The sequence below is a fragment of the Pseudomonas brassicacearum subsp. neoaurantiaca genome, assembly GCF_013608025.1.
Classification (GTDB): Bacteria; Pseudomonadota; Gammaproteobacteria; order Pseudomonadales; family Pseudomonadaceae; genus Aquipseudomonas.
The window spans coordinates 114,398-168,632 of record NZ_VDLV01000033.1; the positions used below are offsets into that span (position 1 = coordinate 114,398).

The 54,235-nt window shown below is 59.3% G+C and carries 66 protein-coding genes and 1 pseudogene (1 of these 67 only partly in view); 50 read left to right on the plus strand and 17 right to left on the minus strand.

Annotated features, from left to right (window positions below):
* Positions 1–100, plus strand: partial view of a cell division protein FtsB gene (ftsB, locus tag FHK92_RS17705; RefSeq protein WP_030139474.1) — the end only. 179 nt of this gene lie to the left of the window's left edge; the window shows 100 of its 279 coding nt (coding positions 180–279); its start codon lies beyond the left edge, outside the window; the stop codon is at positions 98–100.
* Positions 97–804 (plus strand): 2-C-methyl-D-erythritol 4-phosphate cytidylyltransferase, encoded by a 708-nt coding sequence (gene ispD / locus FHK92_RS17710; RefSeq protein WP_181289187.1) that lies wholly within the window; start codon positions 97–99, stop codon positions 802–804. The genes ftsB and ispD overlap by 4 nt, the downstream gene beginning before the upstream one ends.
* A gap of 167 nt (positions 805–971) precedes the next feature.
* Here the strand turns inward: ispD and FHK92_RS17715 are convergent, their stop codons facing one another.
* Positions 972–1,868: a LysR substrate-binding domain-containing protein gene (locus FHK92_RS17715; protein WP_181289188.1), complete on the minus strand. Its 897-nt coding sequence runs from the start codon at positions 1,866–1,868 to the stop codon at positions 972–974.
* Between the two features lie 108 nt (positions 1,869–1,976).
* On the opposite strand from FHK92_RS17715, the gene FHK92_RS17720 reads away from it, so the two are divergent.
* The 8 genes from FHK92_RS17720 to rpoS all read left to right on the plus strand — a co-directional run bounded on the left by FHK92_RS17720 (position 1,977) and on the right by rpoS (position 9,115).
* The gene (locus tag FHK92_RS17720; RefSeq protein WP_060738985.1) at positions 1,977–3,089 is read left to right on the plus strand and encodes an S-(hydroxymethyl)glutathione dehydrogenase/class III alcohol dehydrogenase; all 1,113 of its coding nucleotides are present in this window, start codon (positions 1,977–1,979) and stop codon (positions 3,087–3,089) included.
* An 8-nt stretch (positions 3,090–3,097) separates the two neighbouring features.
* Positions 3,098–3,943 (plus strand): S-formylglutathione hydrolase, encoded by an 846-nt coding sequence (gene fghA / locus FHK92_RS17725; protein WP_181289189.1) that lies wholly within the window; start codon positions 3,098–3,100, stop codon positions 3,941–3,943.
* Positions 3,944–3,986: 43 nt separating this feature from the next.
* Positions 3,987–4,460, plus strand: coding sequence for a 2-C-methyl-D-erythritol 2,4-cyclodiphosphate synthase (gene ispF / locus FHK92_RS17730; protein WP_003184863.1), 474 nt, complete (start codon positions 3,987–3,989; stop codon positions 4,458–4,460).
* Positions 4,457–5,515 carry a tRNA pseudouridine(13) synthase TruD gene (gene truD, locus FHK92_RS17735; RefSeq protein WP_181289190.1) on the plus strand — a complete coding sequence of 353 codons (1,059 nt, stop codon included), beginning with the start codon at positions 4,457–4,459 and terminating at the stop codon, positions 5,513–5,515. Before ispF ends, truD begins: the two co-directional genes overlap by 4 nt.
* Positions 5,503–6,252, plus strand: a complete 750-nt coding sequence (gene surE, locus FHK92_RS17740) for a 5'/3'-nucleotidase SurE (protein WP_181289191.1) — start codon at positions 5,503–5,505, stop codon at positions 6,250–6,252. Before truD ends, surE begins: the two co-directional genes overlap by 13 nt.
* A 41-nt stretch (positions 6,253–6,293) precedes the next feature.
* Entirely contained in the window at positions 6,294–6,929 is a 636-nt protein-coding gene (locus FHK92_RS17745; RefSeq protein WP_161796107.1) for a protein-L-isoaspartate(D-aspartate) O-methyltransferase, read from the plus strand.
* Between the two features lie 226 nt (positions 6,930–7,155).
* Positions 7,156–8,001: a peptidoglycan DD-metalloendopeptidase family protein gene (locus FHK92_RS17750; protein ID WP_181289192.1), complete on the plus strand. Its 846-nt coding sequence runs from the start codon at positions 7,156–7,158 to the stop codon at positions 7,999–8,001.
* A gap of 106 nt (positions 8,002–8,107) precedes the next feature.
* Complete coding sequence (rpoS, locus tag FHK92_RS17755; RefSeq protein WP_003198289.1) at positions 8,108–9,115, plus strand: RNA polymerase sigma factor RpoS; 1,008 nt, start codon at positions 8,108–8,110, stop codon at positions 9,113–9,115.
* Positions 9,116–9,604: 489 nt separating this feature from the next.
* On the opposite strand, the gene fdxA is transcribed toward rpoS, so the two are convergent.
* Both fdxA and mutS read right to left on the minus strand, forming a co-directional pair.
* Positions 9,605–9,928, minus strand: a complete 324-nt coding sequence (fdxA, locus tag FHK92_RS17760) for a ferredoxin FdxA (protein ID WP_181289193.1) — start codon at positions 9,926–9,928, stop codon at positions 9,605–9,607.
* A gap of 144 nt (positions 9,929–10,072) precedes the next feature.
* Entirely contained in the window at positions 10,073–12,640 is a 2,568-nt protein-coding gene (gene mutS / locus FHK92_RS17765) for a DNA mismatch repair protein MutS (protein ID WP_181289367.1), read from the minus strand.
* Positions 12,641–12,842: 202 nt separating this feature from the next.
* On the opposite strand from mutS, the gene FHK92_RS17770 reads away from it, so the two are divergent.
* Positions 12,843–14,123 (plus strand): PIN-like domain-containing protein, encoded by a 1,281-nt coding sequence (locus FHK92_RS17770; RefSeq protein WP_181289194.1) that lies wholly within the window; start codon positions 12,843–12,845, stop codon positions 14,121–14,123.
* Between the two features lie 27 nt (positions 14,124–14,150).
* Here FHK92_RS17770 and FHK92_RS17775 read toward each other — a convergent pair whose 3' ends face one another.
* From FHK92_RS17775 to FHK92_RS17830, 12 genes are all read right to left on the minus strand, one after another.
* The gene (locus FHK92_RS17775) at positions 14,151–15,395 is read right to left on the minus strand and encodes a site-specific integrase (RefSeq protein ID WP_181289195.1); all 1,245 of its coding nucleotides are present in this window, start codon (positions 15,393–15,395) and stop codon (positions 14,151–14,153) included.
* Entirely contained in the window at positions 15,362–15,559 is a 198-nt protein-coding gene (locus FHK92_RS17780; RefSeq protein ID WP_159245118.1) for an excisionase, read from the minus strand. The genes FHK92_RS17775 and FHK92_RS17780 overlap by 34 nt, the downstream gene beginning before the upstream one ends.
* The gene (locus FHK92_RS17785) at positions 15,556–17,298 is read right to left on the minus strand and encodes a DNA cytosine methyltransferase (RefSeq protein ID WP_181289196.1); all 1,743 of its coding nucleotides are present in this window, start codon (positions 17,296–17,298) and stop codon (positions 15,556–15,558) included. The genes FHK92_RS17780 and FHK92_RS17785 overlap by 4 nt, the downstream gene beginning before the upstream one ends.
* A gap of 244 nt (positions 17,299–17,542) precedes the next feature.
* A complete protein-coding gene (locus FHK92_RS17790; protein ID WP_181289197.1) occupies positions 17,543–18,085 on the minus strand; it encodes a phosphohydrolase in 543 nt (180 codons plus the stop codon).
* The gene (locus tag FHK92_RS17795) at positions 18,082–18,303 is read right to left on the minus strand and encodes a hypothetical protein (protein WP_181289198.1); all 222 of its coding nucleotides are present in this window, start codon (positions 18,301–18,303) and stop codon (positions 18,082–18,084) included. The genes FHK92_RS17790 and FHK92_RS17795 overlap by 4 nt, the downstream gene beginning before the upstream one ends.
* The gene (locus FHK92_RS17800; protein WP_181289199.1) at positions 18,300–18,716 is read right to left on the minus strand and encodes a hypothetical protein; all 417 of its coding nucleotides are present in this window, start codon (positions 18,714–18,716) and stop codon (positions 18,300–18,302) included. Before FHK92_RS17800 ends, FHK92_RS17795 begins: the two co-directional genes overlap by 4 nt.
* Before the next feature lie 43 nt (positions 18,717–18,759).
* Positions 18,760–19,092: a pyocin activator PrtN family protein gene (locus FHK92_RS17805; protein WP_181289200.1), complete on the minus strand. Its 333-nt coding sequence runs from the start codon at positions 19,090–19,092 to the stop codon at positions 18,760–18,762.
* On the minus strand, positions 19,089–19,493 hold the full coding sequence (locus tag FHK92_RS17810; RefSeq protein ID WP_181289201.1) for a hypothetical protein: 405 nt from the start codon (positions 19,491–19,493) through the stop codon (positions 19,089–19,091). The genes FHK92_RS17805 and FHK92_RS17810 overlap by 4 nt, the downstream gene beginning before the upstream one ends.
* Positions 19,494–19,633: 140 nt before the next feature.
* Positions 19,634–19,918, minus strand: a complete 285-nt coding sequence (locus tag FHK92_RS17815; protein WP_181289202.1) for a phage antirepressor KilAC domain-containing protein — start codon at positions 19,916–19,918, stop codon at positions 19,634–19,636.
* A gap of 8 nt (positions 19,919–19,926) precedes the next feature.
* The gene (locus FHK92_RS17820; protein WP_181289203.1) at positions 19,927–20,511 is read right to left on the minus strand and encodes a hypothetical protein; all 585 of its coding nucleotides are present in this window, start codon (positions 20,509–20,511) and stop codon (positions 19,927–19,929) included.
* Complete coding sequence (locus FHK92_RS17825) at positions 20,508–21,335, minus strand: BRO-N domain-containing protein (protein ID WP_181289204.1); 828 nt, start codon at positions 21,333–21,335, stop codon at positions 20,508–20,510. The genes FHK92_RS17820 and FHK92_RS17825 overlap by 4 nt, the downstream gene beginning before the upstream one ends.
* Before the next feature lie 246 nt (positions 21,336–21,581).
* Positions 21,582–22,331: an XRE family transcriptional regulator gene (locus FHK92_RS17830; RefSeq protein ID WP_181289205.1), complete on the minus strand. Its 750-nt coding sequence runs from the start codon at positions 22,329–22,331 to the stop codon at positions 21,582–21,584.
* A 102-nt stretch (positions 22,332–22,433) separates the two neighbouring features.
* Between FHK92_RS17830 and FHK92_RS17835 the strand changes: the two genes are divergently transcribed.
* The 34 genes from FHK92_RS17835 to FHK92_RS18000 all read left to right on the plus strand — a co-directional run bounded on the left by FHK92_RS17835 (position 22,434) and on the right by FHK92_RS18000 (position 49,461).
* The gene (locus FHK92_RS17835) at positions 22,434–22,658 is read left to right on the plus strand and encodes a helix-turn-helix transcriptional regulator (RefSeq protein WP_181289206.1); all 225 of its coding nucleotides are present in this window, start codon (positions 22,434–22,436) and stop codon (positions 22,656–22,658) included.
* Between the two features lie 328 nt (positions 22,659–22,986).
* Complete coding sequence (locus FHK92_RS17840) at positions 22,987–23,505, plus strand: phage regulatory CII family protein (protein WP_181289207.1); 519 nt, start codon at positions 22,987–22,989, stop codon at positions 23,503–23,505.
* Positions 23,498–24,016, plus strand: a complete 519-nt coding sequence (locus FHK92_RS17845) for an HNH endonuclease (protein WP_181289208.1) — start codon at positions 23,498–23,500, stop codon at positions 24,014–24,016. Before FHK92_RS17840 ends, FHK92_RS17845 begins: the two co-directional genes overlap by 8 nt.
* Positions 24,013–24,240, plus strand: a complete 228-nt coding sequence (locus FHK92_RS17850; protein ID WP_181289368.1) for a TraR/DksA family transcriptional regulator — start codon at positions 24,013–24,015, stop codon at positions 24,238–24,240. Before FHK92_RS17845 ends, FHK92_RS17850 begins: the two co-directional genes overlap by 4 nt.
* On the plus strand, positions 24,230–26,449 hold the full coding sequence (locus FHK92_RS17855) for a VapE domain-containing protein (RefSeq protein WP_181289209.1): 2,220 nt from the start codon (positions 24,230–24,232) through the stop codon (positions 26,447–26,449). Before FHK92_RS17850 ends, FHK92_RS17855 begins: the two co-directional genes overlap by 11 nt.
* On the plus strand, positions 26,442–26,801 hold the full coding sequence (locus FHK92_RS17860) for a PA0613 family protein (protein ID WP_181289210.1): 360 nt from the start codon (positions 26,442–26,444) through the stop codon (positions 26,799–26,801). The genes FHK92_RS17855 and FHK92_RS17860 overlap by 8 nt, the downstream gene beginning before the upstream one ends.
* Before the next feature lie 511 nt (positions 26,802–27,312).
* On the plus strand, positions 27,313–27,657 hold the full coding sequence (locus FHK92_RS17865; protein ID WP_181289211.1) for a phage holin family protein: 345 nt from the start codon (positions 27,313–27,315) through the stop codon (positions 27,655–27,657).
* Between the two features lie 147 nt (positions 27,658–27,804).
* Entirely contained in the window at positions 27,805–28,407 is a 603-nt protein-coding gene (locus FHK92_RS17870) for a hypothetical protein (RefSeq protein ID WP_014339653.1), read from the plus strand.
* Positions 28,408–28,411: 4 nt separating this feature from the next.
* On the plus strand, positions 28,412–30,424 hold the full coding sequence (locus FHK92_RS17875; RefSeq protein WP_181289212.1) for a phage terminase large subunit family protein: 2,013 nt from the start codon (positions 28,412–28,414) through the stop codon (positions 30,422–30,424).
* Position 30,425: 1 nt separating this feature from the next.
* Entirely contained in the window at positions 30,426–30,632 is a 207-nt protein-coding gene (locus FHK92_RS17880) for a phage head-tail joining protein (RefSeq protein ID WP_014339651.1), read from the plus strand.
* Positions 30,632–32,113, plus strand: coding sequence for a phage portal protein (locus FHK92_RS17885; RefSeq protein ID WP_181289213.1), 1,482 nt, complete (start codon positions 30,632–30,634; stop codon positions 32,111–32,113). The genes FHK92_RS17880 and FHK92_RS17885 overlap by 1 nt, the downstream gene beginning before the upstream one ends.
* Positions 32,110–33,270 carry a head maturation protease, ClpP-related gene (locus FHK92_RS17890; protein WP_181289214.1) on the plus strand — a complete coding sequence of 387 codons (1,161 nt, stop codon included), beginning with the start codon at positions 32,110–32,112 and terminating at the stop codon, positions 33,268–33,270. The genes FHK92_RS17885 and FHK92_RS17890 overlap by 4 nt, the downstream gene beginning before the upstream one ends.
* Complete coding sequence (locus tag FHK92_RS17895) at positions 33,267–33,611, plus strand: head decoration protein (protein ID WP_181289215.1); 345 nt, start codon at positions 33,267–33,269, stop codon at positions 33,609–33,611. The genes FHK92_RS17890 and FHK92_RS17895 overlap by 4 nt, the downstream gene beginning before the upstream one ends.
* A gap of 46 nt (positions 33,612–33,657) precedes the next feature.
* Complete coding sequence (locus FHK92_RS17900; protein ID WP_181289216.1) at positions 33,658–33,867, plus strand: hypothetical protein; 210 nt, start codon at positions 33,658–33,660, stop codon at positions 33,865–33,867.
* A gap of 58 nt (positions 33,868–33,925) precedes the next feature.
* Positions 33,926–34,921 carry a major capsid protein gene (locus FHK92_RS17905; RefSeq protein WP_181289217.1) on the plus strand — a complete coding sequence of 332 codons (996 nt, stop codon included), beginning with the start codon at positions 33,926–33,928 and terminating at the stop codon, positions 34,919–34,921.
* A 2-nt stretch (positions 34,922–34,923) separates the two neighbouring features.
* A complete protein-coding gene (locus tag FHK92_RS17910) occupies positions 34,924–35,238 on the plus strand; it encodes a head-tail joining protein (protein WP_181289218.1) in 315 nt (104 codons plus the stop codon).
* Positions 35,235–35,897: a hypothetical protein gene (locus tag FHK92_RS17915; protein ID WP_181289219.1), complete on the plus strand. Its 663-nt coding sequence runs from the start codon at positions 35,235–35,237 to the stop codon at positions 35,895–35,897. Before FHK92_RS17910 ends, FHK92_RS17915 begins: the two co-directional genes overlap by 4 nt.
* Entirely contained in the window at positions 35,884–36,414 is a 531-nt protein-coding gene (locus FHK92_RS17920) for a hypothetical protein (protein WP_181289369.1), read from the plus strand. Before FHK92_RS17915 ends, FHK92_RS17920 begins: the two co-directional genes overlap by 14 nt.
* Positions 36,411–36,971 (plus strand): phage baseplate assembly protein V, encoded by a 561-nt coding sequence (locus FHK92_RS17925; protein ID WP_181289220.1) that lies wholly within the window; start codon positions 36,411–36,413, stop codon positions 36,969–36,971. Before FHK92_RS17920 ends, FHK92_RS17925 begins: the two co-directional genes overlap by 4 nt.
* Positions 36,972–37,029: 58 nt before the next feature.
* Entirely contained in the window at positions 37,030–37,278 is a 249-nt protein-coding gene (locus FHK92_RS17930; protein WP_181289375.1) for a hypothetical protein, read from the plus strand.
* Between the two features lie 5 nt (positions 37,279–37,283).
* Positions 37,284–37,610, plus strand: a complete 327-nt coding sequence (locus FHK92_RS17935) for a GPW/gp25 family protein (RefSeq protein WP_181289221.1) — start codon at positions 37,284–37,286, stop codon at positions 37,608–37,610.
* Complete coding sequence (locus tag FHK92_RS17940; protein ID WP_181289222.1) at positions 37,607–38,488, plus strand: baseplate assembly protein; 882 nt, start codon at positions 37,607–37,609, stop codon at positions 38,486–38,488. Before FHK92_RS17935 ends, FHK92_RS17940 begins: the two co-directional genes overlap by 4 nt.
* Positions 38,488–39,093, plus strand: coding sequence for a phage tail protein I (locus FHK92_RS17945; protein WP_181289223.1), 606 nt, complete (start codon positions 38,488–38,490; stop codon positions 39,091–39,093). Before FHK92_RS17940 ends, FHK92_RS17945 begins: the two co-directional genes overlap by 1 nt.
* Entirely contained in the window at positions 39,090–40,910 is a 1,821-nt protein-coding gene (locus tag FHK92_RS17950) for a phage tail protein (RefSeq protein ID WP_181289224.1), read from the plus strand. The genes FHK92_RS17945 and FHK92_RS17950 overlap by 4 nt, the downstream gene beginning before the upstream one ends.
* A 27-nt stretch (positions 40,911–40,937) precedes the next feature.
* Complete coding sequence (locus tag FHK92_RS17955) at positions 40,938–41,351, plus strand: phage tail assembly chaperone (RefSeq protein ID WP_258232680.1); 414 nt, start codon at positions 40,938–40,940, stop codon at positions 41,349–41,351.
* Between the two features lie 84 nt (positions 41,352–41,435).
* Positions 41,436–42,599, plus strand: a complete 1,164-nt coding sequence (locus FHK92_RS17960) for a phage tail sheath subtilisin-like domain-containing protein (RefSeq protein WP_181289226.1) — start codon at positions 41,436–41,438, stop codon at positions 42,597–42,599.
* Between the two features lie 12 nt (positions 42,600–42,611).
* A complete protein-coding gene (locus FHK92_RS17965) occupies positions 42,612–43,121 on the plus strand; it encodes a phage major tail tube protein (RefSeq protein WP_072393735.1) in 510 nt (169 codons plus the stop codon).
* A gap of 31 nt (positions 43,122–43,152) precedes the next feature.
* On the plus strand, positions 43,153–43,479 hold the full coding sequence (locus FHK92_RS17970; RefSeq protein ID WP_181289227.1) for a phage tail assembly protein: 327 nt from the start codon (positions 43,153–43,155) through the stop codon (positions 43,477–43,479).
* Positions 43,480–43,579: 100 nt separating this feature from the next.
* On the plus strand, positions 43,580–46,159 hold the full coding sequence (locus FHK92_RS17975; RefSeq protein ID WP_181289228.1) for a phage tail tape measure protein: 2,580 nt from the start codon (positions 43,580–43,582) through the stop codon (positions 46,157–46,159).
* A 9-nt stretch (positions 46,160–46,168) separates the two neighbouring features.
* The gene (locus FHK92_RS17980; protein WP_181289229.1) at positions 46,169–47,014 is read left to right on the plus strand and encodes a phage tail protein; all 846 of its coding nucleotides are present in this window, start codon (positions 46,169–46,171) and stop codon (positions 47,012–47,014) included.
* Positions 46,989–47,195: a tail protein X gene (locus FHK92_RS17985; RefSeq protein WP_181289230.1), complete on the plus strand. Its 207-nt coding sequence runs from the start codon at positions 46,989–46,991 to the stop codon at positions 47,193–47,195. The genes FHK92_RS17980 and FHK92_RS17985 overlap by 26 nt, the downstream gene beginning before the upstream one ends.
* A 64-nt stretch (positions 47,196–47,259) precedes the next feature.
* Entirely contained in the window at positions 47,260–48,306 is a 1,047-nt protein-coding gene (locus FHK92_RS17990) for a phage late control D family protein (RefSeq protein WP_181289231.1), read from the plus strand.
* Positions 48,307–48,373: 67 nt separating this feature from the next.
* Positions 48,374–48,937: a glycoside hydrolase family 19 protein gene (locus FHK92_RS17995; RefSeq protein WP_181289232.1), complete on the plus strand. Its 564-nt coding sequence runs from the start codon at positions 48,374–48,376 to the stop codon at positions 48,935–48,937.
* Entirely contained in the window at positions 48,919–49,461 is a 543-nt protein-coding gene (locus tag FHK92_RS18000) for a lysis system i-spanin subunit Rz (protein WP_181289233.1), read from the plus strand. Before FHK92_RS17995 ends, FHK92_RS18000 begins: the two co-directional genes overlap by 19 nt.
* Here the strand turns inward: FHK92_RS18000 and FHK92_RS18005 are convergent.
* Complete coding sequence (locus tag FHK92_RS18005; protein WP_181289234.1) at positions 49,458–49,673, minus strand: hypothetical protein; 216 nt, start codon at positions 49,671–49,673, stop codon at positions 49,458–49,460. The genes FHK92_RS18000 and FHK92_RS18005 overlap by 4 nt on opposite strands.
* 520 nt (positions 49,674–50,193) lie before the next feature.
* Here FHK92_RS18005 and FHK92_RS27820 point away from each other — a divergent pair.
* The 3 genes and pseudogenes from FHK92_RS27820 to FHK92_RS18015 all read left to right on the plus strand — a co-directional run.
* Positions 50,194–50,341, plus strand: a pseudogene (locus FHK92_RS27820) (lysis protein); the annotation flags it as partial.
* Between the two features lie 148 nt (positions 50,342–50,489).
* Complete coding sequence (locus tag FHK92_RS18010; RefSeq protein ID WP_014339627.1) at positions 50,490–51,284, plus strand: DNA adenine methylase; 795 nt, start codon at positions 50,490–50,492, stop codon at positions 51,282–51,284.
* A gap of 83 nt (positions 51,285–51,367) precedes the next feature.
* Entirely contained in the window at positions 51,368–51,559 is a 192-nt protein-coding gene (locus FHK92_RS18015; RefSeq protein WP_153388738.1) for a hypothetical protein, read from the plus strand.
* Here the strand turns inward: FHK92_RS18015 and FHK92_RS18020 are convergent.
* Entirely contained in the window at positions 51,556–52,257 is a 702-nt protein-coding gene (locus FHK92_RS18020) for an SOS response-associated peptidase family protein (protein WP_181289235.1), read from the minus strand. The two genes, FHK92_RS18015 and FHK92_RS18020, sit on opposite strands and share 4 nt — an antisense overlap.
* Positions 52,258–52,356: 99 nt before the next feature.
* Between FHK92_RS18020 and FHK92_RS18025 the strand changes: the two genes are divergently transcribed.
* On the plus strand, positions 52,357–52,782 hold the full coding sequence (locus FHK92_RS18025; protein WP_043041970.1) for a LexA family protein: 426 nt from the start codon (positions 52,357–52,359) through the stop codon (positions 52,780–52,782).
* Complete coding sequence (umuC, locus tag FHK92_RS18030; RefSeq protein ID WP_181289236.1) at positions 52,775–54,052, plus strand: translesion error-prone DNA polymerase V subunit UmuC; 1,278 nt, start codon at positions 52,775–52,777, stop codon at positions 54,050–54,052. Before FHK92_RS18025 ends, umuC begins: the two co-directional genes overlap by 8 nt.
* The last annotated feature ends 183 nt before the right edge of the window (positions 54,053–54,235 follow it).

Genomic DNA, 54,235 nt, shown 5'->3' on the forward strand with positions numbered 1-54,235 from the left:
GATGGAATTGAAGAAAGGCATGGAGACCGTCGAAGAGCGGGCTCGCCATGAATTGGGCATGGTGAAAGAGGGCGAAACCCTCTATCAACTGGCCCAATGAGCATCCGTCTACCGGCCTTCTGGGCCGTGATTCCTGCCGCGGGCGTGGGTGCCCGTATGGCCGCGGACCGTCCCAAGCAGTATCTGCAACTGGGCGGACGCACAATTCTCGAACACAGCCTTGGCTGTTTCCTCGATCACCCGACCGTCAAGGGCGTGGTGGTCAGTGTTGCACCTGACGATCCCTACTGGCCGACATTGGCCTGTGCCAGCGACCCGCGTATCCAGCGTGTGGATGGCGGTGAGCAGCGTTCGGGTTCGGTGCTCAATGCTTTGCTGCACCTTCACGAGCAGGGCGCCGATGATTTCGATTGGGTGCTGGTACACGACGCCGCGCGGCCGAACCTGGCGCGGGACGATCTCGATAATTTGCTCCATGAGCTGGTGAATGATCCGGTCGGCGGCCTGCTGGCCGTCCCGGCGCGTGACACGCTCAAGCGCGCGGACAAGCATGGCCGTGTGTTGGAAACCATTGATCGCAGCGTGATCTGGCAAGCCTATACGCCGCAGATGTTCCGCCTCGGCGCCTTGCATCGAGCCCTGGCCGACAGCCTGGTGGCGGACGCGGTGATTACCGATGAAGCATCCGCCATGGAGTGGGCGGGGCAGGCGCCTCGGTTGATCGAAGGGCGAGCGGATAACATCAAGGTCACCCGGCCGGAAGATCTGGAGTGGTTGCGCCAGCGTTGGGCGAATCGGCATTGAGCCGGATCTGTTTCCTCGTTTGATCGCCATTGTCTGGGCCGGAGCCATCGCGAGCAAGCTCGCTCCCACAGTGGACCGGTGTGAACACATGTCCATCATTCGACGATAAACCCTGTGGGAGCGAGCTTGCTCGCGATGGCGTCTCCCGAGGCAACGAGTAACCCCGATTACCCCCGATACTCCGGCCGCTCAGCCAACCCTTCTTTCAAATAATCCACCAACTTGCGCACCTTCGGCGACAGATGCCGTTGCTGCGGGTACAGCGCCCAGACAGCCGTATTCGGCGGCTGATGAGCCTCCAGCAGCGAAATCAACGCACCGCTGTTCAAATGTTCCAGCACGTAATAATCCGGCAACTGGCACAAACCCACACCTTGAAGCGCCGCATCAAGTACCGCTTGCCCACTGTTGCAACGCCAGTTTCCCTGGACTCGCTGGGAAAATTCCCTCCCGTTCTGCTCCAGTTGCCACATGTCGGAGCTGCCGATCAGGCAGTTGTGGCGGCTCAGTTCCGACAAGCTGTGGGGGCGACCATAACGTTCCAGGTAAGAGGGCGAAGCGCAAAGGTACATGCGTCGCGGTGCCAGGCGTGCGGCGACCAAGCGTGAGTCCTGTAGGCGGCCAAGGCGAATCGCCAGGTCCAGGCCCTCGTGGACGAGGTCCAATTGGCGATTGCTCAATTCTATGTCCACGCGCAATTGCGGATATAGGCCCATGAACCGCGTCACCAACGGCACGATGAACCGTTCGCCGTAAGCCACGGCACAGGTCATGCGCAGCATGCCCTTGGGCTCGCTGGTCAAATCGCCGACGGCCCGCAGTGCTTCCTCGCGGCCATCCTGCAGGCGTTGGCAATGCTGCAAAAAGGTTTGTCCGGCTTCGGTCAATGTCACGCGGCGGGTACTGCGGTAGAGCAGTCGTGTCTGCAGACGCTCTTCAAGCCGTACGATTTGGCGACTGATATGGGAAGACGAAACCCCGAGCCGTTCCGCAGCGGCCGTGAATTGGTTGCATTCGGCCACGGCCACAAACTCGTCGATGCCTTCCCAGCGGTTATCAGACATGAATGGATTATCCCTATATGGCAATAATGTTTTGCTTTTGGCTGGATTATTCATCGTCTGGTAGCCGATTACACTCCTTGTCTCGTTTTTATTCGCTGGAGTATCCGGATGATCAAGTCACGCGCCGCCGTTGCCTTCGAGGCCAAGAAACCCCTGGAAATCGTCGAGGTCGACGTTGCCATGCCCAAGGCGGGCGAGGTGCTGTTGCGCGTCGTGGCTTCGGGCGTTTGCCATACCGACGCCTACACCTTGTCCGGCGCCGACCCGGAAGGGATTTTTCCGTCGATCCTCGGCCACGAAGGCGGCGCCATTGTCGAAGCCATCGGTGAAGGCGTCACCTCGGTGGCGGTGGGCGACCATGTGATTCCGCTGTACACGCCGGAGTGCGGCCAGTGCAAATTCTGCAAGTCGGGCAAGACCAACCTCTGCCAGGCGATTCGCGCCACCCAGGGCAAGGGCCTGATGCCGGACGGCACGTCGCGCTTTTCCTACAAGGGCGAGACGATTTTCCACTACATGGGCACCTCGACGTTCTCTGAATACACCGTGCTGCCGGAAATCTCCGTTGCGAAGATTCCAAAAGAGGCGCCGCTGGAAAAGGTCTGCTTGCTGGGTTGCGGAGTCACCACGGGTATCGGCGCTGTGTTGAACACCGCCAAGGTCAAGCCGGGTGACACCGTGGCGATCTTCGGCCTGGGCGGCATCGGCCTTTCGGCTGTGATTGGCGCCGTGAAGGCCAAGGCCGCGCGCATCATCGCCATCGACATCAACCCGGCCAAATTCGAAATCGCCAAACAACTGGGCGCCACTGATTGCGTCAACCCGAAAGACTTCGACCGTCCGATCCAGGAAGTCATCGTCGACATGACAGACGGTGGCGTGGACTTTTCCTTCGAGTGCATCGGCAACGTCCAGTTGATGCGTGCTGCGCTGGAATGCTGCCACAAGGGCTGGGGCGAGTCGGTGATCATCGGTGTGGCCGGGGCTGGCCAGGAAATCGCCACCCGTCCATTCCAACTGGTGACCGGGCGCGTCTGGCGCGGCTCGGCGTTTGGTGGCGTGCGCGGGCGCAGTGAACTGCCGAGCTACGTGGAGATGGCTGAAAAGGGCGAGATTCCGCTGGACACGTTCATCACCCACACCATGGGCCTGGAAGACATCAACAAGGCGTTTGACCTGATGCACGAAGGCAAGAGCATCCGTACCGTTATTCATTTCTGAGGTCGGTCATGAGCCTGGAAAACATTTCCTGCCAGAAAAGCTTCGGCGGCTGGCACAAGCGTTACCGGCATCGTTCTGAAGTGCTTGGTTGCGACATGGTGTTCGCCGTGTACCTGCCACCACAGGCTGAGCAGGGCGGCAAGCTGCCGGTGCTGTATTGGCTGTCCGGATTGACCTGCACCGACGAAAACTTCATGCAAAAGGCCGGTGCCCAGCGCATGGCCGCCGAGTTGGGGCTGATTATCGTGGCGCCGGACACCAGCCCACGTGGTGCCGACGTACCGGGCGATCCGGACGGTGCCTGGGACTTCGGCCTGGGTGCGGGGTTTTATCTGAACGCCACGCAGGATCCTTGGGCGCGGCACTATCGGATGCATGACTATGTCGTGCAGGAATTGCCGGCGTTGGTTGAAGCGCATTTCCCGGCTTCGGATAAACGTGGCATCAGCGGTCATTCCATGGGCGGTCATGGCGCGCTTGTGTGCGCCTTGCGCAACCCTGGGCGTTACCGTTCGGTGTCGGCCTTTTCGCCGATCAACAATCCGATGGATTGCCCATGGGGACAGAAAGCGTTCTCTCGCTACCTTGGGGAAGATCGCTCGAAATGGCGCGAGTGGGATGCGTGCGCGTTGATCGCCGAGGCGAGCGAAAAGCTGCCGCTGCTGGTGGACCAGGGGGATCGCGACGACTTCCTCGCCAACCAACTGAAGCCCGAGGCCTTGCAGCAAGCGGCGAAGGCGGCTGGCCATCCGTTGGAATTGCGCCTGCAGCCGGGCTATGACCACAGCTACTTCTTCATCGCCAGCTTCATCGATGATCACTTGCAACATCATGCACGCGCTCTAAACGGCTAATGCAGGTAGAATCACGCCCTGACAAAAATCGGGGCGTTTTTTTATGCGTATTGGCCACGGCTACGATGTTCACCGTTTCGCTGAAGGCGACTTCATTACTCTGGGCGGCGTGCGGATCGCACACGGCTTCGGGCTGCTCGCGCATTCTGACGGTGATGTCCTGCTGCATGCCTTGAGCGATGCTCTGCTCGGCGCGGCTGCCCTGGGCGATATCGGCAAGCACTTTCCCGACACTGACCCGCAATTCAAGGGCGCCGACAGCCGAGTGCTGCTGCGCCATGTGGTTTCGTTGATCCACGCCAAGGGCTGGAAAGTCGGCAACGTCGACAACACCATCGTTGCCCAAGCCCCCAAAATGGCTCCGCACATCGAAGCGATGCGCCAGTTGATTGCCGAGGATCTTCAAGTTGAGTTGGACCAAGTGAACGTGAAAGCCACCACCACCGAGAAGCTTGGCTTTGTCGGTCGCGAAGAAGGTATTGCCGTCCATTCCGTTGCCTTGTTGCTGCGCCCATGACCGAACAGGAACTATTGGGGCCGCGGGCCCATGGTGAGTCGTTGGGCAGTGCGGTACTCAAGGCCAGCGCTGAAGATTTCCAGGTCGATGAAGTACTCGACATCCCGTTGACCGGCGATGGCGAGCACCTGTGGATCTGGGTGGAAAAACGTGGCTTGAACACCGAAGAGGCTGCCCGGCGTATCGCCAAGGCCGCCGGCGTACCGTTGCGCACCGTCAGCTACGCCGGGCTCAAGGATCGTCAGGCCCTGACCCGTCAGTGGTTCAGCGTGCAATTGCCCGGCAAGGCTGATCCGGATTTGTCGGCGGCAGAGAACGACACGCTGAAAATCCTCAAGACCGCTCGCCACCGGCGCAAGCTGCAGCGTGGCGCGCACTCGGCCAACGGCTTTACCTTGCGCCTGACCCAGTTCAAGGGCGACAAGGACGCCATCGACGCGCGTCTGCAGCAGATCGTGCGTCTGGGGATCCCCAACTATTTCGGCGCCCAGCGCTTTGGCCACGACGGCGGAAACGTGGTCGATGCCCGCGCCTGGGCTGCACGCAAGGCTTTGCCGGAACAGCGCAACGTACGTTCGAGGCTGTTGTCGACGGCGCGCAGTTTCCTGTTCAACAAAGTGCTGGCGGCCCGGGTGGCCGACGGTACCTGGCAACAAGCCCGGGTGGGCGACTTGCTGGCATTTACCGACAGCCGTAGCTTCTTTCCGGCCGGAGAGGCCGAGTGCAGCGATCCGCGCCTGGCGATTCTCGACCTGCATCCCACTGGACCGCAGTGGGGCGAGGGACCTTCGCCCGCCGCCGGAGAAATTTTCGAGCTGGAACAGGCGATTGCCCAAGGCGAGGCTGACCTTCGGGATTGGTTGATAAACGCGGGAATGAGTCACGAACGTCGCATCCTGCGACTGCCCATTGGCGGGCTGTCGTGGCATTATCCCGAGCCTGACATTCTGCAACTGGAATTCGTCCTGCCGGCCGGATGTTTCGCCACTGTCTTGGTGCGCGAACTCGTCGATCTGGTGCCGGTGGGGCAGACGGACAGCCCATGCGTATTCTGATTTCTAACGACGACGGGGTGACAGCACCCGGTCTTGCCGCGCTTTATGCTGCGCTGGCGGATTTTGCCGAGTGCGTGGTGATCGCCCCGGACCAGGACAAAAGCGGCGCCAGCAGCTCGCTGACGCTCGACCGTCCGCTGCACCCGTGCTATCTGGACAACGGCTTCATCAGTCTCAACGGTACGCCAACCGATTGCGTGCACCTGGGCCTGAACGGCTTGTTGGAGCGCGAGCCGGACATGGTGGTCTCAGGTATAAACCTGGGCGCCAACCTGGGTGACGATGTGTTGTATTCAGGCACTGTCGCCGCAGCCTTGGAAGGTCGTTTCCTGAACCAGACGTCCTTTGCCTTTTCGTTTGTTTCACGGCAGGTCGACAACTTGCCCACCGCCGCCTACTTTGCCCGCAAATTGGTAGAGGCCCACGGTGAGCTGGATCTGCCGCCGCGCACGGTACTGAACGTGAACATTCCGAACTTGCCGCTCGACCACATTCGTGGCATCCAGCTCACTCGCCTGGGCCACCGTGCCCGCGCCGCCCGACCGATGCACGTCGTTGATCCGCGCGGCAAGGCTGGTTACTGGATTGCCGCTGCCGGCGACGCCGAAGATGGTGGGCCCGGCACGGATTTCCATGCCGTGATGCAAGGCTATGTCTCGATCACGCCCTTGCAGCTCGATCGAACCTTCAATGAAGCCTTCAGGCATCTTGATGGCTGGCTGGAGGGGCTGCACTGATGGCGCGTGAACAAGACGATATGCTGCGCCGAGGCATCGGCATGACCTCCCAGCGTACTCGGGAGCGATTGATCCAGCGGCTTTACGAAGAAGGCCTGTCCAACGCTCAGGTCCTGGAAGTCATCCGACGCACGCCACGGCATTTGTTCGTCGATGAGGCCCTGGCCCATCGCGCTTACGAAGACACCGCATTGCCGATCGGCCACAACCAGACCATTTCCCAGCCTTATATGGTCGCCCGCATGAGCGAGTTGCTGCTGGAGGCGGGGCCGCTGGACAAAGTGCTGGAGATCGGCACGGGCTCGGGCTACCAGACGGCCGTGTTGTCGCAATTGGTCGAGCGGGTGTTTTCCGTGGAGCGGATCAAGGTGCTGCAGGACCGCGCCAAGGAACGCCTGGTGGAATTGAACCTGCGCAACGTGGTGTTTCGCTGGGGCGATGGCTGGGAAGGTTGGCCGGCCCTGGCGCCTTATAACGGCATTATCGTGACGGCCGTCGCTACCGACGTACCCCAGGCCTTGCTGGATCAGCTCGCTCCCGGTGGGCGGCTGGTCATTCCGGTGGGCGCGGGCGAAGTCCAGCAATTGATGTTGATCGTGCGCGAAGAACACGGCTTCTCGCGACACGTCCTGGGAGCGGTGCGTTTCGTGCCGCTGCTCAATGGGCCGTTGGCCTGAGCATTTATAAACGGGCGCTGAATTCCACGGCCTGTGCTGTGTCTTACAGCAGCACGGATCAGTCCAGCGTCGAATTGCCAAACGGCGTTCAACAGCGTCGAGCAAACGTGTGCGGCGGTGCCCAGAGCTTCCTTTATAGAAGCACGGTATCGGCCAGCCACGGGGCAACATGTCTGCCTGGACAGGCAGTTTTCAATATCTTCAGCCACCACAAAGGGAGCGGCGGGTGAGTCTCACAGTCATTGCGCAGCGTATGGGTATCACGAGCTTTAAGCGCCTGGTGACTGGCCTTTTCTTGAGTACCTTGCTGGTCGGTTGTTCCAGTACCCCGTCGGGTAATGTCCGGGTAGTGGATCGCAACAATGCGACGCCAGAGCGTCCTACGGTAACGACCGGGCAGTATGTAGTCCGTCGCGGCGATACGCTGTTTTCCATCGCTTTTCGCTACGGTTGGGACTACAAAGCCCTCGCGGCCCGGAACAACATTCCTGCGCCTTATACGATTCACCCAGGTCAGACAATTCGCTTTGACGGTCGCAGCGGTTCAACGCCTACGGCGGTCGTCACGCAGTCGGGTTCGACCCCTTCGTCCTCGAGCAAAACCACCGTTATTCGTCGTCCGGCCACCGCTGGAACGGCGACTGTACCGTCCGTCGCGAGCAAACCGGCACCCGCTCCGATGCCTCCGGCAGGCCCCGCCCCGACTGGCTGGGGATGGCCTTCTAATGGCGTTCTCATTGGAAAATTCTCTTCAAACGGTAGTTTGAATAAAGGAATTGATATCGCCGGGGATTTGGGACAGCCTGTTTTTGCCGCGTCTGATGGCACGGTTGTGTACGCCGGGAGTGGTTTGAGGGGCTACGGCGAACTCGTGATCATCAAACACAGCGATACCTACGTCAGTGCCTACGGTCATAACCGCAGGCTGTTGGTTCGGGAGGGGCAGCAGGTCAAGGTCGGGCAGACAATTGCCGAAATGGGATCGACGGGTACAGACCGGGTGAAACTGCATTTTGAGATTCGCCGACAAGGTAAGCCTGTAGATCCGCTGCAATTCCTGCCACGTCGTTGATTTGCATGTCAGCCTGTTCCGTCACGTAGAGGGAACAGGCTCCAGCGTTGCCAAGGATAAAGGCGTCGCTCGAGCTTGAGGTCGAACTCACCAAAGGACTATAACAATGGCTCTCAGTAAAGAAGTGCCGGAGTTTGACATCGACGATGAGGTTCTCCTGATGGAGACCGGCATCGCTATGGATTCGATGTCGAACGATGAAGGGGCGACTCCACCTTCCGTTCGTGCCAAATCCAAACACTCCGCTTCACTTAAACAACATAAGTACATCGATTACACCCGGGCGCTGGACGCCACTCAGCTGTACCTCAACGAAATCGGTTTCTCGCCGCTGCTCTCCCCCGAGGAAGAAGTTCATTTTGCGCGGCTGTCGCAAAGTGGCGACCCGGCTGGCCGAAAACGCATGATTGAAAGCAACCTGCGCCTGGTGGTGAAAATCGCCCGACGCTACGTTAATCGTGGGCTTTCGCTGCTGGACCTGATCGAAGAGGGCAACCTGGGGCTAATTCGCGCGGTCGAGAAATTCGACCCTGAGCGCGGCTTCCGTTTCTCGACCTATGCGACCTGGTGGATCCGCCAGACCATCGAACGGGCGATCATGAACCAGACCCGGACCATCCGGTTGCCGATTCATGTGGTCAAGGAGCTGAACGTCTACCTGCGGGCCGCCCGTGAGTTGACCCAGAAGCTCGACCACGAACCTTCGCCCGAAGAGATCGCCAACCTGCTGGAAAAACCGGTGGGCGAGGTCAAGCGCATGCTTGGGCTCAACGAGCGAGTTTCCTCGGTGGACGTTTCCCTGGGGCCGGACTCGGATAAGACGTTGCTGGATACCCTTACCGATGATCGTCCGACTGACCCGTGCGAGTTGCTCCAGGATGACGATTTGTCCCAGAGCATCGACCAATGGCTTTCGGAACTGACCGACAAGCAGCGGGAAGTAGTGATTCGTCGCTTCGGCTTGCGTGGGCATGAAAGCAGTACGCTGGAGGATGTCGGGCTGGAGATCGGGTTGACCCGTGAGCGGGTTCGGCAGATCCAGGTCGAAGGTCTCAAGCGTTTGCGGGAGATCCTGGAGAAGAACGGCTTGTCGAGTGAGTCGTTGTTTCAGTAACAGTTAGCAAGCGCAGCAGATAAAGCCCCGACCGGTTCGGGGCTTTTGCGTTTCTGGGTAAGTGTGATCTTTCTGGTCCTACCCGTTTTGTAGTTTCAGTTTGTAAGCCTTTGCCTAGTGTTGCGTAAGCGATCGGTTTCCTATCGCCGTGATAGACCGCTATAAATGCTGTGATTTTTTTATATCTTTCTGATTTTTAAAGAAAATTATCTCATGAAGATGGTGTGACAAAGTAAGCCACCTGTATCAGCCGCGTTGCACTCGCCTCGGAAAACACTAATATCAGTCCTGTGTCGACGGACAGACACACCCCTCAAGGACGATGGGAATGGAAGGACATCGCAGGATGCGATTCATCAGGACGATGAAAAGGATTAAAGGGATTAGGGAAAAAATGTGGGCGGGTCAAACCGCCCCTTTTTTTGCCTGCGATTTGGCTCCAGGCAATAAAAAAGGCCCGCAAGGGGCCTTTTTGTGACACAGGAAAGATCAGCGCTCGAGGTCTGCGATCTTGCCTGGCTTGCCATCCCACTCTTCGGCGTCCGGCAGGGCGTCTTTCTTCTCGGTGATGTTCGGCCAGATGTCCGCCAGTTCAGCGTTCAGCTCGATGAAGTTCTCCATGCCGGTCGGCACTTCGTCTTCCGAGAAAATGGCATTCGCCGGGCATTCCGGTTCACACAGGGCGCAGTCGATGCACTCGTCCGGGTGAATGACCAGGAAATTCGGGCCTTCGTAAAAGCAGTCCACCGGACACACTTCTACGCAGTCGGTGTACTTGCACTTGATGCAGTTGTCGGTGACGACGAAGGTCATTTCTAATTCTCTCCTCAGGCGGCTGCGGCGAAGCCCCTTCACGGTGGGGGTCGCGGGGTTTGGGAGCGATAATCTGCAAACCCAGGCTAATAGGCAGCAGCATCCCAAACCGCGCGAGATTCTAACAGCTTGAAAGCCTGTGCGTTAGATCCGTGTCTTCAATGTATAGAGTAAATCCAGTGCCCGACGTGGGGTCAGGTCGTCCAGATCGAGCTTGGCCAGTTCATCGAGCACCGGATGCGGCAGGCTGGCGAACAGGTCGCTCTGCTGTGGCGCGGCCGGTTTGCCTTTGGTCGGGCGCGGTGCTTCGTGGGGCAGGCTGGTGGTTTCCAGGCGGCTCAGGTGCTCGCGGGCGCGGCTGATCACGTCGCTTGGCACGCCGGCCAGCTGTGCCACTGCCAATCCATAGCTTTGGCTGGCTGGGCCGGGCAATACATGGTGCAGGAAGACGATGCGCTCGTTGTGCTCGGTGGCGTTGAGGTGGACGTTGGCCACCAGCGGTTGGCTTTCCGGCAGCACGGTCAATTCGAAATAGTGGGTCGCGAACAGCGTGTAGGCCCGCAACTGGGCGAGACGTTCTGCCGCAGCCCAAGCCAGGGACAAGCCGTCGAAGGTGCTGGTGCCGCGTCCGACTTCGTCCATCAGCACCAGGCTGCGCTCGGTGGCGTTGTGCAGGATATTCGCGGTTTCACTCATTTCCACCATGAACGTCGAACGACCACCGGCCAGGTCATCGCTGGAACCGATCCGGGTGAAGATGCGGTCTACCAAGGACAATTCGCAGCTGGCCGCCGGGACGAAGCTGCCAATGTGGGCCAGCAGCACGATCAATGCCGTCTGGCGCATATAGGTGGATTTACCGCCCATGTTCGGACCGGTGATCACCAGCATTCGGGTGTTGTCGTCCAGGCTCAGGTCGTTGGCCACGAACGGCGTGGTCAGCACTTGCTCGACCACTGGGTGACGACCCTGGCTGATGCGCATGCACGGCTCGCTGACGAAGCGTGGGCAGTTGAGGTCCAGGTTCAGGGCGCGTTCGGCCAGGTTGCTCAGTACATCCAGTTCCGCCAGGGCGGCGGCAGTGTCCTGCAACGGCGGGAGCTGGCTGATCAGATCTTCGAGCAGCGCTTCGTAGAGCATCTTTTCCCGGGCAAGGGCACGGCTCTTGGCGGACAGCGCCTTGTCTTCGAACGCCTTGAGCTCCGGCGTGATGAAACGCTCGGCACCCTTGAGGGTCTGGCGGCGAATGTAATCGGCCGGGGCTTGCTCGGCCTGCTTGCTCGGCAGTTCGATGAAGTAACCGTGGATGCGGTTGTAGCCGACCTTGAGGTTGGCAAGACCGGTGCGGGCTTTTTCCCGGGCTTCGAGGTCGATCAGGAACTGGCCGGCGTTCTCACTCAGCGATTGCAACTCGTCGAGTTCGGCGTCGTAGCCGGTTTTCAGCACGCCACCGTCACGGATCACCGCTGGCGGGTTGTCGATAATGGCTTTTTCCAGCAGCGCGGCCAGCTCCGGGTAGGTGCTGGTGGTGCGCGCCAGTTGCTGCAGGTGCGGCGCTTCGAGGTCGGTCATCGCCACTTGCAATTCCGGCAGCGCGCCGAGAGCGTCGCGCAAGCGCGCCAAATCGCGGGGACGGGCGTTGCGCAAGCCGATACGGGCGAGAATCCGCTCGATGTCGCCGATTTCCTTGAGCTGCGGTTGCAATTGCTCGAAGCGATAACGGTTCAGCAGGCAAGTAATGGACGACTGGCGCGCGGTCAGTACCGTCAGGTCCCGCAGCGGACGGTTCAACCAGCGGGTCAGCAGGCGACTGCCCATGGCGGTCTGGCAGCGATCGACCACCGATTGCAAGGTGTTGTCGCGACCGCCGGCCAGGTTGGTGTCCAGCTCCAGGTTGCGTCGGCTCGCGCCGTCCAGCACCACCGTGTCGTCCAGGCGTTCGTGACGCAGGCTGCGCAAATGGGGCAGGGCGGTGCGCTGGGTTTCCTTGGCGTAGGCCAGCAGGCAACCGGCCGCGCCGATGGCCAGGGTCAGGTTCTCGCAACCGAAGCCCTTCAGGTCCTGGGTGGAAAACTGCTGGCAGAGACTTTTCAACGCCGAATCGCGCTCGAAATCCCACGGTGCCCGACGACGCACGCCACGGCGTTTTTCCGCCGGCAGGTCTTTGGGCCAGTCATCGGGAATCAACAGCTCCACTGGATTGACCCGCTCCAGCTCCGCCAGCAGGTTTTCCCAGCCCTTGATTTCCAGCACCGAGAAATTGCCGCTGGTGATGTCCAGCACGGCCAGGCCGAACAGGCGCTCGTCACCGAGGACTGCGGCAATGAGGTTGTCCCGGCGCTCGTCCAGCAAGGCTTCGTCACTGACGGTACCCGGGGTGATGATCCGCACCACTTGGCGTTCCACCGGCCCTTTGCTCGTGGCCGGGTCACCGACTTGCTCGCAGATCACTACGGATTCGCCGAGCTTGACCAGCTTCGCCAGGTAACCTTCCGCCGCGTGGTAAGGAATCCCACACATCGGAATCGCCATGCCCGCCGATTGCCCACGCGCGGTCAGGGTGATGTCCAGCAGCTTGGCGGCCTTCTTTGCATCCTCGTAGAAGATCTCGTAGAAATCGCCCATGCGGTAGAACATCAGCTGATCGGGGTGCTGGTTCTTCAGGCGCCAGTACTGCTGCATCATCGGCGTGTGGGAGGACAGATCTGAAATTGGCTTATTCATCAATGGCTTAGGCGTTTTCTTGAAAGTCTGTGGGGCAAAATTGGGGCATACCAAATGCTGAAATGGTTTGGAAGCATGCCCTGCGACAAAAGATAATCAGATTATCACAAGGGGGCTAGCCGGGCGGGACGAGGAGAGGTAGCTTTAAGCAGTGATGCTGCGTTGCCACTATCTTTCAGCTGGAGCTGCTATGAAGAAGGAATTCCCTGGGTATTTTGCCAACCATAGCAGTGATCTTGAACGACTCTGGGAAGGGTGTCTTTTTGTTCTAGATGCCAATGTACTTCTTAATTTATACCGCTATTCAGATGCTACACGGGCAGAGCTTCTAAAAGTCTTTAACTCTCTTGCTGAGCGGCTGTGGGTTCCGCATCAGGTTGCTCAGGAGTATTTGGTTAACAGGCTCAAGGTTGTTGGTGAGCAGGTTAAGGTCTATGAGGAGACCGTAAAAAATGTAGAGACTTTAAAGAAAAGTTTGGAAAACGTTAATCATCACCCATTTGTAAGCCTGGAAACTCTGAAAGATAGTGTTGCGGTATTTGAGCGGCTTGTTTTGGAGTTGAATGATAATAAAGTTGTGCATGAAGAAAGAATAAGCTCAGATGAAATAAAGGATCAGCTTGAGGTTCTCCTCGATGGGAGGGTGGGAGAAGCATTTGAAAGGGAAAAAATGGAAGCAGTTTTGAGGGATGGAAAAGTCAGGTATGAGCAAAAAATTCCTCCAGGTTATAAGGATGGAAAAAAAGGCGGGGATTCGATTGTTTTCTCCGAGCTTTGTAAGCCGTTTGGAGATTACGTTGTCTGGCTGCAAATACTTGAAAAGGCAAAGGGTTCCGATAAATCAGTAATATTTGTTACCGGAGACAATAAAGAAGATTGGTGGCTGAGCTTTCAGGGTAAAACAGTGGGGCCGCAGCCGGATTTGATTCATGAGTTTTTTTCAGAAACAAATAATTCGTTCTATATGTATTCTCCGGACCGGTTCTTGGAGCGGGCTAATAAATTTTTGCAGCAAGAAACCTCTCAGAACGCTATGAATGAGATACGTAGCCTCCGGGACGAGGATGAAGAATCTGCGCTCGAAGCAGCTTTATTGGATGTTGCTATTAATGGGGCTTGGCCTTCACTTACTTCTGATCCAGCGAAAGTCGAACTGCCATGGAATGAAGAGTACAATCGTAAAGTTATTGAAATTGCAGAGATGAAAAAAACGTTTGTACGTAAATCGATTGAGCTAAACCATCGCTTAGAGGCTGAGAAAGTTAGCCTTCGGAAAAACTCTACAGATTATGACAACATAATGAGCGGTGCTTATGGTGCTGTCAGCAGTGAGTTTATTTCAAGTGTGAAACAAGCGGTAATTCAAGGAAAGACTGCTGTCAGGAACCTACAGGCCGAGTTGGCGGTAATCAGAGATGAAATTATTGTGCTTGGTGGACATCGAAAAAACCTAGCTGAAAAATACTTATAATAATGGCGCCTACTTGGGCGCCATGTGTTACATGGCCTTGGCGTTTAATGCCGACCAAATCCTCTCCAGTTCAGAAGGTGATTCGTCGTCCATCCATTTTGCATACACCTCTACTAACATCGTGAAGTCTTTGTGGCCCATCTGCTTTGCGATAAACGCCAGGTTACCGCGAGCAGTAAGGCACCAACACGCGTAGGTGTGCCGAGTCTGATATGGACGGCGTGGACGAATGCCGGAGCGCCTTTGGATCGCTGCCCATTTGGTATTCCAAGCGGTAGGGACATACCAGAAGTTAATAAGTTTCTTACGTGCTTGTGTACTTGGGGAGAGCACAGGGGTTACCTTCTCCCTCCGACTTTCGTGCCTATTCTGGAACACCTCAATAGATCGGGTGGGATGATCAGCAACCAATGACATGAGAACCCGACAGGCCTCTGTTGCTGGGGGCATCAACAGAACTGTGCGCGGTTTTCCTGTCTTTGGTACCTTGAACGTGCCATTAGCGGTGATAGAGCGATTGATGTGGATCTGTCGAGCCTCAAGATCGATATCTTCCACAGCTAGCGCACATAGTTCGCCTGGTCGAAGCCCGGTATATACCGCCAGTGTGATAGCCGCAGAATCTTGTGGGTGAAGACATCCTGAATTGATCAGCCGCTGGAACTCGTCATGAGTAAGCGGATCAGGCTCTCGATCTTGCATTGCGAATCTGTGACAGGCCTCCGACAGCCCTTTACGGCAGTATCCATTGGTCTCGCACCAGTTCAGAAAGCCAGCGAACGTTGCAAGGTAGTGGTTCACCGTGGAAGGTGCTCGATCTGCGATCAACAAGGTTCTCAGCAACTGAATATCCTCGGGAAGCAGGACGCCGGCGAGCCTATCTTTGCCGACAAGGCCAGCGCAGATATCCAGCGCGTAACCGTATTTCTCCTCGGTCATTGGAGTGATGTCTACCGCTTTGAGCGGTTTATAGCGCTCCAACAATGCACCGACTTTTTCGTCTCTGACGCTGCTGTAATTGGTGGCGTGTTTCGAGTTAGGGAAGTGCCGCCCATAGTTGAAGTGACCGGTTTTGATTTCATGAAGAATCGCCGCCCTTAACAGGGCGGCATGTTTGATATTGGCTTTAGTGACCGGAAGTCCTAGGGACTCGCGACAACGTATCCGCCGCCACATGAAAACTATTCGGAGGTTACCGCCATGTACTTCAATCCCCTTGTGCTTTGCCAGCTCGGTTTCTAGGCCGCTTCCTGAGGTGCGCTCTCGGCCCACTTGTCATACTCCGTCATATTGATTGCGATTCGGCCGTCCGGCGTTTTGCGCCATACACGGCCTTGGGCCCAGGTCCCGTTCTTAACTTTGTGGCGGATAGCGTCTTCGCTGTAACCTGTGAGTTCTGATGCGCGATTAATCATCACCCAGCGTGGAAGGCTCATGCCGCCTCCTTCATGGGCTCGCGTTCTTGAGCCGTATTTGCATTGATCAATGCCATCATGGGCCAGGGAGATACAGAGTTCCCTACCATCAATACCTGGTCTTTCTTGCTGAACTTCTGGCCGTCGTGGCCATGGTCAATCACGTAGTTGGCCGGAAAGCCCTGGGCTCGGTAAAGTTCCCGTGGCGTCAGCATGCGCATACCAATGTCGACGATGACGTATGGCGTGCCCTTGATCACCACGGTAACCAGGGCCAGCCGATCCCGTGTGGTGATCGTGGCGGCCGGGTCCCGCAGGTCATAGATATTGTCGGTGCCGTAGTACCCCATCAGGAAAGCGGCTACGCGAAGAGCGCCTTCCTCCACCTCTGGGGCGAGTGTGTACTCGAGCAGCGCGTGATGTTCTGCGCCGGCACAGATAGTTGAGATTGGCTCACCCATCGCGCTGCCCACACAGTTCTTGCGCAGGGTCAGCAGATTGGCGGTCACCAACTGCTGTTGGCTGCCCGTCGTGGTTATCGCTGTCAGAGGTTGGTCTGGGTGCCGTCCCAGCGTTTCGTTGAAGCCGCCGTTGTGTTGTGCGATGTAGGCCACGGCGAGTGCGAAGTGTCCGCCCTTGACCTGTGCGCAGATGGTCCCCAGCGGTGCGTCAGCCGGCATGGTTCGCTGGGATGTCGCATTAGCGTGCTCTGTGAGGAAAGGCGCGACTTGTGGCGTCACCAGGGCGAAGCCATGCGCTCCGGTGATGGTCTTAGTTGGATCTTGCACGGACTGGCATCGTGCAATGTCGTTGCCTGAGTGGTTGACGCTTACGATGAACGGGTCGGCATGATCGACCACATAGCGGCGAGCACCTTTGCGCACTCGCTCCATGGTCTTGTCTGCCAATGGCCGGCGAACACCAGCGGCACGGCCTTCTTCTTTCGTCAGAAAGATGCTCGGGCAGGGGATCGACCAGTCGATGCAACTGGCTGCGTTACGCCAGGCTTTTTGGCCTTTTGCGGGTGCCTTGAAGTGGGTCGGCTCCGGCCAATACAGTGGCTTGCCATCGCATCGAGCTACCATGTATAGGCGTTCGCGTGTGGTAGCGGCGCCATAATCACAGGCTTTGAGCTTTCCATGCAGAATGTCATAACCCATGTTCTTGAGGATCTGCAGGAAGCGGCGCCAGGTCTTGCCCTTACGTTTCGGATCAGGCACCAGGTATTGATCCTGGACAGGAACGCGCTCGCCAGCTGCGGCCACGCTGCCATCGCGGCGAACCACCCGACCGGTGGTTTTGCATCGCTTAGCAATCAGGGGCCCCCATTGCAGGATCTGCCAGACGTTTTCCATAGTGATGAGGTCGGGTTTGACCTGTCCGGCCCACTTGACTGTGACCCACGATAGAGAGCGGCTGGCACTGCTGCGTGGTTGACCTCCGGCAGCAAGGCTGTGATGGGTACATTCTGGGCTTGCGTGTAGGTGTGCGACGGGGCGGCCTCGTGTCGCCTTTCGGGGGCACACCTCATAGACGTCCGAGATGTAGTGCTCTGCGCCTGGGTGGTTGCGCTTGTGCATGCTGATGGCTTTGGGGTTGTGGTTGATCGCGATATCCATGGCTTTGCCCGTGGCCATTTCCTGACCCATGGTTGCGCCGCCTCCACCGGCAAACAGGTCGACGCGGATCTTGCCCATGAGATCGAGGCCGAATTGGGTAATGACGGCAGTGCTTATTGGGGTTTGGGAAAAGGCGGTCATACCCAGCCTCCATGCTTATACCCCACGACAGGCTGCGCGAGCGGGCGATCCTGAGCGATTAGCGTTGCTTCAGTATGTGCTGCCCTGCGCAGCTTTTCGTGGGGTATAAGCGCCTCGGTGGTGCTGCTGGGAAGAGCAGTAATGCCTGCTGCTGCGCAGCAGAGACTGTTTTTTACAGGCGCGTCGACCCTGCTAACGCTGCGGAGCAAAGCGGCCTGGGGTTGGGTGTTGTTCTGTCCCTGCTTCATGCCGCTTTCCTCCGGTGTTCGATAGCGAGTTGGTCCATCAGGCGCTGGTGGTAGGTAAGCCGGGCTTCGGTGGGTGACCACGGCCGGATGCGTTCGGGCGCGGGTTCGATGCCGAAAAGGCAGTCCCAGGTGGTCGGGTCGGATGGCATCAGGTCGCGGCGTTCGGTGGCCAGGGCAACAAGGTCGGCATGGTGGACGGATGCTGGTAGTGTGAGATCGAGGTTGAAGCGGGTGCAGATGCATTCCCAGATCCAATGCTCGACGTCTTGGAAGGCGTGCATCCACTCCTTCAGCGGTCGGACCATGTCGCCGACAAAGGCTTCGGTGCTGTCGTGTAGAAGTGCCGCCAACTTGTCCTCTTCAGGCACCAGATCGGCGACTATGCAGCAGTGCTGGGCCACGCTGTAGAAGTCGCGAGTATGGCCATTGAAACGGCACAAGTTTGACAGCGAGTGGGAGATATCGCGTGGGTCGATTAGGTCGACATCCGGCTCATACAGGTCAAAGCGTTTGCCGGTTGCGGTGAGAATCTGAGTCATGCGGCCTCCTTGACAAGATCGGCCAGCAACAGCGCGTTCTGGGTGTCCTTATGCAACTGGCGCAGAGCGTCGTAGCCGATCAGCTTCGACAGCTGCCGGTCGAACTCTTTGCGGAATCGAGTTACTTCGCGCAGTTCGGCGGTGGCTTTGGCGTGTTGCTGGTGCAGCACGCCGGCATCTTGAGGTGAGAGGCGTAGCATCGGGCTATGACGGCTCATGCTGCATCCTCCACTTTGGCCTGATCCAGCAGAGCGGCCATGCCCAGCGCTTTTTCGCGCAGGTCGAGCGCCTGCTGTGCCTGGGCCTTCGAACTCATTGCGCGGAAGGTGTCAGAGGCCAGCCTCAGTTTTTCGGCGATCTGCATAAGCGTTTGGCGCTCTTGAGGGCCGAAGGCTTGGCTTTCTCTCAGTCGCTTCGCATGGGCTGCGAGGTGCTTGTGATCGGCGCGGATGAATTGAAGGGATGCCTCCAGCTCACGAATGGTTTTTGCGTTGGCGGCGCGTTCGTCGTTCGTGCCCTCTTCGACTCCTTCGACGCGGCCGTCAATGAGCCCGCCTCGGTAGCCGGTCCAGTAGATGAGGGCCGCGCCGACTATCAGGCCGATCAATGCGCAGATTTGAATTGCAGTCATGTGGTGTGCTCCTGGTGGTGTAGGTGGCTGGTGGTGGCAGCCGTTACGGTTGGACTTCTTCGGTTGCGTCGGCCTGGGCCTTCGCGTGGACTTCGTCGGCCTTGTAGGCCTGGATGTCGATCAGTGCCGCGACGTGGCGGATGTGCGCGTACTTCGGTGCCTTGCGGCTACTGTCCAGCGTGGTCACGGGCAGTTGAATGCGGCCGCTGGTGATTTCGGCTGCAAACGACTGCTCGTTGAGGTTGCGGAAGTACTGCACGCGCAGCTTTTCGAGGGGGATGAGCACGTCGCCGAAGGTGCGATACAGCAGCTCGACGGTGGCCGGATCTGGTGCTGACAACAGCCGCAGCGGTTGCTGGTCGGTGTGTGGGCTCATTTGGCCCCCGTCCTGCAGTGGTCATGGATGTCGTTTTTAAGGGAGCGCAGTGCTTCCTCCGCAGAACTGCCATAACCTGCAAGGCAGGTGCTGCCGCTACCGAATCCTTGATGGTTATGGATGGACACTGAAACATGTACCGGTATTCTGTTCGACAGGCGGATCGATGTGGAGACTGAGCTGGTAGGGCTTAGGGATTCAGCGTCAAGCTGGGTAGCGATGAGCGATACAGCGGCATGCAGCTCCGGCAGGCTTGCCAAAGATGGTGTCGGCGAATCAACGGTTATCCCTGCAGCACTACACACCAGTTGAGCGAAGCCTTGGATATGTTCAACAGTCCTGTTGGTCGCCTTGATCGAGAGCAGCTCGTTAAGCGCTTGATCAATCAGTTTGTGATCCATGGTTTTTCTTCCTTTGGGGATGATTCCAGGCATTGAGGCAATGGCGTTTGGTCAGCTCGCGCAGATGCTCCGGCACCTCAAGGAGCGCGGCGTTGCGCTCCTCTCGGGTGCGTAGGGCGATGATCTGGCGGGCGTATTCCCTAGGCCACGTCACGGTTGTCTGCCGGAATGGCAGGAAGGTCGAGGCCCAGTTGCTCTGCTAGCCAGGGGATGCCGGCCTGTCGGACGCGTGTCGATTGGCTGTACTGCATGCCCAGCGTGTCGTGGTACCAGTTGCTGTCCTTGACCCGCAGGTATTCACGGTCGCGGACGGGGAACGCCGGCAGGTTGCGGTCGGTGAGCAGACCCTTCTCACGCATGAGCTTGATCAGGACGGGGCGGGTCAGGCCGAAGTGCTTGGCGGTCTTTTCGAGATTGCGTTCCATCTCACCTCCTAAGCGGCGTGCGCGGCGGGTGTCGCCAGCGCAGCCAGGTGGTTGATGGATTTGCAAACCTGCTCGTACATCTCGGCGTCGGTGCCGTAGACGGTGAAGCACTTGGTACGGGGGCTTTTGACGCCGATGCTCATGACTACGGTGATGCCCGAGCGTGTACGTGTCCGGTGCACGGCGAGCCGGATCGGCAGTTCAAAGCCCAGGTCCAGGTCGATAAACCCGCCTGTGGAAACCAGTCTGTAAACCTGTTCCCGCTGCTGGCTGCTGAAAGCGCCGTACTCGCGTTCAGCATGTCGTTTAGGCTGGGGTTCGCCTGTCAGGTCAGCAGGGCCGTTGACGACCTCCTCAATGAAATCGGCGAGCTTCAGGTGTGTTTTTTTGGTGTTGGGCACGGTCAGGGTGTGTCGCTCTGAACCCAGCTCAACGGTGAAGGTGCTGTCGGTCTTGTTGCGTTCAACTTTTAGCCGAAACGCCAACACATCGCGTCGATACAGGCGCCGAAGGGTGTGATTGAAAGTCCCGCTCAGGTTCACCTGGGCGCTGAGCAATGTCAGAGTGCGATTGTCTATCGTGAATTTGCTCATACAGCTGCTGCCTCCTGCTGCCGCCCGGGCTGCTTAAGCGCGTAACCCCAAGGACGTATACCTCCGGGTTGAGATGCAGGGAGACGAACACGCGTATAGCCGAGCAGGATCAAGGACTGGCCCACGGCCATTTGCGTGCCCTTATCTAGAGTTAACCCTATGGCCACAATCGTCTGCTGGGTGGTGATGCCTTGCGGCCAGTTGTTGGCTTCTAGGTGTGCGCGCAGGTTCTGTTGCAGCTCGTAATGTTTGCGGTGCGGAGTTGGGAGGTCTGATCCCTCCAGCCACTCTGAAGCGCCCAACTCTGCCGCTAGATCAACGCCAGTTGCACGATCAGCAGCTTGATTAGCACGGGTTGCGGCTAGGCGTCTGGCCATGCCCATGCTGCGAGCTGTTGTGAATAAGGCGCGAAACACCCTGCCTGCGTTGACGATTTGATCAGCTTCGATTTGAGCTGACAAAGGAGCATCTTTTGTTTCGTTTGCATTGCCTGTCGTTGGCATGACATAGGCCCCGTGCTTGCGCAGAGAGGGCAGGACGTCATGGGTAACCCAACGTTTGAAACGTTTAGCTTCCGCCTTGCGACTGCGCAGGATGGCTGAATAGAGCCCGGCCTCGTTGATGACAAGCATCTCTTGATCGCCACCAAGGGTCGCCACAATGTGGAGACCCTTCTCGTCATCGTCGAGGTTGCGGGTCATCTTGCTTGCCTCGGCATAAGCCAGTGCTGAGGAAACGTCGCCAGCTACAAACCAGGGTTCGCCATCGAGCATCAGGGCACGGACTTCGCTCCCTTCAAAGGCATAGTGAATTGGCAGGTTCATCAGGCGGCCCTCCCGCCATTTGGATCAAATGGCATGCAGGGCTGCTTTGCTTTCTGCTTAGGCTTGCTGGGGATGAAGTGGCAGCCGTATTCGCGGGCTAGGAAGCGCACCTCGAATACGCGGATGGGTTTGCACGCCGGGTGGGCGTGCAGAGTTGCGGTGGTGTGCATGGTATTGCCTCGCTCTGTGGTGGAAGAGTGAGGCAAATATCACGTATCGTGCAATTGTCGTCAAGACGTATCGTGCTTAAATATCACCGGCGCTGTGTAAAAAGCGTGATGATTTCAAGATGCCGCCTACGAGATGGATCTCCAGAACGTCGCTTTCCGCAATATGAATAGAGTTGTGCTCGGCATTGACGCTGTCCAACCGGTACATCCCGTCGCGCAAATAGATGAACTCCTTGATCATCGTACGTCCAGTGGTGGTGCGCACCATTACCTCGTCGCCGCTGTAGAAGCTCTTGTTCGGCTCTACCAGCACGAATTCACCGTTTTTTATACGAGGCAGCATGCTGTCTCCGGTGACGCGTAGCCCATAAGCGTCGGGGTCGTCGCTATGAATATTCAAGTAGCCGTCCCCATGTCCCGGGGGGAAATCCAAGGCTTCAAAATATCCTTCATTTCCAAGTTGTGCGTTTCCTACCACTGGGACTCTTCCTTCTCTAGCCCATCCCGCATTACTGCTTACAGGTTGTCCGTGATCCTTAGAACGGCCAAAGGCCTGCACGGAGCGATCTTCTGACCGGACGCGTCCCTGAATGGCATCAGGTAACGTTTCGAGTTCTGATCGATCACGTCCTGCAACTAGGTCAGGAAGAGTCACATCCAAAGCCTGAGCTAGCTTTTCCAGATCTTGTAGGTTCGGTTGGCGGGTTCCGCGCTCGTAGTTCCCTATTCGAGACTGGGATTCCCATTGACAAGCGTGGGCAAGATCTTCCTGAGTCATGCCCTTCGCTTTCCTGAGTTTTTTGATGCGTAGGCCTAATGTGTTCATGTGCTTTTTTTACCACGTAGTGAAATATTTCTTTTGCACTTTGCGTGTTGAAAAGTTCACGATTCGTGCTTAAGATGGGCGCGAGTCATCTGAGGTCAAAGTATGAACCGCATTGCTGAGCACAGAGAGAGATCCGGTATTCGACAGCGCGAGCTGGTTGCTGCATTGGGTTGGACCCAAACCAGGGTTAGCAATTACGAAGCCGGTAGGCGCACCGCCGGTTTAGCGGAATGCCGGGCAATTGTTGCTGCGTTGAACGGGCTTGGAGCTGTGTGCACATTGGACGATGTGTTTCCTCCAGAAATCGAAACCCCTCAAGCGGCATAGAAAAAAGGCGACCCAAAGGTCGCCCAGTTCCTCCCGACACGCACCACCACAGCGCTGTCGGGTCGCGATAAAGGTAGGCGGGCACACCACATGCAAACCACCTCTCTTTATCGCGCTTTCCCAAGGCTCGGAAGCCTTGGTGTTGCTGCCTTTTCCACCACAGATTGGGCAGCTGTTGCGCCAGGGGTGAGCAACGGATTGCTTGCCCCGGCACGGTGCCGGTGTCGATCCCTAAGATCTAGCCGGCGTTTGGGCCCTTTCAAGCCACGCGGCAAATGTATCACCACTGCATGTCGCGCGGCACTGGCAACTTTCAAGGATTAATGCCATGAGCCGAATCGCTCTGAGTTGCGTCGAACGAGCACAGCGGGAAGTCCTGCCGCTCGATCTGGCGCTTTACCATGCCGCACGGGACTACCCAGGCGGCGCCGCTGCAATCGCCGCCACCACTGGCCGAAACCCCACCACGCTGCAGCACAAGCTGTCCCCCACGCACCCTAGTCACTCGGTGAACATTCAAGAGTTTGGCGAGATCCTCGAGCTGACGAAGGACAGGCGCATTCTGGATGCGGTGCATGCCTTGGTCGGCGATACGATCTGGCATGAGCTGTCTGAGGTGTACACCACTGACATGCCGGAAACCCTGACCGTCGGCCTCGCCGAGTATTTTCGGCAGGTGGCCGATCTGGCCGACACCTGGGCCAAGAGCATTGGCGATGGGGTGGTCAGCGATCACGAGCTGGCCGCGATCCGCCTGCAGGTGTTTCGAGGTATCCAGGGGCTGCTGGGATTGTTCAACCGCGCCACGTACGTCAACCAGACAACGCGGGGTGACGGCCGTGGCTGATTTGTGTGAACTCATCTCGAATATATCAACCCTCGACTCAGGTTTCGGCTCAAGGCTAAAGGTCGAAAACCAATGCATCGTCTATTCCGGCTATAGAAGCCGCGACGGGTACGGCAAAGTTAATCGTAAAGGGAAGGTTCACTTCGCTCATCGATATCTTTGGAGCCTTCTCAACGGTTCGCCTTCGGCAGAAGAACGTGTTCTACATCACTGCGATAACCCGCCATGCTGCAATCCGATGCATCTCTTTCTGGGGACGCAGCTCGACAATATGCAGGATATGCGGAGTAAAGGGCGCGGCCGTTGGGTTTCACAGCGGGGCCGTCCGGGCCACAAAGGTGAATCAAATCCGAAAGCCAAGCTGACCGCCGATCAAGTCCAGTGGATACGTAACCATTACTCGTCGAAATACGGATCGCCATTCGGTTCTGCTCGTCTAGGTGAAAAATTTGGTGTCAGTCGCAACACGATTCTTCACGTAGTGAAGGGACAAACCTGGAGGGCGATCTGATGGATATCGCTGATTTCGCCAACGATCTGGTGCAGGAACGCATCGATCAAGCACTTGCTGCTCGAACTGCATTCAAACCGGCGTTGCCTGGGCATTCGTTGTTGTTCTGTGAAAGCTGTGACGATCCGATCCCCGAGGCGCGGCGTCTGGCCCAGCAGGGCTGCACGCAGTGTGTGAGCTGTCAGTCCATCGATGAGATACGAGAGGCTCGCCATGCTCGATGACGTGCTGAATCAATTTGCGGACTTCGGTCTGGAGCCCGCGCAGCCGCTGATTTACGGCAAGCTGACTCGATGCAAGACCGCCCTGGATAAGGGCAAAGAGAAAAACGGCTGGTACGTTCTACACGAGCACCACACGGAGAAGGGCGAAACCCTGATCTTCGGTGCGTTCGGCGACTGGCGTACAGGTGAAACGCACAAGATCAAGGTAAAGCCCGGCCGGATGACTCCTGAAGAGCGTGAAGTCATGCGCGCTCGTCAGGAGGAAGCCAAGCGCAAGGCCGCTGAGAAGGCTGCCAACGCTGCCCGTCGAGCGGCTAACCGTGCCGCTGGTTTGTTCAAGCGGATGCCCGAGAAAGGCCGTAGCGCCTATCTGGACCGAAAGCAGATCGTGGGCCTCGGCGTTCGTTATGCTCCGCGCTCCGGCGCGGTTTTGGTGCCGATGCAAAGCGCTCGGGACCAGATCGTCGGGTTGCAAGTGATATTTCCCGAGAAGCAAGAGGATACTGGCCGCGACAAGTCTTACTGGCCCTATGGGATGGCGAAAGAGGGTGCCTTCCACCTCATTGGTCCGCACCCTGAGCCGGGTGAGCCAGTGCTGGTGTGTGAGGGCTACGCCACCGGTGCAAGCCTGCACATGGCGACATCGTTGACGGTCGCCATTGCCTTTGATGCGGGCAACCTCATGACGGTCGCCAAGGCAATGCGCGAGCGGTTCCCGGGGCGTCCAATAATCATCTGTCGGGATGATGACTGGAAAACCAAGCGCCCGAATGGCGAGCCCTGGAACCCAGGTGAAGAGAAAGCCAACAACGCGGCAACGGTTGTAGGAGGTCAGGTAGTCGGCCCTATCTTTTCGGTTGAGCGAGAGGACAAGTGGACCGACTTCAACGACCTGCACTGTGCTGAAGGATTGGAGGCGGTGCGCCGCCAGGTACTGGCGGTGGTCAAGCCACCTGCAGCGGGTGGCTGGAAAGACCTGTTGGCCCGCACAGAAAACGGCATGTTGATCGCGCACATGCAAAACGTAGAGCTGATCCTGGGCAACGACGAACGTTGGGCCGGTGTGATTGGCTTCAGTGCGTTCAGCTCCAAGATCGTCAAGCTGCGTGCTGCCCCGTATGGCGGCGGTGTCGGCGATTGGGCTGACATTGATGACATGCTGGTCATGAAGTGGCTCGCGCAGCAGTACAACCTGCGGGTCAAGGCGAGCAGCGTTATCGAGGCTGTCAGTGTTGTTGCACATGACCATGCCTTTCACCCGGTACGCGATTACCTCAATGGCTTGGAGTGGGATCGGGTGCCTCGGCTCGACACCTGGTTGACAGACATCATGGGCGTGGCCCCGACGGATTACAGTTCCAAGGTGGGTAAGCGCTGGATGGTGTCGGCGGTCGGCCGGGTGATGCAGCCGGGCTGCAAGGCTGACTCGGTGATGATCCTCGAAGGTGCGCAGGGTGCCGGTAAATCCACGGCCATGTCGGTGCTGGGAGGTGCCTGGTTTATGGATACCCCCTTCGCCTTGGGCGACAAGGACGGGTTCCAGGCGATTCGCGGCAAGTGGATCGTTGAGCTGGGTGAGCTGGACAGTTTCAACAAGGCCGAGTCCACCAAGGCGAAGCAGTTCTTCTCGGCCTCGACGGATACCTATCGCGAGAGCTATGGCCGCAGAACGATGGACGTGCCACGCCAGTGTGTTTTCGTGGGCACGACGAACCAGGACGAGTACCTGAAGGATGCCACGGGCAACCGGCGTTATTGGCCGGTGGCATGTACCAAGGTCGACCTGGAGCAACTGCGCGAGATCCGCGACCAGCTGTGGGCCGAGGCGATGTTTTGCTATCAGTCCGGCGATATCTGGTGGGTTAACCGGGAGGAGGCACCGCTGTTCGCCGAGGCGCAGGAAGAGCGCTTTGTGGTGGATGAATGGGAAGGCCCGATCCTGGCTTGGCTCGAAGAGTCCCAGCTTGGCGAGACTGCGACCGGCACCGACATTCTGCTCGGGGCTTTGAAGCTGGACTTCGGTCACTGGGGCAAACCAGAACAGATGCGGGTCGGGGCGATCATGCACCGGTTGGGTTGGCGCAAGGTCCGGCAACCTGCTCTGCGCAAGAGCGGCATCAGGCCTTGGGCTTACAAGAAGCCAGACAACTGGGGCAGGGCATCGAACCTGGAACAGCAACCGGTCGAGGAGCCATGTTTCGATGATTAAGGAGATCGATGCGCGGCTGCGCAAATGGGCCGAGGATCTGCATTGCGGCCTGAGTGCCGGCGGGCTCGCCGGTGGGAACATGGTCGCCATGATGATGGAGAGCAATGGGCAGCTGATTCGAGGCCGGCGGGCGTTTCGTGCGCCCTTGGAAGGTTCGCTGGATATTGAGCTGATCGTGACCAAACACCTCGATCCTCTGCATGTGCAGATCGTGCGAGAGCACTACTGCAACCAGGACAGCGACATGCGCTTGAAGTATGCCCACTGTGGCTGCGGGCGCGACACCTACTACCAGCGTCTGCATGACGCGCACCTGTGCATCTATTGGTTGCTGATGGGAGTTGCTGCTTGACCCCGTTTGCGTCCGTGGCTGTCCTACCGGCTCGCCTTGTCCCACTGCTGTTTGATGCAGTTGGACAAGCGCGGGCCGCGCTGTTGTTGAGCTGTCCTACTGTCCAACCTTCCCGCACGTCCCGCCCATGTGTGAGCGTAGCGGGAGCGCATACGCGCCCATGGCGCGCACGCGTGCTCTTAGTTTTTCTCTTTACGGGAGAGAAGAGAAAATAAAGTAGGACAGTGGGGCAGGCCCCGATTCTAGGCGCCTGTAGCTGTCCTACTTCGACCCTAGATAGTGGGACAGGAAGGACAGCGCCCCAGGCGCTGGAAGCCGAAATAAAGATATTCGCCGACATTGCCTAGGCGTTCACCAGACATTCACCGGGTGGCATTAAAAGGGGCTTGCTGCCACCGGAATCGAACTGTAAAAAGTACTCATCTTCGATAGGTGCGACCGCATAAAGCGGCAGGCACCACACACCAAACCCGGCCCTTGCGCCGGGTTTTTGCGTTTAAGGGGCGGGGCAATGACGAACGAGCAGCAAGCACTGGCAGAAATGCCGATCTGGTTAGTAATTCTTCTGGCCCTGGTCGGCGGCGTATCGGGGGAGATGTGGCGGGCCGACAAGGATGGGGCGCGGGGCTGGGCGCTGTTGAGGCGCCTGGCTCTGCGGTCCGGTGCCTGCGTTGTCTGCGGGGTGTCGGCGATGATGTTGATGATCGCCGCCGGCATGTCGCTCTGGACAGCGGGCAGCCTGGGCAGCATCACCGCGATGGCCGGCGCCGATGTCGCCATCGGCCTTTACGAACGCTGGGCCGCCAAGCGGCTGGGTATAGCAGAGGCACCACCCACCGCTGGTGGGCAGGGGTGATTTTGGCGCCTGGGACCCTGCCGATTCCCCTGGGGTACGGGGTCGCAAACCCGCGGGAAAGCGTTAGCGGCAGGGTTGCCAGCTTACTGAAATTCAAGCCATTGAAATTGAAAGGTCTGCATTGAAAAGCCGTTGAAAGGAGGGCTCATGACAGAACCACAGTACCTGTCGAAGAGCGCCTTCGCGGCCCGGATCGGCAGGGCACCGAGTTACATCACCTGGTTGAAAAACAACAACCGGCTGGTGCTCAGTGCCGACGGCAAACAAGTCGATGTTCAGGCCAGCGAAGCGTTGATTCGCGACACTGCCGACCCGAGCAAAGCCGCCGTCGCCGAGCGTCACCAGCAGGACCGGATTCAGCGTGACGTGTACGGCCAGCTTTCAACCTCGGTTGAGCCGACTTGCACGGCTGCGCCGCCGCCCGCGAACACCCCTGCGGGGCAGCTACCCGACTTCCAGAAGGCCCGCGCACTGCGCGAGCACAACCTGGCCCAGCTCGCGGAAATCGAGCTGCACAAAGCCAAGGGATCGCTGGTTGCATTACCCGCTGTGAAATTGGGTGCCTACAACGCTGGCCGCCTCCTGCGAGATCAGCTGTTCGGCATGCCGCCACAGCTGGCGCCGGAGCTGGCGGTCATGACCGACCCCTGGGAAATCGAAAAGCACCTGACGGCGGCCTTGCGCCGCACGCTGGAGGACGCGGAGCGCCTGTCCTCGGCGGACCTTGAACACGCCCTGAACACGAGTTGAGCCTATGCCCACGGAAATCCCTGACGGTGCAGAGGTGTACCGCGAGGCGTATTTCCGTGGGCTGCGTCCCGACCCGGATGTCTGGATCGATGTATGGGCCGACGAATACATGCGCATCCCACGTGACACCGGCGCCGCTGAGCCCGGCCAGTACCGCACGTCGCGTACACCGTATGCCCGTGAACCCATGCGTTGCTTGTCACCGGCTCACCCCTGCAAACGCGTGGTGACCATGGTTGCCTCGCAGTTGATGAAAACCCAGATCGCTTTGAACTGGATCGGCGGCCTGATCCACATGGCGCCGTCGAACATCCTGACTCTGCTACCGAGCCTGGGCTTGGCGAAGCGGGTCTCCTCGCGGATTGGCAAGACCATCAAGGCCACGCCGGTGCTACGCGAACGGGTGGCCTCCAGCCGCTCGCGAGACTCGCGCAACACCATGGACACCAAGGAGTTCGAAGGCGGGTCGCTGTACGTCACAACGGCCGGCTCGGCGGCCAACCTTTCGGAGCTGTCGGCGCGCTACGTCTACGGCGACGAGATCGACCGCTGGGAAGTGGACATCGGCGAGGAGGGCGATCCCATCGAGCTGGCGGAAACGCGGGGCAGTACGTTCGGTCGCAATGCGAAGTTCTACTTTTCCAGTTCCCCAACCATCAAGGGCGCCTCGCGGATCTCCGACTTGTTCGAGGGCAGCGACCAGCGGCACTACTACGTGCCGTGCCCGACCTGCGGCCACATGCAGACCCTGGAATGGGAACGCCTGCACTACTCGCGGGATTTCAGCGTGGTGCACTACCAGTGCGCAGGCCCTGATTGTGACGTGCTGATCGAGGAGTACCACAAGGCCGAGATGCTCGCCAAAGGCGAATGGCGCGCCCATGCCGAGGGTGACGGTGAGACGGTGGGGTTTACTCTCAACGCCTTGTATTCACCGCTCGGCTGGATGGACTGGAAGTCCCTGGCCAAGCAGTTCGAAAAGGCCAAAAAAGCCCAGGCCAAGGGCGACCTTGAACCGATGCAGGTGTTCTATAACACCCGTTTGGCGAAGGTGTGGGACAGCGCCCAGGAGCAAACCAAGGCCGATACCCTGAAGCACCGGGCACGCCTGGAGAACTTCACACTCGGCTCGATGCCGGCCGGCGTGCTTATGATCACCGGCGCCGTCGACGTCCAGGCCAACCGCCTGGAGTTCATGGCGATGGGGTGGGGCGTCGGCATGGAGCGCTGGGTCATTGACTACCAGATCGTTGCGGGCGACCCGGCAGATGATCGCACCTGGGCGGCGCTGGACGAGTTGCTCAAGGCCAAGTACCGGCATCCGTGTGGTGTCGGCCTGGGCATTCTGGCAACGGCTGTCGACTCCGGCGGCCATCACACCGACGAGGTCTATCAGTTCTGCCGCGTGCGCCGCTGGCGAAACGTGTTCGCCATCAAGGGCGCGAGCAAGCCCGGTAAGCCGGTGATTGCCCAGCGGCCATCCATGGTGGATGTGACCTGGAAAGGCCAGACCGAGCGCAACGGCGCCGAGCTGTGGTTTGTCGGTACCGACACGGCGAAAGACTGGATCTACAACCGGTACCCATTCGAGTCCGGCCCGGGCGCGTTGCACTTTGCAAGTGACCTGCCGGACGACTTCTTCGCGCAGTGCGTAGCTGAACGTAAGGTCGCCCGGTATGTGCGGGGCCACAAGCGCATCGAATGGGTCAAGGGCAAGGCCGAGCGCAACGAAGCCCTCGACCTGATGGTGTACTGCCTTGCCATGGCGCATTACTTGGGCATCAATCGCTACAAGGAGCACGACTGGGAGCGGGTCCGTCAGGCCCTGGCGCAGTCTGGGTTGTTTGATGACGCGCTGGGCATCAAGCCCGTGCAGGGCGAACGAGTCACTCAGCCGGTTCCGGCGGCCCTGCCACAGCCAACACCACAACCCGTCGCCCAAGCGGCTCAACCACGACCCGCTGCACCACCCCCTCAACGCCGCAGTTCCACTAGCGGCTATCTGAAGAGACGCTGATATGTCCTTTACACAGAAGCACCTCGACGCGGTTGAGGCGGCCATCGCACGCGGTGAGAAAGTCGTGCGCTACACCGACCGAACCGTGGAGTACCGAACCGTCGACGAGCTGATCAAGGCCCGCGACGAGATCCGCACCTCTCTGGTCAACTCGGCTGGGCCGCGCTCCCGCGTAGTCCGGCTTTATCACGGAGGCAAAGGAGTCTGATGGCCCGACACTATCCGACGCTAAGCCGTAGCGGATTCTTGTTGCCGTCGAACATCAAGGCCAGTTACGAAGGCGCCGGAGAGGGTCGCCGATCCACTGGCTGGGATGCACCCGACAACGGAATCAACAGCATCAACACACCGGCACTGCGCAACCTGCGCGGCCGGTCACGGGCGGCGGTGCGCAACGACCCGTATGCCTTTAACGTCATCGACAAGCGCGTTAGTAATTTGATCGGCACGGGCATCACCCCCAGGCCGAACACCGAAGACAACGCGCTTCGCAAGTTGCTGCAGCTGCTATGGGATGACTGGGCGGACGAGTCGGACGCCGATGAGCACACCGACTTTTATGGGCAGCAGGCGCTGGTCGCTCGCACCGTCGAGACTTCCGGCGAATGCTTTGTCCGCTTACGACCACGCCGCCTTGACGAGGGGCTGGCGGTGCCACTCCAGGTGCAGATTCTCGCGCCGGAGTTCGTGCCCCACGACAAATTCGAGACCACGCGCACCGGCAACGCCATTCGTGCTGGCATCGAGTTCAATCCGGAGGGCAAGCGTGTTGCCTACTGGATGTACCTGTCGCACCCCCGCGACGGCGTATCGCTGAACGCGGGTTACAACCAGTTGGTACGGGTACCGGCATCGCAGGTGCTGCACATATTCGAACCGGTTGAACCGGGGCAATTGCGCGGTGTACCGCGCTTGTCTCCCGTGCTCAAACGCCTGCGCAGCCTGGATAACTATGACGACGCGGTGCTGTTCCGGCAGGAAGTTGCAAACCTCTTCGCCGGTTTTATCAGCCGTCCGGCACCGGAATCGGGCCCCGTGCCGAGGGATCCTGTCACCGGTCAGCCGCTTGACCTTGACCGTGACGGCTTTACGCCCATGGTTGCGCTGGAGCCCGGCACCATGCAGGAGCTGGGGCCGGGTGAGGAGGTGGAGTTTTCCAAGCCGCCGGACGCGGGCAACAACTATCCCGACTTCATGCGCCAACAACTGATGGCAGCAGCGGCGGGCACCGGAACTCCCTACGAGATCCTCACCGGTGACATGCGCGAAGTGAATGACCGGGCGTTGCGCGTCGTGTTGAACGAGTTCCGGCGCCGCCTGGAACAACTGCAATTCGGCGTGTATGTGCATCAGCTCTGCCGCCCGATCCGTGCCGCCTGGATGGACATGGCGGTACTGTCCGGTGCCTTGGCGTTGGACGACTATGCCAAACGGCGCCGCGAATACCTGCGCACGCGCTGGGTGCCGCAAGGCTGGGCCTACATCCAGCCTGTTCAGGACGTGCAGGCCCGCCGCATGGAAGTGCAAGCCGGGTTCGCCTCACGTAGCGAGATGGTCACCCGCACTGGTTACGACGCTGAAACCGTCGATGCGGAAAACGCTGCCGACAACGCAAGGGCCCAAGCGCTGGGCCTCAACTACAACACGCACGAGGCCGTCGAGGTTACTGACGACAAGGAGCAATCATGAGCAAACCAGCGCTTCCGCGCACTTACAACAGAGCCGGCCAGCGGGTGAACGTCCAGGACAAGACCTGGTACGCCATGCAGGAGAGCGGCGAAGCCGAGGAGCGGGTCATCGAGGTGTTCGTCTACGGCGAGATCGGCACCTGGGGCATCACGGCGAATCAGTTCGTGCAGGATCTGCGCGCCATGGACGACGGCGTTTCACCGGTGATCGCCGCATTCAACAGCATCGGCGGCGATTTGTTCGACGGTCTGGCGATGCACAACGCGTTGTCCCGCTTGGGCGAGCGTTGCACAGGCCGGGTCGATGCCCTGGCAGCCAGCGCGGCCAGTGTCGCGGTCTGCGGGGCCCACCGCGTGGTCATCGCCTCCAACGCCATGCTGATGATCCACAACCCATGGACCTACGCGGCAGGGGACGCCGAAGACTTCCGCAAGGTGGCCGACGTCCTGGATCAAACCATGGAGGCCATCATCGCGGCCTACAAGGCCAAGGCGCCGGACATCGACGAAGCCGAACTTCGGCGTCTGGTGGCGGCTGAAACCTGGCTGACGGCCAACGAAGCGGTGGCCCTGGGGCTGGCCGATGAGGTGGGCGACGGGGTGAAGGTCAAGGCGTGTCTGGGGCAGGGCGCAGTGCTGCAGCGTTACCAGCATGCCCCAGCTGAATTGCTCGCCCTACTGGACGAGCCACCTGAGCCGGATACTGAGCTGGAGCCTGAACCTACTGATCCGCCCCAGGAGCCTCCTGTGGCGAACTCGGCCAAGCTGGCTCTGATGATCACCCAGCGTTGTACGGCGGATGGCATCAGTAACCTGATTGAGCCACTGCTCAACTCCACCAAGCTGGAAAACGAGGCCATCGTCCTGGCGGGCTTGGCCCGCGCCAAGGCCGTAAACGATCTGTGCGTTGCCGCACGACTGCCTGAGTTCAGCGCCGAGTACGTCGCGGCCGGGTTGGATGCCGCCTCGGTTCGAGCGCGTCTGTTCGACAAGCTGGTGGGCAGCGGGAAAGGCTTCGAGATCGACAACAGCCTACCGCTCAACGCAGACCCGGCCCCGAAGGTCCAGGCCAAACAACCCGACCCCACCTCTATCTGGGCAGCCCGTCAGGCGGCGCAGTCAGGTAGCGCTAATAGCTCGAAAGGAGCAAGACCATGACCATCAAACTGGAACCGATGCACGCCGGTGAATTCCTCCTGTCCGAGGGCGCCGGGAACATTTCGCGTGAATCAATCAACGTCGCGGCAGGCCCTGCCTTGAATCCGGGGCAAGTACTCGGGCTGATCGCTGCCACGGGCGAGTTCGCCCCTTACGACCCGACAGCCGAAGACGGCACGCAAACCGCCGTGGCGATCCTCTTCGGCCCGCTTGGGGAATCCGACGTGGTACGTCGAGGCCGGGCCGTAGTGCGTCTGGCAGAGGTCAGCGAGGTACACCTAACCGGCCTTGACCTCGATGCCGAAAAGGCGCTCTCCGCGCGTTTTCTGATCGTTCGTTAGAGTGGATGAACTAGCATGAGAAAAAACTCTACCAAGGAAGATTTCCATGCCAGACCACAACGAAGCCCTAGCCAGCGCGTTGGAGCTACTGCTGATCAATCAGAACGCAATAGGCGCAGCTGTTGAAGAACTCTCCAAGTGGGTCGCAGAGCGAGGTTCAGCCGACGTTGCAGACAACGTCGCGACAGCCTTGGAAACACTAGACCTGAATGCCGATGGAGTTGCCAACGCAATTCGAGTGCTACGTCAGGGCTAGAACTACAAACAATCTTTTGAACCCGCTTCGGCGGGTTTTTTCATTCTGGAGTGTACCCATGGCCGATATCGCCATTTTTGACGACGAAGCGTTTGCCGTACCAGCGCTCACCGCAGCAATCAACGAACAACCCTATCTGCCGGGCCGCATCAGCAGCCTCGGCCTGTTTCAAGAAGAGGGTGTTGCTACCCTGACAGTGCAAATCGAGAAGGACGGCGACACCTTGGCGCTGGTGCCAGCAGGGGAGCGCGGTTCTTCGGGGCTGGTGGTCAGTGCCAGCAAACGCAAGATGATTCCTTTCAACACCGTGCACCTGCCGGAACGCTTCACTATCAAGGCCGACGAGATCCAGGGCATCCGGGCGTTCGGCACTCGCACCGAGTTGCAAGCGGTACAGGACGTGGTGAACACCCGACTGGCAAAAGCGCGTCGTCAGCTGGATGCCACGCACGAGTTTCAGCGCATGGGTGCACTCAACGGCCTGATTCTGGACGCCGACGGTTCGACACCTCTGTTGGACCTATACGCCACCTTCGGAGTGTCCCGACAAAAACTATCCATGGGGCTGAACGACCCGAGCACCGAACTGCGCGTTAAGTGCGGGGAGGCGCTGGACATGCAGGAGGACGCGCTGGGCAGCGTCACCAGCACCGGCTCCCGCGCCTTCTGTGGCAAGAATTTCTGGAACAAGCTGATCGTTCACAAGTCGGTCAAGGAAACCTACATCGCCACGCAGCAAGCGGCGGCATTGCGTGGTGACGCTCGGGAGAGTTTCGAGTTCGGCGGCATCGTCTGGGAGCGCTACCGTGGCAAGGTGGCCGGTGTGGCCTTCGTCCATGACGACAAGGCGCTGCTGGTCCCTGAAGGCGTGCCGGACCTGTACATCTCGGTGTTCGCTCCGGCTGATTACATGGAAACGGTCAATACCCAGGGCATTCCCTACTACAGCAAGCTGGAGCCGTTGCCGTTCAACAAAGGTGTGGCCGGCGAAGCGCAATCCAACCCGCTGCACTTGTGCTCACGGCCTCGTGCGCAGATCCTGCTGGAACTCTGATAGTGAGCTTTCGCGAACTGGTCGGCGACCTGGACAACACGGTATTCGATGTCCTCGGCGACACGGTGCTGATCGAAGGTCGCCCGGTCCTGGGCATGTTCTCCGCTCCATGGTTACAGCCCAAACTCGGCCGGATTAACACCGGCCTGCGCGAGCCGCATCTGGTCATCCGCGTGGCGGACGCCGAGGGCGTCAGTGAGCGGCAAGCGGTCGTGGTCGACCTGCCGGTGCATGACGGCGGTGGTAACTACATCATCGTCAGGCCGGAGCCCGGCGGTGATGGTTTGGTGACTCTGGTGCTGAGGAAATCCCCATGAGCGTCGGCAGCTACGTCAAGCAATCGGCCAACAGCGGCATGATCACGCTGCAGGCTGATCGGTCGGACCTGAAAGCGTTTGCCGACTTCGCGGCGCTGGTGCCCAAGGCTTCCCTAGCTGCACAGCGCCGAGCCATCAACAAAACGCTACGGTGGTTGCGAACCCACATTGCCCGCACCGTCAGCCGGCAGGAGCGCATCGCGGTGTCTGCCGTCCGGCAGCGCCTGCGGGCCTACCCGCTTTCCGGCAATGGGCAAGGCAAGCTGTGGTTCGGCATCAATGCGATTGAGGCCAGCCGTGCGGGTCGACCACGACAATCACGGTCGGGTGTTTCGGTAGCTGGCCGTCGATATGAGGGGGCGTTTTTCAAAAAGGTCTATGGCAGCCGGCCCGACATCTGGATTCGAACCGCGAGCAAGCACTTCAAGGCCAGCGACTACCCCGAGAGTGAGGTGTCTGGCGGTGGTGGGGCAAGCTCAGGCTGGATCTCGGAGAACGACAGCCGCTTTCCACTCGCCAAGGCCAAGATATCTCTGGAAGACGTCCGGCCGCACTTCGAGTCATGGACCAAGCGGGCGCACCAACGCCTGCTTGAGATCCTGGGGCAGGAACTGAACTTTGAACTGCAGAAGTATCTGCGAGGATCTGCCCGTGTCTGACTTCAATCTTGAGCTTTTGTATCAGGCTGTTGAGGCTCATATCGACCAAGCGGTTCCAGGATTGGCCTGCGTGCGGACCATGCCCTATATGGCCGATCACATCGACTTGCCTGCTGCGGTGATTGAGTTGGTCGAGCTGGAGCCCGGCCGAGATCCGGGTACCGGGGAGACGGCGCTGGTTGCGCGTTTGGAGGTGCGCTTCATCGTTGGCGGTGAGGATGCCGAGTGCCAGCAGAAAGCGGCATTCGCCGCCGCACAAATGGCCGTGCTGTTGCGTATCCAGACATGGGGGCTGGAGGTCGAGCCCGCCGAATTCGTCCGGGCAGCCCAAGACTGGACCCGACCCGAGTTAGACGGTTATGCCGTCTGGGTCGTTGAGTGGACGCAGACTATTTACCTCGGTGAGGAGGAATGGCCCTGGCCCAACCAGCCACCTGGTTCCTTGCTCTGGGGCTTCGGCTCTGAAACTGGACCAGGAAGCGAAGGGAGCTACCTGCCTCCGGAGGAACTGGCATGACCTACGCGAGCGCGCAGCATGACCGCATGCTGGCCGGTCTGATCATCCCTTGTCGCGTGGTTGGGGTGGATTTGGCGGCCGGCATGGTTCGGGTGTCTGACGGCGGGGATTGGACCAGCGCCTGGGTGCGTTGGCACAGCATCGCCGCCGGCAAGGCCCGTCACTGGCGTTCGCCCAGCCTGGGTGAACAGGGCGCGCTGATCAGCCCGAGCGGCGAACCGGCACAGGGCACCTTTGTGCCTGGGTTGTATGGCAACGCCGGAGGCCAGCCAGATAACCGCGACCACGTTGAGGTATGGCGCTTCGATGACGGTGGCTCGCTGGTCTACGACTGGCAGGCCAGCACCTACAGCATCACTGTGCCAAGCGGCACCGTGACCATCAAGGTCGGAGGCACCGAAGTGGTCGTCACGGACGGCGCAATCAACGCCTCGGCGGGCGACATCACCCTGGCCGGTAACGTGCTGATCAACGGCCCGTTACGCGTCACTGGCGACATCAACGGCGGTGGCAAAATCATCGACACCACCGGCAACACGCCGAACCACAAACACTGAGCCAGACGTTTATCCACAACCCGCCGCGTGCGGGTTTTTGCATTTCTGGAGCATACCTATGAGCAAAACACGAACAGCGACGGAGCCGCAGCCTGCTGAAGCGGCGGCGCCTGAACCCGCCCGATCTGAGCTGCCGGCCACCATCGGACCGGCGCGAGTATTTCGCGACACACGCTTCACCTCGCGCACGCTGATCATGCCCGACGGCCAGCCCGTGCCGGTGGTCGCCGGTCAGGTCACAGCATGCGGAGATGAGCAATACGCCTTTTTGAATGCCCACCCGGATCTGCAACCGCTGACAGAGTAAACGCCATGATCGGAATGGACCGTCGCACGGGGCAGCCGCTGTCAGGTTCGGCGCATCTGCGGCAGTCCGTGGAAGACATTCTCAGCACGCCGGTCGGCAGCCGCCGCATGCGGCCGGAGTACGGCAGTCATCTGCGCCGTTACGTCGACCTGCCGGTGAACGAGGGCTGGAAAAGCGCGGTGCAGGCTGAAGTCGCCCGCGCCCTGGGGCGCTGGGAGCCCCGCTTGAAGTTGGAACGCGTGCGGGTCACTGCTGTGGTGGATGGTCAGATCATCCTGCAGCTGACGGGCTCCTATATTGGCAACGGCGTAGTGCTGGAGGTTAACGTATGAGCACTATCGACCTTTCGGCGCTACCGGCGCCGCAAGTGTTGGAAAGCCTGGATTTTGAGGAAATGTATCAGGGGCAGTTGGCGACCTTTCGCGAATACATGGGCGACAACTGGAGCGCTTTATTGGAGAGCGATCCGGTGACCAAACTGCTGGAATTGGGCGCCTATCGACGCATGCAGAACCGGGCCAGGGTCAACGATGCAGCCAAGGCGCTTTTCCTGGCTCACGCCACGGGCGCTGACTTGGAGCAGCTGGCCGCCAACGTAAACCTGCAGCGTTTGGTCATCCAGGCTGAAGACTCAACTGCCGTACCCCCAGTTCCTGCGGTGCTGGAGAGTTACGAGGCCCTGCGCGAGCGCGTTCAACTGAGGTACGAGGGGTTGACCACGGCCGGGCCGCGAAACAGCTACATCCTGCATGCCCGAAACGCCTCCGGTCTGGTGGCGGATGCCACGGCAGAAAGTCCGGCGCCGGCCGAGGTGGTGGTGACCGTGCTGTCACTTGAGGGTGACGGCTCGGCCATTCCCGAGCTACTGGCCGAGGTGAGCACTTACCTCAACGATGAAGACCGGCGACCTGTCGCAGATCGATTGACCGTACAAGGCGCAGAGATCCTGCCGTATCGCATCGATGCCGTGGTGTACATGGCCGGCACGGGCCCGGAAAACGAGGCTGCGCTGGCCGAGTGCAATGCGCGTCTGCAAGCCTGGATCAATCCACGTCGCCGGCTGGGTGTTGAGGTCGCCCGTTCAGCCATTGATGCGCAGCTCCATGTCAGCGGCGTGGCTCGGGTTGAGATTCCTGGCTGGCAAGACATTCGACCCACCAAAGCGCAAGCGGCGTGGTGCTCGGGCTTCACTGTCACGCGGGGTGGCTGATGAAAAGTTTGCTACCGCTCAACAGCACCCAGCTTGAACGGGCAATAGAAGCGGCTATCGATGAAACCACCGATGTCCCCCTCCGAACCTTATACAACCCAGACACCTGCCCGGCGCACCTGCTTTACCAACTGGCTTGGGCTTGGTCGGTGGATCGCTGGGACGAGGCTTGGCCGGAGGAGATCAAGCGTTCGGTGATCCGCGCTTCGTTCTTTGTCCATGCCCACAAAGGCACCATCGGCGCGCTCCGGCGGGTGGTGGAGCCGTTCGGTTACCTGATTGAGGTGGTCGAGTGGTTTGAGACTGAACCAAAGGGCGTACCGGGAACGTTTGCCTTGAAGATCGGCGTTTCGGATGGGGGCATCAGCGAAGAAACGTACAAGGAACTGACGTGGCTAATTGATGACGCCCGGCCTGTCAGCCGCCATGTCACTGAACTGGCGATCAGCCTCGAGACCCGAGGGAAATTCAACATTGGTGTTGCCCTGTATGAGGGCGACGAAATCGACGTGTACCCGCCTGCTCAGCGCGACATTGAAGTCACTGGTTCCATTGGCGTTGTCGGGCGAGAACACATCATAGACACCCTGGACGTATATCAATGATTGACCAGACCTCTCAGTTTTTCGCCATCCTTACGAACGTGGGCGCAGCGAAGCAGGCGAACGCCAACGCGCTTGGCATCCCCTGGAAAATAACCGAAATGGGCGTAGGGGATGCCAACGGCACTGACCCCATTCCCAGTGCGGCCCAAACATCCCTGATCAATGAATGGCGTCGCCGCCCGCTAAATCAGCTGCTTATTGATCCTTCCAACCCAGCGGTACTGATAGCGGAACAGGTCATCCCACCTGATGAGGGTGGGTTTTGGATTCGAGAGATCGGCCTCTATGACGCTGACGGGGATCTGGTAGCGGTCGCGAACTGTGCGCCAAGCTTCAAGCCACTTCTGCCGCAGGGATCCACCCGTACTCAAGTCGTCCGGGTGAATTTCATTGTCAGCAGCACGACGAATGTCACGCTCAAAATTGACCCGAGCATCGTTCTGGCAACGCGTGAATTTGTCACAGAAGAGCTGGCGCGTCAGGACTTCAAACATTCGGTGCTGGTAGCGACGACAGCCAACATTGTATTGAGCGGCTTGCAGACGATCGACGGGGTACCGCTGGTGGCTGGCGCGTCGGTCTTGGTGAAGAACCAGACCGAAAGCAAAGACAATGGCTTGTACTTGGTCGCCCCTGGTGCTTGGTCGCGCCGTAGCGATGCCAATACAGCGGCCAAAGTCACTCCGGGCCTTCTGGTCCTGGTCGAAAAAGGCACGCTTTACGGTGATAGCGCGTGGCAGTTGGTCACGGATGGTCCTATCACGTTGGGATCGACCCCTCTGGCATTCGAGATGGCGTTTGGCCGAACGGGCGTAGCCGAGGGCACCTACCGAAGCGTGCAAATAGACAAGTATGGCCGCGTGGTCTCGGCGAGCAATCCGACCACGGCGGCGGGCTATGGCTTGACCGACGTTTACACTAAAACCCAAGTCGACCAATCGTTGGGGCTCAAGGCTGACCTGAACAGCCCAGCCTTTACTGGCGTGCCTACCGCTCCAACGGCAGCGGCGGGGACCAACTCCGTCCAGATTGCCAACGCCGCCTTTGTTCAGGCCGCTATCGCCAGATTGGTGGATTCGTCTCCGGCGGCAATGGATACCTTAAAGGAGCTGGCGGCAGCCCTTGGCAACGACCCCAACTTCGCCACGACAGTACTCGACTTGCTGGCGACCAAGGCGCCGAAATCAACATCGCTTGATGGCTATGGCATCACTGACGCGCTGAAGGTCAAACCAAACTATGTGAGCCAACAGTTCCCAATAATCAGCGCTCCGACGGCCGGTGTAGGCGCAGGCGATTCGGCGATGCTTATCCGAGAAGCCCAGCAAGTCGGCACCGGGCAAAGCAGCGACAGTTATGCGCCTGCGGTGGGGTTCTATTGGAACGGGGTCCGGGCCGGCCGGCTAATCATGGATGCACTGGGTTTGCTCAAGTGGAACGGTGTGGCTCTACTGACCGGTACCGTCGCGACTCAGCCCGAGGTTGATCAAGGCAGCATTGACACGGCCGTGGTGACGCCGAGGAAATTGCGGTTTGGTTTTGCTGCGAGCTTCACGCCGAACGGGTATTTGGTCTTGCCCACTTTTTTGGGTGGGTTTGTTTTCCAATGGGGGACCGCGCCCAACTCGGCTCCTGCAGGATCGATGAGCACCTTCACTATCCCTTTCCCCAATAAGTGTCTCTGCATGGTTGGCTCACCATTTGCGAATTTATCCTCGGCTTTTGAGGGCGCAGAGTTTTTCAGTACCACTGAAACGACTTTCTACAGTGCAAACTCTGCCGGGAAAACCAACGCCTATTTTGCAATCGGGTATTAAAGGATGACAGCGAAGAGGCTTTACAGCATGAGCACTGGCCTGTGCTACTTGCCAGGTATTCATTCATCAATTCCGAACGATGCGGTATCCATTTCGGACGAACGCTTCAATGAAGTGTTGGGCAATCCGGTGCCGGACAAGGTCCGTAGTCATGACGCTGACGGCTTGCCGATCTTGATTGATCCACCACCGCTGAATGACGAGCAATTGGCGACGCATGAGAGACAATGGCGAGATGATGAATTGGCAGCGCGGCAATGGCTACGTGATCGTCATCGGGACGAGCAGGATTTGCAACGGGCCACCACGTTAACCGCCGAACGATTCACCGAGTTGCTTAGTTATATGCAATCGCTCCGTGATTGGCCTCAGTCAGAGCATTTTCCTGATAGCCAATACCGTCCCGTGGCGCCGCCATGGGTCGCCGAACAAACCCAATAAACGCCCCGCACCGACGGGGCGTTTTCTTTTCCGCTTTACCACTCAGGCCTCGCGTTGCGGGGCCTTTTCCTATCTGGAGAATCTATGAGCTTCTTTCATGGCGTGACCGTCACGAACGTTGATACCGGTGCTCGTGTCATTGCGTTGCCGTCGTCCTCGATCATTGGACTGGTCGACACCTTCGTCCCAGCGCCGGCCTACAGCGCGCAGCCCAATGACCTGGTGATGATCACCAACGAGCGCGAAGCGGTGGCCGCCTTCGGGCCTGATTCCGCAATGACCAAGGCCTGCCGAGCCATCTACACCCGAGCCAAGGCCGTGATCGTGGCTTGCGGCGTGGCCAAGCTGGAGGATCCTGCCGAACAGACCTCGGCCATCATCGGTGGCGTACAGGCCAACGGTAAGCGTACCGGCTTGCAAGCGCTGCTGGATGGTAAAAGCCGATTCAACGCGCAGCCGCGGCTGCTGGTGACCCCCAAGCACAGCTCGACCCTGGCGGTCGGTACGGCCCTGGTTGCCCTGGCGGACAAACTGCGTGGGTTGGCCATCCTCGACGGCCCGAACACAACCGACGAGGCCGTCCTGGCTTACGCCGAAAACTTCGGCGCCAAGCGGGCGTTTCTGGTCGATCCCGGTGTGCAGTATTGGGACACCACGGCGGATACCACCGTCGATGCGCCGGGCTCGGCCTGGGTGGCGGGCTTGTTCGCCTGGACCGACAGCGAATACGGCTTCTGGGCTTCGCCTTCGAACAAGGAATTCGTAGGCATCACTGGCACCACGCGGCCGATTGAGTTTCTGGACGGTGACGAAACCTGCCGGGCCAACCTGCTCAACAACGCCAACATCACCACGATCATCCGTGACGATGGTTTCCGCCTGTGGGGCAACCGCACCTTGTCGAGCGATCCGAAGTGGGCCTTCGTGACTCGCGTGCGAACCATGGACATCGTCATGGACGCGATTCTGTACGGCCACAAATGGGCGGTCGACCGCTCTATCACCGCGACGTACATCAAGGACGTGACTGAAGGCCTGCAGGCGTTCATGCGCGATCTGAAAGCCCAAGGCGCAATCATCAACTTTGAGGTCTTCGCCGATCCGGAGTTGAACACGGCCAGCCAGCTCGAGCAGGGCAAGGTGTACTGGAACATCCGCTTCACCGACGTCCCGCCTGCAGAAAATCCCAACTTCCGCGTAGAGGTCACCAATCAATGGCTGACCGAAGTGCTCGACACTGCCGCTTAAGGAGCGACCTCAATGGCAATGATTCCCGAAACCCTGGCGAACCTGAACTTGTTCGTCGACGGCGTCAGCTTCCAGGGCGATGTACCGAGCCTGACGCTGCCCAAGCTCACGCTCAAGATGGAAGAGCATCGCGGCGGTGGCATGGATGCCCCGGTCGAGCTGGACATGGGCATGGAAAAACAGGAGGCGAACTTCACCACCACGGGCGTACGCCGTGAGTCGTTGAAATTCTTCGGCTTGGCCGACGGCACGGCGTTCAACGGCACTTTTCGGGGCGCTTATAAAGGGCTCAAAGGCAAAGTCACCCCGGTCATCGTCACCCTGCGCGGCACGTTGAAAGAAGTCGATATGGGCGACTGGAAAGCTGGCGACAAAGCCGAGATCAAGCATGCCGTCGGGCTGACTTACTACAAGCTCGAAGTGGACGGCCGAACCGTTTACGAGATCGACCCCCTCGGCATGCGCCGAGTAATCAACGGTGTTGACCAACTCGCCGCCCAGCGTTCCGCCCTGGGCGTCTGATCCCCCCTACTGAATTCAAGGAAACACCATCATGAGCAATACCGAAACTCCAAGCTGGATGACCCTGGCCGCTGACCGCGTCACGGTGAAACTGACCGTCCCGGTCGAGGCCAACGGCGTGCGCGTCGATACTCTGAGCCTGCGAGCACCGACCGTGCGTGACCTTCGTATAGCCCGGCAAACCGCGCCCAACGATGAGGAGCAACAGGACTTGAACCTGTTCGCCTCGTTGGCCGAGGTCAATCCCAAGGAGCTGGACAGCATGATCCTCAAGGACTACGCCCGTTTGCAGGCCGGGTATTTTCGTCTGGTGCGAGAAGATGAACTTCACCCAGGCAGTGCAGAAGCAACTCGCTAAGCGCCTAGCCGCCGAGCTGAATTTTTCCTCCGAAGAAATCCAGACCATGCCGTTCTCCGACATGGTTTGGTGGCTCTCGGACTGAAACGAGGGGTAGTCGATGGCGAGCAAACTGGCGTTATCGCTGGTGATTGGCGGTGCCGTCAGTTCGACGGTGGGGTCTGCCTTTCGTACGGTTGAAGGGCATATCAAAAAGCTGGAGGACAAAGGCAACAAGGCCAAGGTGCTCAAGAGCACCATTGGCGAAACCATCCGCCTGCGGGATGAATGGAAGCGGGCGCACGAGACGGGCGCGGCGTCGGCGGACGGCCTGTTGCGCAAGCTCAACGGCAACCTCGATGCCCTGCGCAAGCAAGGTGTCCAGGTGGGCCGGCTGGGCCAGGAATACCAGCGGCTCGGCCAGGCGGCCAAGGCTGCGGATCTTCAGCTCAAAGGCCACCAGCAACTCGATGCTGGCAAGAAAGGACTCACATCGAGCATCGGTCAGGGCGTCGTCGCCACCGGCCTTGCGGCGATTCCCACCAAGGTCAGCGCGGATTATCAGGCGATCATTCGGGACATCGCGATCAAGGCAGACGTGGTCAACAAGCCACAGGAGGCACAGCTCAACCAGACGGTGATCCAGACCTCACGCGATACGGGCATGGCCCGGAACGATGTCGCGGATCTGGTGAACCAACTGGTCGGTGCCGGTATGGACCTTAAGCAAGCCATGGCCTACGCGCCGACGGCGGCCAAGTTCGCCATTGGCCAGGGCGCATCGGGCGTCGACACGGCCAGCATGATCATGGCGCTGCAGCAGAACGCCAAGATCAATGATCCCAAAGTAATGCAGCAAGCCCTGGAGGCCATCGCCTTTCAAGGGCAAGCGGGTAGCTTCGAAGCCAGCGACATGGCCCGGTGGTTTCCCCAGCTGCTGGCCTCCATGGAAAAGAATGGCAGCACCGGCATGGACGCGGTCAGCTCCCTGGGCGCGATGCTTCAAGTGCAGATGAAAACGGCCGGCGGTTCGGACGAGGCGGCCAACAACCTCAAGAACTGGATGGAGAAAATCGGTTCGAGCGATGTGGTCAAGGCGTACAAGGACGCTGGCATTGACTATCAAGCCTCGCTGAATACCGGCATTCAAAAGGGCATGTCGACGCTGGAATCCAGCTTTGCCCTGGCCATGAAATACATTCAGGCCACCGACCCAGCCAAAGCCGCGAAGATGGCCGAAGCCCAGGCCAAGATCAGCAAGGAAGCGGATCCGGAGAAAGCCAAGGCGGCGCTCGATGCGCTGGAGAAATCCCTGCGTACCGGTGACCTGTTCGCCGACATGCAGGTCAAGGCAGCACTTACGGCCTATTCGCAAAACAAACAGCTGTACGAGCAACTGAAAAAGGACTCGCAATCTTCTGGTGGGATCCTGGACAAGAACCTGGCCGAGCGGCGCGAGACATCGAAACAGATGTGGGACGAGCTGGGGCAAGCGGTCAGCGATGGCATGCGCAGCATTGGCGATGCCATCCGGCCTGCGACGGATGCGGTTGCCCAGGGTCTCACCTCCGTTGTGCGTTGGCTGACAAAACTGTCTGACGGCTCGCAACCGGTGGTGCTCGGTATTGCCGGCATCACGGCCGGATTGATAGCGCTCAAGTCGGCGGCCAGTGCGGTCAAGATTGGTAAGGGGCTGTACAACATCACTCGCGGCCGGGCAATGGAACGAGGCGTGGGCTCGCTGGGTGACGCTGTAGCCAAGGCACCGAAAACCGGTATCAAGACGGTGGATAAAGGCCTGGGGGCTCTCGGCAAGCTGATGGGGGCAGGCAACGATTCCGGCGCAGGGCTGAGCACTGAGCCGCAACGTGTATTTGTCGTCAACGCTGATGCGATAGGCCGGGCAGGCTCTGGTCCTGGTGGAGATCCTGGCGGCGGTGCACGTCGGCGCCAACGTGGCCGGCGTGGTCGCCGTAGCGGCATTGGGACCCTCTCGCGTCGGCGATTACCCGACCGGGTGCCCAGTCCTCCGGTCGTGTCAGCCCCTGCCGCCGTGTCTGTCATGCCAAAGGTGGGTCTGTTGGCTGCTGCGCCTATGGCTGCTGCTGCGGAGGCAGCGTCCGGTGGCTCGCTCGGCCGTGCGGTTCAGTCCATCAGGGGAGTCACCCGAGCCACCAAACGCATCCCCGGCGGTAACGTGCTGGATGCAGGGGTGGGAGTTCTGGATACCGCGCTCAACGCCACAACCCAAGACGAAAAAGCCGAGGGCTATGGCGGGGCTGCAGGTGGTTTCGCGGGCGCCCTGGCCGGCGGTGCAGCAGGGGCCGCCATCGGTTCAGTGGTACCAATCATCGGCACCGCCATTGGCGGCGCAATCGGTGCCGCTTTGGGCGGCCTGGGTGGGGAGAGCATCGGCAGTTTCTTGGGCAAGTCCTGGTTTGGTAGTGAGGCTAAGGCCGAAGAGGCCAAGCCTGCCGAGGTCGTCAAACCAGCGGAACCTACGCCACCCGTACCGCCGAAGGTCGAACAGGCTTTCAGCTTCGCGCCGAATGTCACCATCACCGTTCAGGGCGACGTAAAAGATCCTGCGCAGTTGGCTCGGGAGTTGGAGCCGCACTTGCGTCAGCTCATGGAGGCTTTCTCTCGGGAGACGCTCGCTCGACAGTCGTCGAGCCAATTGTTCGATGCCCCCCACGTTTAAGGAGGTGCCATGGCCTACATGGAGCAAATGCAATCGGCGCTGAAATCGCTGCTTGCAGCGGGGGAGTCTGGCCGTACCAGTCTCGACGGCATGCTGGGGCCGCTTAACGGCGCCATCAGCGACATGACGGGCGCCGCCTCGGAACTGGAGGGCGTGCCCTTCATCGGGCCGGCCATCGGCGCCAAGGTCCAGAGGACCATGCGAGCCATCAACGCGGCGCAGTCCGCCGTGGGGCAAGTGGCAGCCAGATACAATCAGGCCGTCAACGCCGCCAGTCAGGTACAGGAACGGCTGGGCTCGCTCAAGGAACAGGCGGGCAAGGCGGGCGCGGCGATCAATCGCATCGCTGGGCAGGTGAGCCCGTCGCTGAGCAACATCATGCCCACGGGTGCATTCATTCCACAGCTGACCCCGGCGGCCGAAGCGGTGAAAGCCTTTCCGCACCTGCTGATCATGCAGCCCCTGGCGCCGAACGCCCAGCCGTACTACTTCAACTTGGACACGGCGGCTTTCGATGAACTGCGTAGGCAGACATCGTTCCGCTGGGCTGGCCAAGAACGCCTGACGCGCAGCATTGCCCAGCAGGCGGTAGGGCAGGGAGAGGACAAAATCACCCTTAAGGGCGCGATTTTTCCTGGTTTCAAAGGCGGGCTAAAACAGCTGGATACCTTGCGCACCATCGGCGGTCGTCTGCAACCGCTCAGCTTGACCACCGGCTACGGGGAGGTGCTGGGCACCTGGTGCCTGCTCAACATTGAGGAAGAACAAAGCCACCTGCTCGCGGGGGGAATTCCGCGTAAACAATCCTTCTCGTTGGAGTTTGTGAGCTATGGCGACGACCTGCAGAACGTCTGACGGGGATCTGTTGGACACCGTCTGCCATCACTATTACGGCCATCTGAACGGCACGGTGGAGGCCGTGCTTGCCGCCAATCAGGGGCTGGCCGATGAGCCTCAACCGTTTCGTGCTGGCGTGATCATCCTGCTGCCGGATCTGCCGGCGCAGACCTTGGAGGAGGTTCAGTTATGGGACTAATCCATGCCGTCGCGTTTCATGAACCCCGCCCTGTACGGGGTTTCTTTTTTCTGGAGTGTCACCCATGAACCCTACCTTTCGCATCGTCGCGGACGGCAAGGACATCACCGCGCTGATCAACGACCGGCTGCTGGAGCTGCGCACGTCGGACAAGCCCGGCATGGAATCTGACGACTTCGAGCTGCGCATTGATGACCGTGATCAAGCAGTCACGTTACCGACACGTGGCGCACGTATTGAGGTGTACCTGGGCTACGCCGGAAAGGCTCTGACCCGTTTGGGTCAGTACACCGTGGATGAGGTGGAGGTATCCGGTCCTCCGGACACACTGCGCATTCGGGGCAAAGCGAGCGACATGCGGGGTAGCGGAAAGACTGTGCGCAGCGGGTCTTGGGAAAACGTACCGCTGCAGCAGATCGTCCGGGATGTGGCCGCCCGCAATGGTTGGCAGCCGGTATGCCCGGTCCAGACCAAAGTGCCCCGCGTCGACCAGCTCAACGAATCGGATTTTAACTTCATCACCCGGCTGGCCAAGCAATACGACTGCACCGCCAAGCTGGCCGACGGCAAGCTGCTGGTGATGCCTCGCCAGGGTAGCCAAACCGCTAGCGGCAAGAATCTGAGCCCCGTAGTGCTTGGTCGTGCCGACTTAAGCCGTTATCAATTCCGCTTTGGTGATCGCAACACGCAAAAGGCCGTGCGCACCAAGCACCAGGACAAGAAGACGGGCGCCCTGCAGGTGGTCGAGCTGGGGAATGATGAGCTGCCCGACGGCCTTCCTGCGGTCCACACCGACCGGCATATCTACCCGAACAAGTCCGCCGCCGAGCAGGCCGCCAAGGCGCGCTTGGCCGCGTTCAACCGCAGCACTGCCGGGGTGCGCTTGGAGATGGCTGGGCGAACTGACGTCTTCGCCGAACGACTGATTGTGGTCCAGGGCATCAAGCCGGGTCTCGACGGGGAGTATCTGGCGGACGCGGTAGAGCAGTTATTCACACCCGCCGGCTGGACCACCGTCGTCGAATGCAACGGCGGCAAGAAGGGCAAGGCCAATGCCAAAGGTAAGAAAAAGAAGAAGGAAGCCAAGCCGGTCAAGGTCGTCCAGCTTTAAGCGGACTCAGCACCACCTCAAACACAACCGCAACCCGCCATCGAGCGGGCTTTTTTTTGGAGCCCCCATGCCACTCACCGAGCAGCAACTACAGCGCATCATGCCCAACGCCCGCCGCCAAGCGGGCGTTTTCGTATCGGCCCTGAACGCCGCCATGGCACACCGACAGATCGATACGCCCAAGCGGCAGGCGGCATTCCTGGCCCAGGTTGGGCATGAGTCCGGCCAACTGCAGTACGTGCGGGAGCTGGGCGGCGATCAATATCTCAGCAAATACGACACCGGTTCGCTGGCTTCGAAACTCGGCAACTCCCCCGAGCCCGACGGAGATGGCCCACGCTATCGTGGTCGCGGCTTAATCCAGATTACCGGTGCCCACAACTACCTACGCTGCAGCTTGGCGCTGTTCGGTGACGAGCGCCTGTTGCGCACGCCCGAACTGCTGGAGCTGCCCCAATGGGCGGCCGAGTCGGCTGCATGGTTTTGGTGGGTCAGGGAGCTGAACGTGCTGGCTGATCGTGATGAGTTCGAAATGATCACCCGGAAAATCAACGGCGGGCTCAACGGCTTGGCAGATCGTCTGCAGCTGTGGGAGCGGGCGAGGGCGGTGCTATGCGTTTCGTCGACCTGATCCCGCTGCAATACCGCGTGCTGGCCGCCGGGCTTCTACTGTTCGCTCTGGTCGCCACTTCGGCGGTTCTCGCCTGGACGGTCCAGGGTTGGCGATACGGTCAGCAGTTGGAAAAACAAGCCCGGCTCCACACCGAAACCCTCAACCAAATCACCCTGGCCTCGACCGCGCTGCAGCGCGCCGAGCAGGACAAGCGCCTGGCCCTGGAACAGCGGCTGGCCGCCAATGACCAAACCCACTATCGAGCCCTAACCGATGCCCAACGTGATCAGGATCGCCTACGTGATCGCCTCGCTACTGCTGATGTCCGGCTGTCAGTCCTACTCGACGCCACCGATACCGCCTGCAGCGGTGCAGTGCCTGCCACCACCAGCGCCGGCGGCGTGGTTCATGGAGCCGCACGCGCCCGACTTGACTCGGCGCATGCTCAACGAATTATCGGCATCACCGACGACGGGGACCGGGGGTTGATAGCGCTGAAAGCCTGCCAGGCCTATGCCAGAGAGGTGTCGCAAGGACGTTAACGGCGCAAAGCGTTGCTCAGTGCCATTTCGGCATCGCCCTTTAGCGCATCGGCTTCAGCTTGGGAGATTATGCCGCAGTGGACAAAGCCATTAAGCATCCCCATCAACTGGTCGAAGTGTCTTTGGGCTTCCCCGTCACCTAGCAAAATACTGTGAATCTCAGCTTGGGCGTATTGAATAACCTTCGAATGTAGTCGCTCAGTGGCGTCCATCGGTTAGTCCTATGAAGTGTGCATCTCGGGGAATCGCCTATAGGGCGCATTAATTTCTCGACGCACAGCTGAGGGGCTACTCCTCAAATCATCCGCCTGTCTAATTGGTTGAGAAGGTTTTAGGGGCGTCAGGTCAGCTCATAAAGGAGTAACGAGCCTTCAAGAGTTCAGTTCAATGACTTGAGTTGCAGCCATGCGAAGACGAGATTTACCTACGCCCTCGGGGGATTATCAAAGTGATGTGGTTGACGCTTGGAACGCTCGCGTAACAGCTCTATGCGAGGACATCGCCGTGCAAAGAGACTTACTGCTCGGGCAGATCCATGTTGTGTATACCATGCTTTCACGACTGGATGCGTTAGTTAATACAGGCCCTTCAAGATTGCCTGGATGGCCTGATGAAACGTTAAGCCTGAGGCCTTGTCATCCAAGGGAGTGGAACCAATTTCAGCCTATGGTTGCGCTTTCCAACGGTGCGAGCCACGTTAAACCGTTACCCATTCAAACCCGTTAATCCTTCACCGGTACCGGCCCTATGGTTCATGGAGCCACACGCGCCCGACTTGATCCCACGCATGCTCAATATCGGCATCACCGATGCCGGCCGAGGGTTGGTAGCTATGGAAGTCTCTCAGGCCTACGCCAAAGAAGTTTCAACACCGAAGTGAAAAGGAGCGACCGGGCCGGATGCGCCAACATCCGGTCCGGTCGCCGTCCCTGCAGATGTCCCTGCAAGTCCAGCCAAGGCTCCTGCTCCGTGCACAAAGCGCGGCGAGTCTAGCACCTGTTTATCCATACAGTAAGGTCTTGCTTTCAATGAGTTCACCCATCATCCCTTGGATGGGCGGCAAACGCCGCCTAGCCGACCGCCTCATTCCGCTTTTTCCGCCTCACGAATGCTATGTTGAAGTCTTTGCCGGTGGTGCCGCGCTTTACTTCATGCGACCCCAGGCCGCTCCCGTTGAAGTCCTGAACGATATCAACGGCGACCTGGTGACGCTCTATCGCGTCGTGCAGAACCACCTGGAAGAGTTCGTGCGCCAGTTCAAATGGGCGCTCAGCTCGCGCCAGGTATTCGAGTGGCAGAAAATGACCCGTCCTGAAACCCTCACAGACATCCAGCGCGCCGCCCGGTTCTTCTACCTGCAGCACCATGCCTTCGCCGGCAAGGTCACCGGGCAAACGTTCGGCACCGCAACCACTGGCCCGGCCATTAACCTGCTGCGGATCGAGGAGAACCTCTCGGCCGCATGGCAGCGACTGTCCGGTACCTACGTCGAAAACCTCCCCTGGCTTGATTGTGCTGAGCGCTATGACCGCGCTCATACATTTCACTACATGGACCCGCCGTACTGGCAGACCGCTGGTTATGGCGTGGATTTCCCGTTCGAAAATTACGAGCGGATGGCTGACTTCATGCGCCGTTGCAAGGGTAAGGTCATGGTCAGCATCAACGATCACCCGGACATCCGGCGTGTGTTCGAAGGCTTTCACTTCGAGACGTTGGACATTCGCTACAGCAACACGAACCAGCGTCAAGGCAAGGCCGAGGTCAGCGGTGAGTTGGTGATCATGAATTGGGAGCCGGCGGCGTTGGGAGGGCTGTTTTAATGGTTGTCGCGCTCGATCTGATCCGCTTGCTATGTGATTACGCTGGAGCGTTACTGTGGTCACACAAACGAAGGACCAAGACCATGGAAACCGAAACCGCTGACAAATACCTGAATATCTTTCCCTCCGCTTTGCTGGCAGCGGTGGCACGTGGAGAGGTAGATCTCAACCATTGGGCCGGCGTAGTGCTGGCTGGGCGGGGGTTGGACCAGGATGCACGCTGGGTGGGGTTCCCAGAGGCGGCCCGCCTCCAGGATCAACGTAGTCAGGCTTAATTTTCTTCCAGACTCCAGGGGAGCAACAACTGTGCTCCCTGGTTTTTGACGTTCCCCACCTCTTTGCCCACGGCATACCATTCGAAATCGGCCTCAGGCCTGGAATGGTCTCTTGCAATTTCCTCTGCTTGCCCTGGGCTGAGATCCGGGTCCAGCCACTCCCGCGCTTGCTCAGGTGATAACACCAACGGCCGGCGATCATGGATATCTACCATGCCCTGGTCGCATGACGCGGTAATGATTACGAAACCGTCACCGTCTTGCTCGTCCAGACCTGGACGGGCCTGTGCGAGCGCCCCGAAGAACATCGGCTTCTGATCCTTCAACCGGATGAAATAGGGTTGTTTTTTCTTCGGATCATTTGGGTCTTTAACCCACTCATACCAACCCTCGCTGGGCACCAGTGCGCGCCCGGCCGGCCAAAGCTGTTTGAAAAACTTTCCCGTCGTAACGGTCTCGATCCTGGCATTGATCGGATCCGGACGTTTCCCCTTCGCCCAAAAGGGCGCCCATCCCCACCTCACTGGAGTGATGTGGATACCTGCCTCTGTGCTGTGCAGGATCTGCACGCGGGTCGTCGGAGCCACGTTGTACCGGCTGATCGGCTCCGCGTCGTACCCGCCGAACAATGGCAGCTGAGGGCCAAGCTCCTCCATAAACACCGCCATCCCCTCGTACTGCACGAATCTCCCGCACATGAGCTGTCCCGCCTGTCAGATTTTTCCTATACGAAATTGACCGCGAACCTTGTACAAAGTTAACTGTATGTTCGTACAGTATTTTTGGATCGGTGCGTCATGAGCTTTTCAATTCTAGGCCCTATTGCTGAGGGTGGCTTGAAGCTGCCCCTGTGTTCGTTTCGTGTGCCCGCCGGGTTTCCATCCCCAGCGGCGGACCACATCGAAGCGCACATCTCATTGGATGAGGTTCTGAACATTCGCGCTCCGCATGTCTACCTGGTTTCCATCGCCGGGGAGAGCATGCAAGGCGCTGGGATCTTTGAAGGGGACCTAGCCGTTGTGGACCGTGCGATGGAACCTGCGCATGGTCACATCGTCGTGGCGCTGCTGAACAACGAACCCGTGTGCAAGCGCCTCTGCATCCGTGGGAAGGAGGTGATTCTCCTGTCGGAGAACCCAAAGTACCCACCGAGGTACGTGCTTGAGGGCGACGAGCTGGTCATCTGGGGCGTTATCACCTGCAGCGTGCGCAGCCATGTCTAAAGCCCAGCCCGTTTTCGCACTGATCGACTGCAACAGCTTCTACGCCAGTTGCGAAAGAGTGTTCCGTCCGGACCTGGCCCGCGTTCCCATCGTGGTGCTGAGCAACAACGACGGCTGTGTGATCGCTCGCAGCTACGACGCCAAGCCCTACGTGAAAATGGGCGAGCCGTATTTCCAGATCAAGCACAAGCTGCAGAAGCACGGCATCGTTCCGTTCTCGTCGAACTACGCGCTCTATGGAGACATGAGCGAGCGGGTGATGACGCTCATTGAATCGATGGTGCCGGCCGTCGAGGTCTATAGCATCGACGAAGCCTTTGCGGATCTGACTGGCATTGACGGCCGGGATGCCCTTGGCCGGAAGATCCGTAGCCAGGTGCTGCGCTGCACTGGTATTCCCGTCGGGGTAGGGATCGCTCACACCAAGACCCTGGCGAAGCTGGCCAATCACACCGCCAAGCGGCTCCAGGTGCAAACGGGCGGGGTGGTCGACATCTGCGACCCGTTTAAGCGCGACTGGGTGTTGCGCAATACCGACGTGTCTGAGGTCTGGGGAGTAGGTCGCAAGATGAAACTTCACTTGGACACCATGGGTATCAAGACCGCGATGGACCTAGCAAAGGCCGACCCGTGGACGCTACGCAAGAAATTCAGCGTGGTGATCGAGAAGACCGCCCGGGAACTGGCCGGCACGCCGTGCCTGGAGCTAGACGAGCCGGACCCGCCGAAGCAAGAGATCTGCTGTAGCCGGATGTTCGGTAAGCGGCTCACGGACCTGGCACCGATCAAGGAGGCGGTGGCCACCTATATGATGCGAGCCTCGGAAAAGCTTAGGGCGCAAAAGTCGCTGTGCAAGAAGATCCGCGTCAGCATCCGCACCGGCATGTTTAACCCGGAAGAGGCTAAGTATGCGAACGGGGTGATGGTTGATCTGCCATATCCAACCGACGACGTGCGCCTGCTTACAAAGGCTGCGGTTGATGCGGTCGACCATATCTACCGGTCAGGCTTCAAATACAGTAAAGCCGAGGTGATGCTGCTCAACCTTTGTCAGCCTGGCGAGTACACAGAGGATCTATTCGCCGTGTCGCAGCCTGCGGAGGCTACCAAGGTGATGACCGTGCTGGACCGGATCAATGGGCGATGGGGAAGGGGAACGCTGCGCCCAGCCAGCGTGCCGACCGACCCCGATTGGCTGATGAGGCGGGAGATGATAAGTCAGAGCTATACCACGCGCCTTGATCAGCTGTGGTCTGTTGCTTGCAAATGAAGGGGGTTGGTGCTCGGTCAGCAGGCCGGTGGTGGAGGGACAGCGTGATTCACTAATTTGAATGGCTGAGCGCTTTTTCTAGGGTTAAGACCGACGGTTTTTCACTGTTGACTCCTTGTGGATGTTGCTTTTGTCCCCATCTACGTATTCGGAATCATTTTTTTGTCATGCCTTCGCTTTAGC

Bases quoted from the DNA above. Each gene is read 5' to 3' on its own strand.
- FHK92_RS17915 (WP_181289219.1), top strand. From the start codon at position 35,235: ATGAGCGTCGGCAGCTACGTCAAGCAATCGGCCAACAGCGGCATGATC.
- FHK92_RS17975 (WP_181289228.1), top strand. From the start codon at position 43,580: ATGGCGAGCAAACTGGCGTTATCGCTGGTGATTGGCGGTGCCGTCAGT.
- FHK92_RS17870 (WP_014339653.1), top strand. From the start codon at position 27,805: ATGACAGAACCACAGTACCTGTCGAAGAGCGCCTTCGCGGCCCGGATC.
- umuC (WP_181289236.1), top strand. From the start codon at position 52,775: ATGTCTAAAGCCCAGCCCGTTTTCGCACTGATCGACTGCAACAGCTTC.
- ispF (WP_003184863.1), top strand. From the start codon at position 3,987: ATGCGTATTGGCCACGGCTACGATGTTCACCGTTTCGCTGAAGGCGAC.
- FHK92_RS17785 (WP_181289196.1), bottom strand. From the start codon at position 17,298: ATGACCGCCTTTTCCCAAACCCCAATAAGCACTGCCGTCATTACCCAA.
- FHK92_RS17825 (WP_181289204.1), bottom strand. From the start codon at position 21,335: ATGAACCTGCCAATTCACTATGCCTTTGAAGGGAGCGAAGTCCGTGCC.
- FHK92_RS17940 (WP_181289222.1), top strand. From the start codon at position 37,607: ATGAGCACTATCGACCTTTCGGCGCTACCGGCGCCGCAAGTGTTGGAA.
- rpoS (WP_003198289.1), top strand. From the start codon at position 8,108: ATGGCTCTCAGTAAAGAAGTGCCGGAGTTTGACATCGACGATGAGGTT.
- FHK92_RS17835 (WP_181289206.1), top strand. From the start codon at position 22,434: ATGAACCGCATTGCTGAGCACAGAGAGAGATCCGGTATTCGACAGCGC.
- truD (WP_181289190.1), top strand. From the start codon at position 4,457: ATGACCGAACAGGAACTATTGGGGCCGCGGGCCCATGGTGAGTCGTTG.
- FHK92_RS17900 (WP_181289216.1), top strand. From the start codon at position 33,658: ATGCCAGACCACAACGAAGCCCTAGCCAGCGCGTTGGAGCTACTGCTG.
- FHK92_RS18025 (WP_043041970.1), top strand. From the start codon at position 52,357: ATGAGCTTTTCAATTCTAGGCCCTATTGCTGAGGGTGGCTTGAAGCTG.
- surE (WP_181289191.1), top strand. From the start codon at position 5,503: ATGCGTATTCTGATTTCTAACGACGACGGGGTGACAGCACCCGGTCTT.
- FHK92_RS17860 (WP_181289210.1), top strand. From the start codon at position 26,442: ATGATTAAGGAGATCGATGCGCGGCTGCGCAAATGGGCCGAGGATCTG.
- FHK92_RS17780 (WP_159245118.1), bottom strand. From the start codon at position 15,559: ATGAGCCTTCCACGCTGGGTGATGATTAATCGCGCATCAGAACTCACA.
- FHK92_RS17995 (WP_181289232.1), top strand. From the start codon at position 48,374: ATGCCACTCACCGAGCAGCAACTACAGCGCATCATGCCCAACGCCCGC.
- FHK92_RS18015 (WP_153388738.1), top strand. From the start codon at position 51,368: ATGGAAACCGAAACCGCTGACAAATACCTGAATATCTTTCCCTCCGCT.
- FHK92_RS17815 (WP_181289202.1), bottom strand. From the start codon at position 19,918: ATGGAACGCAATCTCGAAAAGACCGCCAAGCACTTCGGCCTGACCCGC.
- fghA (WP_181289189.1), top strand. From the start codon at position 3,098: ATGAGCCTGGAAAACATTTCCTGCCAGAAAAGCTTCGGCGGCTGGCAC.
- FHK92_RS17715 (WP_181289188.1), bottom strand. From the start codon at position 1,868: ATGTCTGATAACCGCTGGGAAGGCATCGACGAGTTTGTGGCCGTGGCC.
- FHK92_RS17800 (WP_181289199.1), bottom strand. From the start codon at position 18,716: ATGACTGCAATTCAAATCTGCGCATTGATCGGCCTGATAGTCGGCGCG.
- FHK92_RS17745 (WP_161796107.1), top strand. From the start codon at position 6,294: ATGACCTCCCAGCGTACTCGGGAGCGATTGATCCAGCGGCTTTACGAA.
- FHK92_RS17955 (WP_258232680.1), top strand. From the start codon at position 40,938: ATGAGCACTGGCCTGTGCTACTTGCCAGGTATTCATTCATCAATTCCG.
- FHK92_RS17820 (WP_181289203.1), bottom strand. From the start codon at position 20,511: ATGAGCAAATTCACGATAGACAATCGCACTCTGACATTGCTCAGCGCC.
- FHK92_RS17790 (WP_181289197.1), bottom strand. From the start codon at position 18,085: ATGACTCAGATTCTCACCGCAACCGGCAAACGCTTTGACCTGTATGAG.
- FHK92_RS17895 (WP_181289215.1), top strand. From the start codon at position 33,267: ATGACCATCAAACTGGAACCGATGCACGCCGGTGAATTCCTCCTGTCC.
- FHK92_RS17840 (WP_181289207.1), top strand. From the start codon at position 22,987: ATGAGCCGAATCGCTCTGAGTTGCGTCGAACGAGCACAGCGGGAAGTC.
- FHK92_RS17960 (WP_181289226.1), top strand. From the start codon at position 41,436: ATGAGCTTCTTTCATGGCGTGACCGTCACGAACGTTGATACCGGTGCT.
- FHK92_RS17855 (WP_181289209.1), top strand. From the start codon at position 24,230: ATGCTCGATGACGTGCTGAATCAATTTGCGGACTTCGGTCTGGAGCCC.
- FHK92_RS17985 (WP_181289230.1), top strand. From the start codon at position 46,989: ATGGCGACGACCTGCAGAACGTCTGACGGGGATCTGTTGGACACCGTC.
- FHK92_RS17805 (WP_181289200.1), bottom strand. From the start codon at position 19,092: ATGAGCCCACACACCGACCAGCAACCGCTGCGGCTGTTGTCAGCACCA.
- FHK92_RS18020 (WP_181289235.1), bottom strand. From the start codon at position 52,257: ATGTGCGGGAGATTCGTGCAGTACGAGGGGATGGCGGTGTTTATGGAG.
- FHK92_RS17945 (WP_181289223.1), top strand. From the start codon at position 38,488: ATGAAAAGTTTGCTACCGCTCAACAGCACCCAGCTTGAACGGGCAATA.
- FHK92_RS17770 (WP_181289194.1), top strand. From the start codon at position 12,843: ATGAAGAAGGAATTCCCTGGGTATTTTGCCAACCATAGCAGTGATCTT.
- FHK92_RS17980 (WP_181289229.1), top strand. From the start codon at position 46,169: ATGGCCTACATGGAGCAAATGCAATCGGCGCTGAAATCGCTGCTTGCA.
- FHK92_RS17990 (WP_181289231.1), top strand. From the start codon at position 47,260: ATGAACCCTACCTTTCGCATCGTCGCGGACGGCAAGGACATCACCGCG.
- FHK92_RS17925 (WP_181289220.1), top strand. From the start codon at position 36,411: ATGACCTACGCGAGCGCGCAGCATGACCGCATGCTGGCCGGTCTGATC.
- FHK92_RS17890 (WP_181289214.1), top strand. From the start codon at position 32,110: ATGAGCAAACCAGCGCTTCCGCGCACTTACAACAGAGCCGGCCAGCGG.
- FHK92_RS17965 (WP_072393735.1), top strand. From the start codon at position 42,612: ATGGCAATGATTCCCGAAACCCTGGCGAACCTGAACTTGTTCGTCGAC.
- FHK92_RS17930 (WP_181289375.1), top strand. From the start codon at position 37,030: ATGAGCAAAACACGAACAGCGACGGAGCCGCAGCCTGCTGAAGCGGCG.
- FHK92_RS17905 (WP_181289217.1), top strand. From the start codon at position 33,926: ATGGCCGATATCGCCATTTTTGACGACGAAGCGTTTGCCGTACCAGCG.
- FHK92_RS17880 (WP_014339651.1), top strand. From the start codon at position 30,426: ATGTCCTTTACACAGAAGCACCTCGACGCGGTTGAGGCGGCCATCGCA.
- FHK92_RS18010 (WP_014339627.1), top strand. From the start codon at position 50,490: ATGAGTTCACCCATCATCCCTTGGATGGGCGGCAAACGCCGCCTAGCC.
- FHK92_RS18005 (WP_181289234.1), bottom strand. From the start codon at position 49,673: ATGGACGCCACTGAGCGACTACATTCGAAGGTTATTCAATACGCCCAA.
- FHK92_RS17950 (WP_181289224.1), top strand. From the start codon at position 39,090: ATGATTGACCAGACCTCTCAGTTTTTCGCCATCCTTACGAACGTGGGC.
- fdxA (WP_181289193.1), bottom strand. From the start codon at position 9,928: ATGACCTTCGTCGTCACCGACAACTGCATCAAGTGCAAGTACACCGAC.
- FHK92_RS17875 (WP_181289212.1), top strand. From the start codon at position 28,412: ATGCCCACGGAAATCCCTGACGGTGCAGAGGTGTACCGCGAGGCGTAT.
- FHK92_RS17830 (WP_181289205.1), bottom strand. From the start codon at position 22,331: ATGAACACATTAGGCCTACGCATCAAAAAACTCAGGAAAGCGAAGGGC.
- FHK92_RS18000 (WP_181289233.1), top strand. From the start codon at position 48,919: ATGCGTTTCGTCGACCTGATCCCGCTGCAATACCGCGTGCTGGCCGCC.
- FHK92_RS17810 (WP_181289201.1), bottom strand. From the start codon at position 19,493: ATGGATCACAAACTGATTGATCAAGCGCTTAACGAGCTGCTCTCGATC.
- FHK92_RS17865 (WP_181289211.1), top strand. From the start codon at position 27,313: ATGACGAACGAGCAGCAAGCACTGGCAGAAATGCCGATCTGGTTAGTA.
- FHK92_RS17885 (WP_181289213.1), top strand. From the start codon at position 30,632: ATGGCCCGACACTATCCGACGCTAAGCCGTAGCGGATTCTTGTTGCCG.
- FHK92_RS17795 (WP_181289198.1), bottom strand. From the start codon at position 18,303: ATGAGCCGTCATAGCCCGATGCTACGCCTCTCACCTCAAGATGCCGGC.
- FHK92_RS17720 (WP_060738985.1), top strand. From the start codon at position 1,977: ATGATCAAGTCACGCGCCGCCGTTGCCTTCGAGGCCAAGAAACCCCTG.
- ispD (WP_181289187.1), top strand. From the start codon at position 97: ATGAGCATCCGTCTACCGGCCTTCTGGGCCGTGATTCCTGCCGCGGGC.
- FHK92_RS17935 (WP_181289221.1), top strand. From the start codon at position 37,284: ATGATCGGAATGGACCGTCGCACGGGGCAGCCGCTGTCAGGTTCGGCG.
- FHK92_RS17970 (WP_181289227.1), top strand. From the start codon at position 43,153: ATGAGCAATACCGAAACTCCAAGCTGGATGACCCTGGCCGCTGACCGC.